General features: G+C 41.6%; 35 protein-coding genes. 33 read left to right on the forward strand and 2 right to left on the reverse strand.

Translation table 11 applies throughout. The features are described from left to right. The 32 genes from ACWIZX_RS08630 to ACWIZX_RS08785 all read left to right on the forward strand — a co-directional run. On the forward strand, positions 1 to 295 hold a 295-nt coding region (locus ACWIZX_RS08630; RefSeq protein WP_448335476.1), incomplete at its 5' end, for a hypothetical protein. Positions 296 to 305: 10 nt separating this feature from the next. Continuing rightward, positions 306 to 1,484 (forward strand): glycosyltransferase, encoded by a 1,179-nt coding sequence (locus ACWIZX_RS08635; protein WP_448335477.1) that lies wholly within the window; start codon positions 306 to 308, stop codon positions 1,482 to 1,484. A gap of 1 nt (position 1,485) precedes the next feature. Next, positions 1,486 to 2,217 (forward strand): hypothetical protein, encoded by a 732-nt coding sequence (locus ACWIZX_RS08640; protein ID WP_448335478.1) that lies wholly within the window; start codon positions 1,486 to 1,488, stop codon positions 2,215 to 2,217. 13 nt (positions 2,218 to 2,230) lie between these two features. Further along, entirely contained in the window at positions 2,231 to 4,078 is a 1,848-nt protein-coding gene (locus ACWIZX_RS08645; protein WP_448335479.1) for an asparagine synthetase B family protein, read from the forward strand. Between the two features lie 8 nt (positions 4,079 to 4,086). Next, a complete protein-coding gene (locus tag ACWIZX_RS08650) occupies positions 4,087 to 5,076 on the forward strand; it encodes a glycosyltransferase family 4 protein (RefSeq protein ID WP_448335480.1) in 990 nt (329 codons plus the stop codon). Beyond that, positions 5,073 to 6,293: a glycosyltransferase gene (locus ACWIZX_RS08655; RefSeq protein WP_448335481.1), complete on the forward strand. Its 1,221-nt coding sequence runs from the start codon at positions 5,073 to 5,075 to the stop codon at positions 6,291 to 6,293. The genes ACWIZX_RS08650 and ACWIZX_RS08655 overlap by 4 nt, the downstream gene beginning before the upstream one ends. Then, positions 6,290 to 7,393, forward strand: coding sequence for a glycosyltransferase family 2 protein (locus ACWIZX_RS08660; protein WP_448335482.1), 1,104 nt, complete (start codon positions 6,290 to 6,292; stop codon positions 7,391 to 7,393). The genes ACWIZX_RS08655 and ACWIZX_RS08660 overlap by 4 nt, the downstream gene beginning before the upstream one ends. A 6-nt stretch (positions 7,394 to 7,399) precedes the next feature. Further along, positions 7,400 to 8,626, forward strand: coding sequence for a glycosyltransferase family 4 protein (locus ACWIZX_RS08665; protein WP_448335483.1), 1,227 nt, complete (start codon positions 7,400 to 7,402; stop codon positions 8,624 to 8,626). Then, positions 8,623 to 9,918, forward strand: coding sequence for a cation:proton antiporter (locus ACWIZX_RS08670; RefSeq protein ID WP_448335484.1), 1,296 nt, complete (start codon positions 8,623 to 8,625; stop codon positions 9,916 to 9,918). Before ACWIZX_RS08665 ends, ACWIZX_RS08670 begins: the two co-directional genes overlap by 4 nt. A gap of 23 nt (positions 9,919 to 9,941) precedes the next feature. Next, a complete protein-coding gene (locus ACWIZX_RS08675; RefSeq protein WP_448335485.1) occupies positions 9,942 to 11,525 on the forward strand; it encodes an amino acid adenylation domain-containing protein in 1,584 nt (527 codons plus the stop codon). A gap of 20 nt (positions 11,526 to 11,545) precedes the next feature. Next, entirely contained in the window at positions 11,546 to 11,797 is a 252-nt protein-coding gene (locus tag ACWIZX_RS08680; protein WP_322791773.1) for an acyl carrier protein, read from the forward strand. Between the two features lie 62 nt (positions 11,798 to 11,859). Next, positions 11,860 to 12,966, forward strand: coding sequence for an acyltransferase (locus ACWIZX_RS08685; protein WP_322791772.1), 1,107 nt, complete (start codon positions 11,860 to 11,862; stop codon positions 12,964 to 12,966). A 55-nt stretch (positions 12,967 to 13,021) separates the two neighbouring features. Beyond that, the gene (locus tag ACWIZX_RS08690; RefSeq protein WP_448335486.1) at positions 13,022 to 14,323 is read left to right on the forward strand and encodes an NAD(P)/FAD-dependent oxidoreductase; all 1,302 of its coding nucleotides are present in this window, start codon (positions 13,022 to 13,024) and stop codon (positions 14,321 to 14,323) included. Between the two features lie 41 nt (positions 14,324 to 14,364). Beyond that, positions 14,365 to 15,426 (forward strand): acyltransferase family protein, encoded by a 1,062-nt coding sequence (locus ACWIZX_RS08695; RefSeq protein WP_448335500.1) that lies wholly within the window; start codon positions 14,365 to 14,367, stop codon positions 15,424 to 15,426. Between the two features lie 10 nt (positions 15,427 to 15,436). Beyond that, positions 15,437 to 16,543: an acyltransferase family protein gene (locus tag ACWIZX_RS08700; RefSeq protein ID WP_448335487.1), complete on the forward strand. Its 1,107-nt coding sequence runs from the start codon at positions 15,437 to 15,439 to the stop codon at positions 16,541 to 16,543. A 12-nt stretch (positions 16,544 to 16,555) separates the two neighbouring features. Further along, a complete protein-coding gene (locus ACWIZX_RS08705) occupies positions 16,556 to 17,551 on the forward strand; it encodes an NAD-dependent epimerase/dehydratase family protein (RefSeq protein WP_322791769.1) in 996 nt (331 codons plus the stop codon). 1 nt (position 17,552) lies between these two features. After that, positions 17,553 to 18,470 carry a glycosyltransferase family 2 protein gene (locus tag ACWIZX_RS08710; protein WP_448335488.1) on the forward strand — a complete coding sequence of 306 codons (918 nt, stop codon included), beginning with the start codon at positions 17,553 to 17,555 and terminating at the stop codon, positions 18,468 to 18,470. A gap of 2 nt (positions 18,471 to 18,472) precedes the next feature. Then, the gene (locus ACWIZX_RS08715; protein WP_448335489.1) at positions 18,473 to 19,318 is read left to right on the forward strand and encodes a sulfotransferase; all 846 of its coding nucleotides are present in this window, start codon (positions 18,473 to 18,475) and stop codon (positions 19,316 to 19,318) included. 15 nt (positions 19,319 to 19,333) lie between these two features. Next, complete coding sequence (locus tag ACWIZX_RS08720; RefSeq protein WP_448335490.1) at positions 19,334 to 20,536, forward strand: glycosyltransferase family 4 protein; 1,203 nt, start codon at positions 19,334 to 19,336, stop codon at positions 20,534 to 20,536. Further along, entirely contained in the window at positions 20,533 to 21,951 is a 1,419-nt protein-coding gene (locus tag ACWIZX_RS08725; RefSeq protein WP_322791765.1) for an O-antigen ligase family protein, read from the forward strand. The genes ACWIZX_RS08720 and ACWIZX_RS08725 overlap by 4 nt, the downstream gene beginning before the upstream one ends. Then, positions 21,944 to 22,873, forward strand: coding sequence for a glycosyltransferase family 2 protein (locus ACWIZX_RS08730; protein WP_322791764.1), 930 nt, complete (start codon positions 21,944 to 21,946; stop codon positions 22,871 to 22,873). Before ACWIZX_RS08725 ends, ACWIZX_RS08730 begins: the two co-directional genes overlap by 8 nt. Before the next feature lie 9 nt (positions 22,874 to 22,882). Continuing rightward, positions 22,883 to 24,091: a glycosyltransferase family 4 protein gene (locus ACWIZX_RS08735; RefSeq protein WP_448335491.1), complete on the forward strand. Its 1,209-nt coding sequence runs from the start codon at positions 22,883 to 22,885 to the stop codon at positions 24,089 to 24,091. A gap of 3 nt (positions 24,092 to 24,094) precedes the next feature. Then, positions 24,095 to 25,432 carry an ArnT family glycosyltransferase gene (locus ACWIZX_RS08740; protein WP_448335492.1) on the forward strand — a complete coding sequence of 446 codons (1,338 nt, stop codon included), beginning with the start codon at positions 24,095 to 24,097 and terminating at the stop codon, positions 25,430 to 25,432. Then, on the forward strand, positions 25,429 to 26,622 hold the full coding sequence (locus ACWIZX_RS08745) for a glycosyltransferase (protein WP_322791761.1): 1,194 nt from the start codon (positions 25,429 to 25,431) through the stop codon (positions 26,620 to 26,622). Before ACWIZX_RS08740 ends, ACWIZX_RS08745 begins: the two co-directional genes overlap by 4 nt. 93 nt (positions 26,623 to 26,715) lie before the next feature. After that, on the forward strand, positions 26,716 to 28,320 hold the full coding sequence (locus tag ACWIZX_RS08750; protein ID WP_322791760.1) for a polysaccharide biosynthesis tyrosine autokinase: 1,605 nt from the start codon (positions 26,716 to 26,718) through the stop codon (positions 28,318 to 28,320). A gap of 15 nt (positions 28,321 to 28,335) precedes the next feature. Continuing rightward, on the forward strand, positions 28,336 to 28,914 hold the full coding sequence (locus ACWIZX_RS08755) for a D-glycero-alpha-D-manno-heptose-1,7-bisphosphate 7-phosphatase (RefSeq protein ID WP_448335493.1): 579 nt from the start codon (positions 28,336 to 28,338) through the stop codon (positions 28,912 to 28,914). A 120-nt stretch (positions 28,915 to 29,034) separates the two neighbouring features. After that, on the forward strand, positions 29,035 to 29,424 hold the full coding sequence (locus tag ACWIZX_RS08760) for a hypothetical protein (RefSeq protein ID WP_448335494.1): 390 nt from the start codon (positions 29,035 to 29,037) through the stop codon (positions 29,422 to 29,424). A gap of 141 nt (positions 29,425 to 29,565) precedes the next feature. Next, on the forward strand, positions 29,566 to 30,702 hold the full coding sequence (locus ACWIZX_RS08765; RefSeq protein WP_448335495.1) for a S1C family serine protease: 1,137 nt from the start codon (positions 29,566 to 29,568) through the stop codon (positions 30,700 to 30,702). Positions 30,703 to 30,735: 33 nt separating this feature from the next. After that, entirely contained in the window at positions 30,736 to 32,073 is a 1,338-nt protein-coding gene (locus ACWIZX_RS08770) for a hypothetical protein (RefSeq protein WP_448335496.1), read from the forward strand. Positions 32,074 to 32,160: 87 nt separating this feature from the next. Further along, positions 32,161 to 33,066, forward strand: a complete 906-nt coding sequence (locus tag ACWIZX_RS08775; protein WP_322791755.1) for a hypothetical protein — start codon at positions 32,161 to 32,163, stop codon at positions 33,064 to 33,066. Between the two features lie 23 nt (positions 33,067 to 33,089). Further along, on the forward strand, positions 33,090 to 35,489 hold the full coding sequence (locus tag ACWIZX_RS08780; protein ID WP_448335497.1) for an ATP-binding protein: 2,400 nt from the start codon (positions 33,090 to 33,092) through the stop codon (positions 35,487 to 35,489). Then, entirely contained in the window at positions 35,479 to 36,219 is a 741-nt protein-coding gene (locus tag ACWIZX_RS08785) for a response regulator transcription factor (protein WP_322791753.1), read from the forward strand. Before ACWIZX_RS08780 ends, ACWIZX_RS08785 begins: the two co-directional genes overlap by 11 nt. A 4-nt stretch (positions 36,220 to 36,223) precedes the next feature. Here the strand turns inward: ACWIZX_RS08785 and ACWIZX_RS08790 are convergent, their stop codons facing one another. Both ACWIZX_RS08790 and ACWIZX_RS08795 read right to left on the reverse strand, forming a co-directional pair. Beyond that, positions 36,224 to 37,234, reverse strand: a complete 1,011-nt coding sequence (locus ACWIZX_RS08790; protein ID WP_448335498.1) for a DUF2270 domain-containing protein — start codon at positions 37,232 to 37,234, stop codon at positions 36,224 to 36,226. A gap of 25 nt (positions 37,235 to 37,259) precedes the next feature. After that, positions 37,260 to 37,826, reverse strand: a complete 567-nt coding sequence (locus tag ACWIZX_RS08795; protein WP_448335499.1) for a class I SAM-dependent methyltransferase — start codon at positions 37,824 to 37,826, stop codon at positions 37,260 to 37,262. Positions 37,827 to 38,004: 178 nt separating this feature from the next. Between ACWIZX_RS08795 and ACWIZX_RS08800 the strand changes: the two genes are divergently transcribed. Continuing rightward, complete coding sequence (locus ACWIZX_RS08800; RefSeq protein WP_322791750.1) at positions 38,005 to 40,317, forward strand: sodium-translocating pyrophosphatase; 2,313 nt, start codon at positions 38,005 to 38,007, stop codon at positions 40,315 to 40,317. Positions 40,318 to 40,470: the final 153 nt, after the last annotated feature.

The raw sequence follows: 40,470 nt of genomic DNA on the forward strand, positions 1-40,470 counted from the left end.
CTTGCAAACAGATACCATCGTTTACACCAACTCGCCTGAGGGAGTGTATTTGCTAACCGGCACAGCCGCCAAACCCCTTCCAAGAAAATTCGACCTGACCCGCCAGAAACCTAACCCGGATTTTGAAGAAAATATGAAAAAGCTACAGCAAGATCTTTTTGAGGGAAAAGCTGTAATTGCTTATTTCTATTCTATTCGCAGTTTGGCTACTCCTGATGTTGATGAACTGAATCTATCTATTGCCAGTGAGATCTCCCGCCATCCGTTTTCGGATGGAGTTTTTATAGGAAACTAAAATCATTTTTATGACCAAAAACAATCTAATCAGCATAATCATCCCTGCCTATAATCAAGGTCACTATCTTGGCGATGCCATTCAAAGCTGCTTGAACCAGACCTATTCCGACATTGAAATTATCGTTGTCGATGATGGCTCAACCGATAACACGCCAGAAGTTGTCCAATCTTTCCACAACTTAAGAATTCAATATATCTACAAACAGAATGGTGGGCTTTCCAGTGCCCGTAATGCTGGCATTCGCGCAGCCGGTGGTGAATTTATCACCTTTCTTGACTCGGATGACGCTTTTTTGCCAGAAAAATTGATGCTCTTGATGGAAAAAATGAATGAAAATCCAGAACTCGGTTTTGTTGCCGGTCATGCTTTGTTAATTGACCAGCGCGGGAATGTCATCCCTAATAAATTTGAAACCTATCTCCCTTCCCCTATCCACAACCTTATCCTTGGCAATCCCTTTCACGTCGGCAGTGTGCTGATCAAGAAAATCTGGCAGGAAAAAATCGGTTATTTTGACGAATCGCTCCGCTCCTATGAGGATTGGGACTTCTGGCTGAGATTAGCAATTGCCGGTTGCCCCATGGATGTCATCCCTCTTGCGGTATCTCAATACCGTTTTCACACTGGACAAATGACTCGCAATGGCGAGCAAATGACCAAAGCCAATCTGGCAGTGCTTGAGAAAACCTTTTCCTACCCTGATCTCAATGAAGATTGGCAGAGAATGAAACCCCTGGCTTATGCCCACGCGCATTTACGAGCCGCAGCGCACGGATACTTATCTTCAGATTTTCAATTTGCTCAGGAACATCTAAAGAAGGCGCTGGTACTCGATCCAACTCTTGTCGAGGATGGCTATCGAAGGATAAAAAACATATTTTCCGGTTGGACCGACCTTCCTAAAACCGATGATGCGATTTCATTCCTGGAACGTATATATAAAAATCTGCCTGATGAATTAAACGGGTTGCAAAAAGAGTATCGGCACGTGATTGGCATGGCTGCCTTGAATCAGGCTTTTATCTACTACCATCACAAAAATTATCCAAAAGCACGCCGATCGGCATGGAAAGCATTGTTCACGTTCCCATCATTATATAAAAATTTTGGGGCTTTCACGGTTTTGGTTAAGTCAGTTTTGAAAAGCCCGGTCCCAATAATCAATCCCCACCTGGAGGACCGTTAGAATGCGGAAATTCTTCTTTAGTTCACAAGTTACCCCTTTTGTCATTCTATTCATAGAACGCGATGGCAGCACTTATATGATCAGTTTGATGACTTCCCATCCCCAAATCCAATCTGTTTACGAGCGATTTGCTGTCTTAAAACAAAAAGGAGCAAGCGGTAAAGATCAAATTGATTGGGCGCGAAAGTTTTATACACCATCCTTTATCTCCAAATATGGGGCATCCGGTTTTAAGACAAAACTGGTGGATATTCTGGACAAAGATTCGTTTATTCAGTTGCTATTAGAAAAAAATGTCCGAATAATCCAGATGCAGCGGCGAAATCAGATCAAAGCTGTAATCTCAAGAATTAATGCAAAAAGATTACACGATGTAACGGGTAACTGGAATCTATACAACGAAAAAGAACGCTTGCCTGCATTTGAAATAGACCCCGATGTTTTTCATCAATATCTGCTCGAAAGAATTCAAGCAGATGAGGATTTGAACAACTTTACAAAAGAACTCAATCTGCCAAAGTTAAAAATTGTTTATGAGGAACTGCTGGTCAACCGTGATGTTGTACTTTCACGAGTATTTGATTTTTTAGGTGTTGATCCTTTTCCGGTTGAAGGAAAAACTCTCAAAAACACCAGCGATGATCTCAGGGATGTGGTATTGAATTTTGAACAACTTCGGTCAAAATATCTTAATACCCCATTTGAAACAATGTTTGACGAAGTACTCATTTGAAAGGCAAATCATTATGCCTGGAATTTATGGCTTTAAAAAAGAAATTTCTAATCCCGAAAGCCAGACACTCATTGAAAAAATGTCTTATGGCCTGGACTGGGAAGATCGCTTTATACGGCATTTCGAAAGCGGTCAGGGTTGGGGTATTGGCAGAAACACCTTAGGAATTCTCAATAAAAATAAACAGCCCTTATGGCACGAAAACAGAAAACTTATTTTGGTTTTTGAGGGCGAACTTTATGATACCCAACCTATAAAGAATTACCTCGACCAGAAAAATTTGCCTCGCAGCACCGACGAGGAAATCATCCTCAGTTTATATTTTCTAGAGGGTGAAAATTTTGTTAATGGCCTAAATGGAGCGTTTTCTGCCGCTTTGTTTGATCACCGAAACAATACCATTATTGTGATGAACGACCGACTGGGTTTATATCCGGTTTATTATGCAAATTTTGGATCGACCCTTTTATTTGCCTCTGGGGTTAGAGCCTTGCTGGTAGACCATACGCTGCCTCGAGTCATCGATCAGGTTGCAATTCAGGAATTTCTTACCTTTGACCACGTTTTACATCAAAGAACCTTGTTAGAAGATGTGAAGTTACTCCCTCAGGGCAGTATCCTCAAATTTCAAAACAATTACCTTACCGTAAAACCATACTTTCATTTTAACTTCACGGATGTTTATCCATTTTGCGAACCGCCCTCTTATCAAGAGCGTTTTCTTTTTGAAATTAAAAGAGCGGCACAGCGACAATCTGGCGGAGACCACCCCAAAGGATTAATGTTATCAGGTGGGCTGGATTCTCGCTTTTTGCTGGCACTCCTCACTGAAACACTTGGTTCATCCAATCTTCACACCTTTACTTGGAGTATTCCCGGCTCAGACGATGCCCGTTACGCCAAAGAAGCAGCCAATAAAACGGGTGCCAAGCACCACTTTTTTGAACTGAAACCAGACTGGCTGTTAAAAAAAGGTGAAAAGGCAGTCAAACTGACTGACGGAATGGGAAATCTCGTAAACCTTCATGCCATAGCAAATCTGGAAGAAGAGATACAATTTGCCCCGGTCATTTACAAAGGTTTTATGGGTGATGCGATGTTTGGCTTTGGTATACGCCCTCGTTTTTGGGCTAATTATGACCCCGAAACCGAAATATCGGAACATTTACAAGCCTACCGAGATTACCGTGTCTTGACATTTGACTTGCCAGAACATCCCGGCATATTCACTGACATTTTTTTATCAAATGTCAAAGATGGATTGATCCAAGATTTTAGAAATGGTATGAGGTCGAGCGGTGTTCGTCAACTTGCCACTCAGCGATTGTATTTTGACCTTACTCAACGCGTACCCCGCATGACTATAAATGGCGTGCTTGTGGCAAGAGATCGGGCAGTCATTCGTTTACCCTTTACAGATAATGATCTGGTAGATTTTTCGATGACCATACCGCCCTATTTAGCGTTTGAACGCAAATTGATGATAGATAGTTTTGTCCAGGCTTACCCGAAATTAGCACGTATTCCCACCCCTCGCGATCATCTGCCTTTGACTCACTGCGCCAGAGAAGTAGCGCTCAGAAATATGCAATTTATTCGATGGCATCTGCGTAAAGCTGGATTTGGCTGGCTTGCTGGACCTGAAAACCGCCCCTATAAAGATTACCACACATGGTTTCGAACTACTTTGAGAAATTGGGTAGAAAGCACTTTGTTATCCAGGGAGTCGCTGGGACGTGGATATTTAAAACCCGAAAAAATCAAACAGATTGTAAATGACCACATGGCTGGGAAAAACAATGCTGTGAAAATTGGAGCATTAATGGCTATTGAAATCTGGCACAAACTTTATTTGGATTGATTGATCCCATGAAGATTGGTATTGCAATCAATGAAACCTGGGCGTTTTTTCACGAAATTTATGATGATTTGAAAACCCATCATACCGTCCATCTATTCGAGCCTCGTAAAACTGAATTTCCTTTCCTTCGTGAGCGGCTTCAACGAGGGCAGTTTGAATACCAACTAAAAAATTTCATAACCAGAAATGACGTCATATTTTTTGAATGGGCAAGTGAGTTATTGGCTGCTGCCAGCCGTTTACCAAAAACGAAACCCATCGTTACCAGATTACATCGCTATGAACTTTATCAATGGGGCCATCAAATTGATTGGTCAAAGGTAGATCGGATTATTTTGGTAAGTGAAGCAAAACGGGAAGAATTCAATCAACGATTTTCCGGGCATGAAGAAAAAATCCGCGTCATACCCGAAGCAGTAAATCCACAAAAATATATTTATGAACCCCGCCTTTTCAAAAAAAACATTGGCATATTGGGGCATCTCACTCCACGAAAAAGAGTTTATGAACTTATACTCGCCTTTGCAGAATTAGGATTGGATAAAAGAGGATATCTATTACATATCGGCGGAGGACCACATCCTCGCTTTTTGGATTACTACGATGCAGTTATCAACCTGCCCTCACGGTTGGGAATTGAGAAAAGCGTGATTTTTTACGGACATATTCAAAATGCGGCCGATTTTTATAAACAGATTGAAATTTTTATCTCTAATAGTTATTCTGAGGGTTTACAAGTTTCTCCAATGGAAGCCATATTGAGTGGTTGCTACTGTTTTGCACATCACTGGCCAGGAGCAAAGGAATTACTTCCAGAAGAAAACCTGTTTTATACCGACGAAGATTTTGGACAAAAAATCTTTAATTTTGAAAGCCTTTCAGATCAAGAAAAACAGGTTTGCCAAATCCAATTACGATCTCAAGTTCTTGAAAAATGCAATAGCCACCTGGTTAGCGAACAAATTCGCAATTGTATTGAAGAACTAATGTCCCAATGAACATCGCATATCTGGCACAATTGAGCCCCGAGATTCGCACCCCCCCCTTTGATGGACCCGCCAACCATATCCGCCACATTATCCATGAGTGGAGAGAAATGAATCACCGGGTTAGATTCATTGGAGGAATAAATTCTATTTATTGGAAAAGCGATGACCTAAAAAATTTTGAGCCGATTGAAACCCAGCAAAAAAAGATCCTTGAGCGATCTCTACGCAAAATACAAACCATAACCCACTTGCCATATCTTAACTTTTTTGAGAGCAGTCATTTTTCCAGGATAATTTTAAATCAATTAGAAGATATTGATTGCCTATACGAAAGAGCAAGCTGGATGAGTTACGGCGGACTGTTGATTTCAAAGAAAATGGATATTCCATTGATTCTAGAATTTAATGGAGACCCTCTCCTTGATTTGAAATCAAAAGGACAGCTTCCCCGTGGTTTGCAGTTGGCCATTTCAAGCAGCCTTTTTCGTTTCACCCTTACTCGTGCAACTCACCTGATTGCCTCTGGTCAGGGTTGGAAAAATAATTTGATTGAAAAGTGGAAAATATCTCCCGAAAAAATAAGCGTGGTTGAAAATGGAACAATCCTGGTAAACCTTCTTTGCAGAGAAAACTTAGCCAACTTTCAGGAAAAATCCTCACAGTTTCCAATTAAGATCGCTTACCTGGGAGGTTTTTATCCTTGGCACGGGACAAAAATTGCAGTTAATGCTTTTCACGAGTTAATTCGCGAGGGGATAAATGCTCAATTCGTCATGATTGGTGACGGAAGCGATTTAGAAGACACCAAGAGGGTCGCATCATCGTTAGGCATTGAAGAGAAAGTAGTCTTTACCGGAACTTTACCACCCGAAAAATACGCGAACATTCTTGCTGGCTGCCACATAGGTTTATCTCCCTATTGTGGTTGGAGTGAATATTCGGGATTGAAATTATTTGACTACAAAGCGGCGGGCCTTGCAATTATTGCATCCGGTCAAAACGGACAACCCGAAACCCTTGTTCACAACAAAACTGGCCTAATTGTCCCTCCCTGCGATGAGAAAGCTCTGATAAGCGCGATGAAATTACTGGCAAAAGATCGCAACTTTACAGTCGCCCTCGGTCGGCAAGCAAGATTTGAGGCAGAAGCAAAACACACCTGGAGACATAGTGCCGAAAATATCATCAATATCATCAATCAATTTGTTGATATAAATAAAAAATGACCGTTCCATTGAACAATCCGCTCAAACCCGGTCTGGTATCGATAATGATGCCAGCTTATAACGCTGAAAAATTTGTCCGGGCAGCTATAGAAAGTGTACTGAGTCAAACCTACCCATTGTGGGAATTAATTTTGGTAAATGATGGCTCAACGGATCAAACCGAAAAGATTACCAGAGAATTCACCGATCCTCGTATCCGGTTATTTCATCAGGAAAACGCGGGCGAAGCCGCAGCCAGAAACCACGCACTTACAAAAATTCAGGGTGAATTTCTTGCCTTTCTGGATGCTGATGATTTATTTCATCCCTCTTTTTTAGCGCTCATGGTCAGCTACTTAAACCAGCACCCGGAAAAAGACGCGGTTTACTGCGATGGTTATTACATGGATACAAACGATAAAGTGCTTTCTTCCCTGTCCAACTTTCGGCGCGGGCCGTTTGAAGGCGATCTGTTCGAGCAGTTAGTCAGAGCCTCAGATGTATTCGGGCCACCTATGACAGTCATGCTGCGAAGCGACAAAGTTATCTCAAGCAACATTCAATTTGATCCCCGCATTGTAATCGGTCCGGATTGGGATTTTTTTACCCATTTATCGCAGTTTATGATTTTTGGTCATCTCAACCGGCAACTTTGTTTTTATCGTGTTCACCAAACCAACATCACTTTAACTGCAGGAAATGCAAGAAAAAATCACTCGCTTGCGCTTTGCCGCCTTAAAATGATTGATCTGCCAAGGTTCAACGATTGTAAAGAAGAAGTCAGAGTTTATGTATTTTATGACTTAATGGTTAATTTAATTTCTGAAGAGTTAAACTCTATCGAATGGCTGTTATCTCATCCCTCTTTCAATGGGCTTTCACCCTGTGAACAAAGCCGATTAATCAGACTCACAGTTATCAAGCAGATATTTTTACACTCCGGTAAAAGTGCCACTTTTAAGAAGTGGTTGAAAAAGGCCACCAGCCTGTGCCCCAACGATCAAAAAACTAACTTGGTGAGGTTGTTCTACAGCTTCAGTCCATCTATATTTCGTTTATTCCTGAACCTTAGAGAAACATTACGACCCAAAAATGCGCCGGCATCTCCATTTTCCAGCTGAGAAAAAATGAAAATCGCCATTTTCCATAATTTATCTTCAGGCGGCGCAAAAAGATCTTTGTTCGAGATTGTGAAACGGCTTAGCCGTCGACACGAAATCCGTGTTTATTCTCTATCCAGTGCAGATCATGAATTTTGTGACATACGACCATACGTAGAATCTCACCAGGTATATCCATTTCAAGCAGGCAAGCTCTTCCATTCTCCATTCGGCAGACTTAATTCAATTATCCGCGCATTTGATCTGGTTCGGCTAAGACACATCAACGAAATCATCTCAAACGACATAAAACGGCACGAACCCGACCTGATTTTTGTTGAACCATGTCGTTTTGAGAACGCTCCTTCACTGTTAAGATATATTTCGGAATTTGCCAGTATATATTACTGCCACGAGCCTTATCGGATTCTTTATGAAGATGCACCTCCACGCCCATATTACAATGGCAGATCAAAATTACGCCATACACTTGACCAATACGACCCATTCCTGACATATTTCCGAAATTATGCCAGAAACAACGATCAATTAAATATTCAAAAAGCAGGAAGGGTGTTTGTTAACTCCGCCTACACCAAACAGCAGGTCGAGAAGATTTACCACATTAAAGCCGAAGTAAATTATCTGGGTGTGGATACGACCAAATTCAAACCCCTCCAATACGTCAATAAGTCTAATTTTATTCTCTCGGTTGGATCATTAACTCCGTTAAAGGGATTCGATTTCATTATCCGCTCTATTGCAATGATGCCGACCAATGACCAGCCAGCCTTAATTATTGCCAGTAATTTTTCAAACACACAAGAATATGAATACTTGAATGATTTGGCTAATCAAAATCATATCAATGTCCAATTTTTAATCGGAATAAATGACGAAAAACTGGTTGAGTTATACAACAGCGCGAGGCTGACAGCCTACACCCCTCACCGAGAGCCATTCGGTTTGGTTGCTTTAGAGTCAATGGCATGTGCCACACCGGTTGTTGGGGTAAAAGAAGGGGGACTGCTTGAAACAATTCGAGATAAATTCACCGGATGCCTAACCCCAAGGGATGAAAAAATTTTTGCAATGGCACTTTTGGAACTTCTCAAAAACCCACAAAAATCTCATGAATATGGCCAAAATGGGTACCAAGAAGTTTTAGCAAAATGGAATTGGGACTCCTCTGTGCAAAATATTGAAAGCAATCTTATCTCTGTAACAAAATCCATCTCCATAAAAGCTCAATGAACAATCAAGATATCATAAAGTTCTTTTTACAAATTGCTGTCATGCTGGCTTGTGCTTTGTTCGCAGGACAAATCATGAGACGATTTCGCCAACCTGCTGTTTTGGGCGAGTTGATCGGAGGAGTAATCATTGGCCCAACAATTTTAGGCCTTTTATTGCCAAATTTTTATCTTTGGCTTTTTCAATCCTCGCCTGAAGTGGGAATTTTAAGGGATGCTTCAATAAAGATGGGGATGTTGTTTTTTTTGTTCATCGCCGGTCTGGAAATTAATTTTTCAAAGACCAATCATGTGGGCCGATATGCATTGATCATCGGGCTTGTTGGCACTGTATTACCCATTGCTTTTGGGGTGGCGTTGGTCTACTTGATTCCTCCCGCCTTCTGGGGAGAAATTGCAAAAAATAACTTAACAATCTTTGGCCTCTTCATCGGGATTAATCTTGCCAATACAGCCAATCCGGTTATTGTCCGAATTCTTCAGGACTTAAAACTACTCAAAACAGAAGTTGGAGCAATAACCCTTAATGCCACAGTGGTGGACGACTCCATCACCTGGACATTATTTGCAATCATGCTAAGTTTCACTACTCCACAAACGGGTGAGGTTTTTCTTAATACCAATCAAACCATCTTCTTAATTCTTGCTTTTTTCTTCCTCATGTTAACGTTGGGAAGGCATTTTGCCCCCAAAGCATTGAAAGTCATCAGGAAAACCCTGGCATGGCCAAGTGGTTTTATTGCCTTTACCGCATTAGCTATTTTACTGGTCGCATCAGTAGCTGAATTTTTAGGAATTCACGCCTTTCTCGGTGCATTCCTCCTGGGAGCAGTTGTGGCCGGTAAACACCCCGAGGCAGAAGAAGCCCACACTGTCATCTCGCAGTTTGTGATGGCTTTTTTCGCACCCATTTATTTTGTTTCAATTGGGATGAAAACCAATTTCATAGCCAACTTTGATTTTGGTCTGATGGTGATTATTTTGCTCAGCGCCAGTATTTCAAAATTCCTCTCGGTATTGATTGGTGGAAAAATTGCTGGAATGAAAATCGACCGGCAGGCATTTGCCATAGCCAGTGGTTTGAATGCTCGCGGTGCAACCGGAATAATCCTTGCAGGAATTGGTCTTTCCAATGGGCTCATTGACGAACGAATTTTTGTTTCGCTTTTTATAATGGCTATCACTACCTCAATTGCTGCCGGCCCGTTGATGACCTACTTCCTTGCCTCCCAAAAAACACCCCGGAAAGAAGCCGAGTCATCCCTTCCAGCCATTTCCAATACAGATTTTTAGTTCATATTTCTGGTGAGGCACAAATGAGTTACCGCTATCTATTACATGCTGCAATTTTTGAAAACGCACAATATATTCCAGACCGTCCAGCAGTTCGCTTTCAGAAAGAAGAATTGTCCTATCTTCAGTTGGCAAAAGCATCCAGGCAACTGGCAAACTTCTTAATTTCACGTGGAGTCAAACGGGGTGACCGAGTGGGAATATATATGAATAAAAACCTCTATTCGGCCGTTTCAATCTATGGAATTTTATCTGCCGGAGCCGCTTATGTACCTCTCGATCCTTTTGCTCCAATTGACCGACTGAGTTTTGTAATTAACGATTGTCAAATTCAATTCATTATCACCAATGATCAAAAAATGGAAAATGTCAAAGAAATCATCAGCAAGACATCTCTCCAGGGTTTGATCGGCGTTCAAAGCACCTCAGAAATTGATGTCCCCTCCTATTCCTGGGAACAAATATTTTCATTTCCATCCTTAACACCGCCCATACAACTGGTGGAGCAAGATCTGGCATATATCCTATATACCTCTGGCTCCACCGGAACCCCGAAGGGAATTATGCACACCCATCGAAGCGGACTTTCTTTTGCTGAATGGGCCGTCCAAACATACCAGATTTCCTCTGAAGATCGCATCAGCAATCATGCTCCACTTCATTTTGATCTTTCCACCTTTGATTTCTTTGCTTCCGCAATTGGGGGCGCAACAACTGTGATCATTCCCGAAGGATTAACCAAATTGCCCGCCAGTATGGCAAAGTGGATTCAAGACGAAAAGATAACAATCTGGTATTCTGTGCCTTTTGCTTTGATTCAAATGCTTGAGAGGGGTAACCTTGAATCCAGAGATCTTTCTGGCTTGCGATGGATCCTGTTTGCGGGTGAGCCTTTTCCAACCAAACACTTAAGAACTTTGATGAAGATACTCCCTTGGGTTAAGTTTTCTAATCTTTATGGACCCACCGAAACAAATGTGTGCACATACTATCATGTTGCTCCCTTGCCAGAGGATTCAGATGAGCCCATCCCGATTGGTATCGTTTGTGAAAATACCGAAGATTTGGTTGTGGATATTGAAGGTCGGCCTGTGGCGGAAGGCGAAATCGGAGAATTATTAATCAGGGGTGGTACGGTCATGAAAGGTTACTGGGCGAGACCAGACTTAACTGAAAAAGGTTTCTATCGTCGAAAAATGTTCGACTATTGTGAGGATATTTTCTACCGAACCGGTGATTTGGTCCAAAAAATGCCCGATGGAAATTACAAATTTCTGGGTAGGAAAGACCGCCAAATTAAAACCAGAGGTTACCGTGTGGAATTGGATGAAGTTGAAGCAATGCTCCTTTCTCACCCCACCATCCATGAAGCAGCTGCTTACCCTGTACCCGATGTTGAGGGGAGTAATCTTATTGAAGCGGCCGTTATTTTGATTGAAGGAGAGAGTATAAGCGAAGATGACATCATAAAACACCTTTCTGGGCGATTGCCAAGTTATGCAATTCCCACCAAAATCATCATATCTGATGATTTTCCGAGAACTTCAACTGGGAAGATCAATAGACGGGAACTGCAAGAAAGAGCAACAAGAAGAATTAATTCATGAATGAAAAGGAGAATGGGAAAATGGAAACTCAAACAATTATTCAAAAATTTATACTGGATGAACTTGCCAAGGGCCGAAAAAAGACAATAGATGTTAACGATGATTTGCTCGGCGAAGGCATCATTGATTCCTTGGGCATTCTTCAACTTGTAGCCTTCATTGAGGAAAAGTTCAATTACACTGTCCCAGATGAGGATGTGGTAATTGAAAATTTCATGAGCGTGAATGCGTTGAGTCATTATCTCAATCAAAAACTGGCATCAAACGGCTGATGCCAGTTCTGGAGCGGAAGATGGGGGATTTTGATTCCTGCTCCAAACGAGGCAAATAATCAATGACCAGGAAACTTCTTTTTCTCAATGGAATTGCGATTATTTTTGCTGTTTATCATCATTCTATATATTGGGCAGTTACGGCCATAAATTATTGGGGAGATCGTTTTATCAGCAGCGCTACCCCGGAATTGCTTTCGATACCCAATGTATTTTCGTTGTTTTTGAGAATAACCGATCAAATTGCCGGTAGTGCTGTACCGGCCTTTCTGTTCGTTTCTGGGTTTCTCTACAGTTTCTCCTTAGACCGGCAAACCATCCGCCAGAGTTATCGGCTTATTCAAAAACGGATTCTATATCTCCTTTTTCCCTATATCGTCTGGTCAACAGCTACTGTGGTATTTCGAGCAATTGAAGGCAGAAGTTACACCGTTGTGGAATTGATCAGGGTATATCTTCTCGGTGAGGCTGACGCGCCGTTTTACTACGTACCTCTAATTATTCAAATGATTATCTTATCCCCCTTTTTATTTAAAGCCGTTAAAAAATATCCTGTCGTAATTTTGCCAATAGCTTTTGTGATCCAGGCTCTCTCAAGTATTCCATGGTACTTCAAGGTTTTAGAGATTACCCCCTTACAGTCCCTCAATTTTTTAAATTTTTTCAAAAGCAGTTATCTTATTTCTCATCTCGTTTGGTTCTTAATCGGAATGGTATTTTTTATTTATCGGCAAAAAATAATTGCTTTTCTAAAAAAGTACCTTTGGGGATTTTTATTATTGATCGCATTCACTTTTTTTATTGGTCAACTTGAAATCCAACAATTGATGAATGTGAGTGGAAATAATTGGATAAATTCGCAAGCCTCTATTGTGACCAGATTTTTTTATTCTTTGCTCATTCTTGCTTTTGCAGTCTTTTGGGAGAATAATGCGTGGGTTTCAAGAATTGAATTTATTGGAGCCAGATCTTATGGAATTTACCTTAGCCATATCCTTACGATTGAAATCTGCGCCAGATTAATTTACCATATTCTTCCCTTTATATTAGGGCAAACCGTTATATTCCTTGGGATATTGGTGTTTTTAGGGGTTAGTATACCTTTACTGATCATGTATGTATCCAGGATAACACCGCTCAAGACCATCTATTCGTATTTGTGGGGTTAATTTCCAAACCCTTCAAAATCCAATAACCTTTTTAGTGCAACAACGGAGGTATAGAATGAATCAAGTGATTATTATCGGTGGTGGTCCGGCAGGCTCAGTCATGGGAAGTTATCTTTCTTTGGCGGGCATTAAGAATATCATTCTTGAATCTGCCATTCATCCACGCCCACATGTCGGCGAGTCAATGGTTACCTCATCAACAAGGGTATATAACGAAATTGGGTTCCTTCCAACCATGGAGAAGGAGGGCTTTCCTCACAAATATGGTGCATCCTGGCATGATATCAAAGGCAGAGGAGCATCCCACATCTGGTTTGATGAATTCCCACAGGAAGGAATCTCTCAGCCCTATACTTATCACGTCGACCGTGGAAAACTGGATCTGCTTTTACTAAAACATGCTGAAAAACTTGGCAGCGAGGTGTATGAAGGCGTTACTGTAAAACAAGTCTTATTCGACGAACGTGGTTATGCGGTCGGAGTACGTGCAAAATTTGCGGATCAGGAGATTGATTTACCTGCCAGAATGATCGTGGATGCCAGCGGGCGCAACACCCTGCTCGGAAGGCAATTGGGAATCAAGAAAAAAGATCCAATTTTTAATCAATACGCCGTCCATGCCTGGTTTGAAAACGTCAAGCGTGGTGAACCAGATACCGCCGATTTTATTCATATTTATTTTCTTCCAGTCGAAAGAGGTTGGGCCTGGCAAATTCCGATCAACGATCATATTACCTCAATGGGCATCGTTGCCGAAAAAGAGGTTTTTATGGAATCGAAAGGAGATATCGAAGGATATTTTTATAAATACGCAAACTCCAACGAAGGATTAAAGATGGCTCTCTCTGAAGCCAAAAGGATCAATGAATTTAAACAAGAGGGCGATTATTCCTATTCAATGGATAAATTTGTTGGAGACGGATTTATGTTAATCGGTGATGCCGCTCGTTTTGTTGATCCCATCTTTTCTTCCGGGGTTAGCATCGCATTGTATTCAGCAAAATACGGCTCACAATTTATCCGGCAAGCATTTGAAACCGGTGATTTCAGCGAAGCAGCTTTCAAACCTTATGAAATGAAGATGCGCGCAGGCGTTAGCGTATGGTATGAATTTATTCGACTTTACTATAAGCTGTTACCTTTATTTACCCACTTCATTCAGTCCAAAAAGTATCGTCTTGAAGTCCTGCGTCTTCTCCAGGGTGAAGTGTACGATCGAAAAGAGGTGCCTGTTTTGGCAGCAATGCGTCAATACATTGAAACAGTGGAGAAAACCGAGAATCACTTGTTGCGATCGAAGCTTACCAGCATTCCGATTGACGACTTACCTGAATTCACTCAACTATCCCAGGACTAAAAGGACCTTCCCTGACCAAAACTCTGCTTTACCTTAATGGGATAGCCGCTTTTTGCGTAATCCTTTTCCACAGCGCTGGTTGGGTAATGACTTCCATGTTTTCCTGGTATGCTCGTTACCCGGCCAGCACCTCCCCTGAAATTCTGGCTACCAGTCCCGCCTTTTACTTTATAAGAGCAATTGAACAACTGGTTGTATTCAGCATTCCGGCTTTTATTTTTGTGTCCGGTTACTTTGCTGCATTTTTGGCGGGACGCCAAGCCAACAAAATCAGTTACAGACAAACCATTTCCAGAATCAGAGGCTTGATCATTCCGTACCTGGTATGGTCAGTCCTTTTTATGGCCTTGGGTGTTCTTGAGGGTAAAAATTTTAGCCTCGATCGAATTGCAACCAATCTATTGCTCGGCACGACCACGCCAGCCTATTATTACGTACCTCTCATCATTCAGCTTTACTTAATCGCTCCGGTTCTCATCGCCTTGGCCAGGAGAAACTGGAAGGTTCTGATTTTCCTTACGGCATTGACTCAACTTCTGGTTCATTTACCCGCCAGTCTTTCCTTATGGGGAATTCAGAACGAATGGATAAACGCATTACCGCAAATCCCGAAATGGTTGTTTGTTTCTCGACTATTCTGGTTTTCAGCAGGAATTGTTACTGGTTTGCACCTTACAAAAATCAGACCAATACTTCAAAAAATGAATCCATTGTTCGGATATTCTGCAATCTTTTTTGTGGTAGCGGGATTTATCGAATGGGAAGTGTTCAAAGGGCCGATTCAAACACGGGAAACCATTATAGATTGGTTTTACGAGATTTCTGTGTTGCTTTACTTTTTAAGTCTGCTCGAAAGCAAGAAACTACCTCTTACAAAAACTTCCAATTTTCTTGGTAGCAAATCCTATGGGATTTATTTAGCCCATGTTCCCATCATGGAGGTTATGGCCAGGGGCATCTACCTGATCGCTCCCTGGGTATTGCCAAACCAACTCCTCTTTTTCATCCTGATTTTTATTACCGGTCTCGGTTTACCTTTAGTGGGAATGCAACTTTTTTCTTTGCCCAAATTAAAGCCTATTTACGGTTTTCTGTTTGGATAAATGAATCTTCATGTCAAAACGATTTTTACTGTTGAATGGTTTAGCAATTATCAATGTCGTCGTCAACCACTCCATTGGCTGGACGTACGTTGCCATGTTTTGGTGGGTTCATCGTTATACCCCTCTAACCTCCCCAAACTTTTCTCAACTTTACTCGCCAGATTATTTTATTTTAAGAGTTTTAGAACAGTGGATTATTCCCAGTATCCCGGCTTTTTTACTGGTTTCAGGCTTTTTTGTTGCTTTTAGTGCTGGCAGAAAAAAAGCACTTGAATGGAACTATGTATTAAGTCGAATCAAATATCTTATTATTCCGTACTTAATTTGGTCAGCCATAATGATCATTTTTAATGTTCTTCAGAACACAACCTATACCCCTGCACAATTGTTACGCATCATTATTACTGGTCAGGCAGCTGAGGCTTACTATTTCGTTCCCCTGCTCATTACATTTTATTTGCTATCCCCCCTTTTTATCCGACTGGTCCACTGGGATTGGAAGAAATTCCTGCTCTTTACGGCCACGCTTCAGATCCTAACTAAACTGGTTAATTACCCATTGATAATTGGATTGGACATTCCCTTTGCTCCCCTTTTTTCATTTCTAAATTCAGGATGGCTTTTTGTTGGTCATGTTTTTTGGTTTACTTTTGGTTTAGTGATTGGTTCCCATCAAAACGAAATTAAAGAATATTTTTTCAGGATTCGCTGGTTTTTGTTGATTCTTTCTATGGCTTTTTTTATCGTGGGAGTTATTGAATGGGAATGGTTATTAATACAATCAGGTCAATCATGGATAGGACCTCAAGAAACCCTCGTTGATAATTTTTATTCAATTGCAATTCTTGCTGCATTTATTGGATTCATCAACACTCGAATTCCCTTCAGTAAAAAACTTGAAGAATTAGGACCAAAATCGTTCGGGATTTTTCTCGCTCATTCGTTGTTTTTGGCCGTTGCTGCCAGAGGAATTTATCACTTATTGCCACAGATATTAGGCTTTCCGCTGATTTTCTTTGTAGTTTTGGTATTAGTCGGATTATTTGTTCCTTTGCTGATGATGAATTTGACCATCAAATCTTTCTTAAGACCAATTTACACTTATCTTTTTGGATAAATGAGGATAAAAATGTCAAAAGTTTTAGTCACAGGCGGAGCTGGTTTTATCGGTTCGCATGTTAGCGAACAACTCCTGGTACGCGGCTATGATGTAATGGTTCTGGATGATCTCTCGGGTGGTTTTGAAGACAATTTAGTCCCGGGGGTTCGTTTCATAGAGGGCAGCATTACTGACCCAATACTAATAAACAAATTATTTGAGGAAGAAAAATTCGACTATGTATATCACCTTGCGGCTTATGCGGCCGAAGGCTTAAGCCACTTCATCAAACACTTCAATTACACCAATAATCTTATAGGAAGCATTAACTTAATCAATGCCGCAATCAATCATGGAATCAAATGCTTTGTCTTTACTTCCTCTATTGCTGTTTATGGCGCCAGCCCCAAATTGCCAATGAGTGAAGCGGATTTTCCCCACCCGGAAGATCCCTATGGTATTGCAAAACTGGCAGTTGAGCAGGAATTACGTGTGAGCCACGAAATGTTTGGATTGAACTACATTATCTTTCGTCCGCACAATGTGTACGGAGAAAGACAAAATATCGGAGATCGTTACAGAAATGTAGTCGGAATTTTCATGAACCAGATAATGCAAGGAAAACCAATGACCATTTTTGGTAACGGTAATCAAACCAGAGCATTTAGCTATATCAAAGATATTGTCCCGCTAATGGTAGAAGCGATTCAAACACCAGCAGCCTTTAATCAAGTCTTCAACATTGGGGCAGATCAACCTTATTCGGTCAATGAATTGGCCTTTGCTGTCGCCAAAGCGATGGGTGTTTCGCCAAATATTCAATATTTACCTCCGCGCAATGAAGTCAAGGATGCTTATTCAACTCATGAAAAAATCGAAGCGGTTTTTGGCAAAAGACCGGCCACTTCACTCGATGATGGCTTGGAGGCAATGGCTGCATGGGTAAAGAAATTTGGTTCGCGCCAGTCCAAAAAATTCAAAAGCATTGAGATTAACAAAAACCTGCCTTCGGTCTGGTTGGAGTAGAATGACCGAACCACTGGTTGGGGTAATTATCTTGAATACTAATCGCAAAGAAGATACGTTGGCTTGTTTATCTTCCTTGCAAAAATGTCAATACCAGAATACTATCGTATGGGTATTGGATAATTCATCCACAGATGGTTCGGTTGAGGCAATTGAAAAACAATTCCCCCAAACCAGAATCATAAATCTGACTGAAAACAAAGGGTATGCCGGTAATAACAATGTGGGTATCTCTACAGCACTGGAGGCTGGCTCCGACTGGATTCTTGTCCTGAACGAGGATACAATCCTTGATTCGTACACAATATCAAACCTGCTCCAATTTGCAGTTTCTCAGCCGCAGGCTGGAATTCTTGGTCCAATGGTTTACCATTTTGACGAACCGGCTGTAATTCAAAGCGCGGGTGGAATAATCACCAAAGATTGGCAGGCTGTTCATAAAGGTCAAAACGAGCCAGATCAAGGACAATACCCTGAACCGATTCAGGTGGATTGGATATCTGGTTGCGCATTTTTAATAAAAAGGGAAGTCATCCAGCAAGTTGGTGTTATTGATGAAAGGTATTTTTATTACTGGGAAGAAACAGAATGGTGTATTCGGACTCGTAATGCTGGATGGCAGATTTGGATGGTTCCTCAAGCCAAAATCTGGCATAAAGGAGTACAAAGGAACTATCAGCCCTCGCCAAACGTGACCTATTACGCAACCCGCAACCGCTTAATGACCCTATCCAAACACCACGCACCTCTTGTTAATCGCTTGGTCGTGAATTTATCATTATTAAGGACTTTGTTTGCGTGGAGCATAAAATCCAAATGGAAAAATCAAAAGTCTCATCGAAATGCGTTATTACAGGGCATGATCGACTATTACTCCAGGCATTTTGGGATTAGAAGAAAAATAAAAATATTGGAATAAAAATGGATAACCGACCAGATGCTTCCCAATTCACTTTTAGCCAATTGATTCAGGATCAGCGGCTGAATTTAAAAAAAATCGCGTTAGAGATTGGTCTAATACCCGCAACCTCAGATTACACCAAATTCATCATTCTTGGGCGTTCCCGCACAGGCAGTAATTTTCTGCGCGGTCTCCTCAACTCCCACCCCGCGGTTATTGTTCTAGGTGAAATTTTCCGCAACCGGGACGCCATTGATTTTGACCATCCGCAGTTCCCAACCACCAACAGCGTTATGAAAATTTACCAACAAGACCCATGCAGATTCCTTGAAAAAATTGTTTTTCGAAAAATCCCTGCGAATTACAAAGCGCTCGGCTTCAAATTGTTCTATTACCACGCAAACGAAAATCCTTTTGCGAAAATCTGGTCAACCCTGAAAGAACAATCTGATCTTCATATCATACACATAAAAAGAAAAAATATATTGAGAACACATTTATCCCGTGAGAACGCCGTAAAAACTGGTCAATGGGTAAATACCAATGGTAAAGAGAATCATCTTCAAACCTACACACTCGATTATGATGCTCTGCTTAATGATTTTGTCCAAACTCGCCGATGGGAACAACAGGCCGATATTTTTTTTAGTGCCCATCCCAAACTGGAAGTTATTTATGAGGAACTTTCAGCAAATACGGATGAGGAAATTCACAAAATTCAACAGTTTTTAGATCTGCCGGATCACCCAGTTCAACCCCAAACTTTTAAGCAAATTCAAAGACCACTCTATGAAATCATCGAAAACTATGAGGATTTGAAAACCAAATTTAAAAACACAGAGTGGGAAGCTTTCTTTGAAGATTGAGTCCCAACAAAACGAATGAAAATTCTGATATTATCCACATGGTTTCCTTACCCGCCGATCCAGGGGAGTAAAATTCGGGCTTACAACATGATTCGCAGCCTGAGTCAGGAAAACGAGGTTGCTATAATTTCTTTTCAAGACACTCCGATAAACGACAAATGGATTGAACACCTGCATCAATATTGCAAAAAGGTAATTGTTGTTGATCACCACCCTTTTCATTACCCTCGGATCAAAACTTGGTTGGGTTTCTTTACAACCTTACCCAGTTCAGTAGTTGCGGGTTATTCAAAAAAGATGGCAACAACGGTTCAAAATTTTTCGGTGGATTGGCAGCCCGATTTAGTTATTGCTCTCACTTTTGTTACCGCACCCTATGCATTAAAGATCCCCCATACTCTTCGTGTTGTAGATATGGATAATCTCTTAGCGCTGATGCTCCGAGACTTGTTCCTGAATGCAGCAGGTTTTTTCCAAAAACAAAGACGATATTTAGCCTACTGGAAATTCAGAAATTATGAAAATCAGATTTACCAAAAATTTGACCTTGCCCTTGTTTGTTCAGATTTGGACAAATCGCGCGCCGCCGAATATATCAACCTGCCCCAAGAGAGAATTATCGTAATTCCCAATGGTGTTGAGACAAAAATACCCCTTGTTCAAAACAATACTTCCTCTAACCATAATTTGATTTTTAATGGCTCATTGAGTTATTGGCCAAATTTTGATGCAATGAACTTTTTTTTGTCTGAAATATTTCCCTTTATTATTGAAACAATACCCGATTGCAAATTACTGATTACAGGGAAAAATGAAAATGTAGATATTAGCCTTCTCCCCCGTCGCAATGGCCATGTGATTTTTACCGGTTTTGTTGATGATATCACCAGTTTGGTATCCTCCTGTGCGGCATGTGTCGTGCCCTTGCGGCATGGCGCAGGGACTCGCTTAAAAATATTGGAAGCAATGGCCGCCGGCACCCCCGTAGTTACAACATCAAAAGGAGCTGAAGGGCTGGATGTTCAGCACGGGCAACATCTTTTGCTTGCCGATTCACCAAAAGATTTTGCTGATAGTACTATACGTATTCTCCAAAACCAGATCTTGAGAGAAAAAATAATCCGTGAGGGGCGAAATTTAGTTGAAAACGTGTATGACTGGCGAATTATCGGTGAAAAGTTAAACCGGACAATCCAATTGCTTGCAGCTTCAAAATGAAAACGACAATCAATCCTGTTCAAATTCTAAATCCAGAGCATCCATTATTCAAATGGATTATGATCCCCATCATATTGATTCTTATTGCAATCCTTTCACCCATGCTGGCTATGGGCAATCTTCTTGCCTATCTCCTTTTTGGAAGCATAGCGGTTATTGTTGGAGCAGTTGTATTATTGAAATGGCCTGGTGCAGGATTCCCAATTTTAGTTGCAGCAAGCTTGATTGTTCCAATCCGGATTAATACAGGCACACAAACCAGTATCAACAGTGCCATGATTGTTTCAATTGGAATGATTGGATTGTGGCTGTTCGATATGATTACCCGGCAAAAACAAATTCGACTATTACCCGTTTCGGTAATCACCCCCTCAATCATATTTATTGTCATTGCGATTATTGCATTTCTTTTTGGTCAATTACCCTGGTATCCGGGAAGATCAGCTTCTCTTTTTTCTCAATTGGGCGGATTATCTTTGTTTATCCTGCTTACCTTGACTATGATTGTTACCATCCACCGTTTGACTGATCTAAAATGGCTACAATCTGCCGTTTGGGTTTTTATTATTCTTGGTGGAATTTACAACCTCGCATTTCTGATTCCTCCCTTACGCCCATATGTTAATCGTTTCTTTCAAAGAGCAGTTCTGGATAGTTTGTTCTGGCTTTGGTTGTTGATCTTAACCTTTGGGCAGGCTTACCTGAACCGGAATCTCGCCACGAAGTGGCGGGTTATGTTGGGGATTAGCACTCTGGCTATTTTGTACAACCTCTTGATCATGAAACAATCCTGGACATCAGGATGGTTTCCAGCGTTGGCATCAATTTTCTTTGTGGTTTTCATTACCAAACCGAAACTGGCAGTTTCCGTGGCTGGGATAACCGGAGTTTTTCTCCTGATCTCATCCCAATTTGCTAATGAGCTTATTATGGGCGGCGATAATGAGTACAGTTTACTCACTCGATTAGAAGCATGGAAAATTCTTGGAGAAATTATTAAAGTCAATCCTCTGTTTGGTTTAGGACCTTCCAATTATTACTTTTTTACACCTTTTTATCGCATAATGGGATATTCTGTCAGTTTCAATTCACACAACAACTATATTGACATCGTCGCTCAGGTAGGACTTCTCGGATTGATCGCTTACCTATGGATGATTTTTGAAATTTTCAAATCCGGATGGAAAGCCATAAAACAAACTGACAACCGGGGATTTGAACATGCCTATATTTATTCTGCTTTAGGGGGAGTGGTTGGGATATTGGTGGCCGGGATGTTTGGAGATTGGGTGATTCCGTTCGTCTATAATGTCGGTATGGAAGGGTTCCGCGCCAGTGTTTTAGGCTGGTTTTTCATGGGAGCTCTGGTATTCATCGAATTGCGCAAACGGTACAATCCACAAGAAAATGAATAGTACCAACCCTGTAGTTTCGATAATCATCGTTTCATATAATGTCGAAACCTTCTTGATGAATTGTATTGAAAGTCTCAAGAGAAAACCTTCTGATGTTCCTGTTGAAATTATCGTCGTAGACAATAACTCCACCGATTACAGCGTGAGAAAACTTCAACAGAAATTTCCAGAAATCCCTATTATTCAATCTGAAAGCAACATTGGTTTTGCCGCAGCTAATAATCTTGGGGCTTCTTACGCAAAGGGGCAATATCTTTTTTTGCTCAATCCGGATACAGTGGTCGAGGAAGGCGCGATTGATGAACTTTATAACTTCCTGACTTCTAAACCCTCTGCAGGTGCTGCGGGTTCGTATCTAAAAAACCCGGATGGTACTTTTCAAATCTCCTGCTATCCATTCCCAACCTTGTTTCGAGAATTATGGCGGCTGCTTCATCTTGATAGCATAATTCCATTTGGGTCGTATCCTCAGCATAAATGGGATACAAAATCACCCCATCAATGTGATGTGGTTCAAGGCACAAGCCTGATGATCAAACGTAATTTGTGGGATGCTCTAAAGGGGTTAGACGAAAATTTTTTCATCTATTCAGAAGAGGTTGATTTTTGTTACAGATTAGTAAAAGCTGGTTTTGAAAATTACTGGGTTCCTACTTCACGTGTGATTCACTATGGCGGGCAAAGTACCTCACAATTTGCCAGAGAAATGTTTTTACAACTATATCGGGCAAAAATCCAATATTTCAAGAAACATCATGGCAATTTTGTTACATTCATTTATAAAACTATTTTATTAATTGCTTCTTTGCTTCGCTTATTTCTCTCTCCTTTGGTAAGCTGGATTAACCCCGACGCGAAAATCCAACAAAGACAAATTCAAGAAAATTACAAATATCTGGTTGCCTCTCTCTCTCACCTTTAGAATCTCAAAATGAAAATTCTCTTCCTTACTCTGATTGTGCCTTATCCACCCGATGCAGGTCCACGTATTAAAACATGGCATGTTCTCAAGTACCTTGCAGAGCAGGGATATTCTATTACACTGATTACTTTTGTTCGAAAAGAAGAGGAAAAATATTTACCACACCTCAAAGGAGTGTGCGAAAAAGTAATTTCGGTACCTATCCGGCGCACCAAGATACGAGATGTGCTTTCGTTGATGAGTAGTCAGTTGAGAGGTACACCTTTTTTGATTGAAAGAGATTTTCGTCCCGCAATGATGCAAGCCATAAAAAAATTGCTGGTAGAAGAAACCTTTAACGTGATTCACATTGATCAGGTTAACATGGCTCAATTTATTCTTAAACGGAACAGTCTTTATATATCATCCAAAACCATTTTTGACGCCCACAACGCCACCTGGGCTATTTTAGAACGGATGCGTTCCCAAGTGCCTTTGTTTATTCGTCCGTTAGTTTCTCAGGAAGCAAAAAAATTAAAGAAATTCGAACATAGGCTGGTGCAGGAATTTGATCATGTTCTTACCGTAACAGACATTGATCGTGATTTATTGTTGGAAAATCCCAATGATCCATCACTACTTTCAAAATTGCATGTACTGCCCATAGCAGTCAATACCCAGGAAATCCAACCTGTGATGAGAAAAAAAGGATCACAACAAATTTTGACCATTGGATCATTGAATTACCCCCCAAACGCAGACGGAATACGATGGTTTTTACGGGAGGTCTTTCCGCTGATAAAGAAAATAAATGACAAAGCAACCCTCACGATCATTGGAAAAAATCCCCCCAAAGATTTTTATCACCTTGCTGCTCCATTTGGTGAAGATATTCAAATCAAAGGGTATGTAGAAGATTTGACCCCTCATCTTGAAAATTCCGCACTGATGGTTGTGCCGGTTTTAGCAGGTGGCGGGATGCGCGTTCGAATATTGGAAGCATTTGCCAGAGGCATTCCTGTGGTCACAACCACAATTGGTCTAGAAGGCATCGCAGCCAACAATGGGATGGATGTATTGGTCGAAAATGATCCTATTTCTTTCGCAAAGGCGGTCCTAAACCTACTTGACCAACCCGCTCAACAACAAACCCTGGCCGAAAACGCCAGAAAACTTGTCACCAGCCTTTATGACTGGAAAGTAGTTTTGAAAGAACTGGATAGGATTTATCAAATCTAAACGATGCGAAATTTGTTGAACTTTTTAAGTGACAGTAAAAATACACTCAAATTATTGATCGGTATTACCTTTGTGTCAGTTTTATTCCGGGTGGGAGCGGCTTTATTTCTGGGTAATCAAATTAGCGAAATGCCTGGCGTTTCTGATCAAATCAGTTATCACACCCTGGGAATCCGATTGGCGGGGGGGTATGGTTTTACATTTGATCGCCCATGGTGGCCAGCCACACAGGCTGGAGAACCCACGGCTCATTGGAGCTATTTATACTCTTATTTTGTTGCAGGTATCTATTGGCTTTTTGGTCCGCACCCTCTTTTGGTGCGTCTGTTACAGGCTTTGATTATTGGAATAATTCACCCCTTATTAATTTTTGTTGTTGGCAAACTCTCTTTCAATTCAAGAGTCGGCTTAATTGCTGCTGCGATAACCTCGGTTTATATTTACTTCGTTTACTATTCGGCAACGTTGATGACCGAACCTTTTTATATCGCTGGCATACTCGCAATCCTCGGCACATCTGGCTGGATTGTCAAAAATGCCAATCAGATCCTTGAAAACCCCAGGAAATACCTTCTTTTCGCTTTTTTGTTGGGTGTAGCAACTTCATTGACCATATTATTGAGACAGGCATTTCTATTATTTCTGCCATTTCTTTATACATGGCTTTTATTTGTCTTAAGGAAAAATTATCTCGTCCCCGCTCTCAAAATGATCGGAATAAATGTGCTGATCATCACATTGTTTATTCTCCCGTTCACAATTTACAACTACGAGCGCTTTAATCAATTTGTCCTGCTAAATACCAATGCCGGTTTTGCATTTTACTGGGCAAATCATCCCATTTATGGCACACACTTTGAAGGAATTTTGTCCCAATCCACCTATCTCGACTTACTGCCAAAAGAACTTTATGGCTTAAACGAGGCTGCTCTGGATCGTGAATTATTAAATCGTGGATTGCAATTCGTTATTCAAGATCCATTACGTTATTTTTTCCTTTCCCTCAGTCGTATTCCAGTTTACTTCATGTTTTGGCCTTCGCCTCACTCCTCAATTCTTAGCAATATTTCAAGAATAGGAAGTTTTGGAGTGTTTTTACCTTTTATGATTTACGGGCTGATGACTACTTTGGCAAAGAAAGGTGAAGAAAAAGTAACCCTCTACTCCCCCGTATTTTTACTATTACTGTTTATTTTGGTTTACAGTCTGATTCACATTTTTACCTGGACATTAATTCGTTACAGGCTACCAGTTGATGCAGTGCTGGTTTTATTTGCAGCCGTGGGATTTTCAGATTTAATCCAAAAAATTCAACAAAGAAAAGCAGTCACCCTTTCATGAACATTTTGTTTGTTGTGCCTTATTCTCCCAGCCCGATTCGGGTTCGATCTTATAATTTGATTAAGTCCTTATTGGCTCTTGGACATAACATCACCCTTTTATACCTGGTTGAAAAAGAGTTCCAACCTGATCAACTCATTAACTCCGCCTCCTTAAAAGCAACAGGTTTTAATTTACCCAAGTGGCGCTCCATGCTCAATTGCCTTCAGGCTTTTCCTTCAAGGCTACCACTTCAAGCGGTATATAGTTGGAGTAATCAATTAAAAGAAGATATTCAATTGTTCATTTCTCAACAAAATTTTGATGTGGTTCATGTGGAACATTTACGAGGTGCAAAGTATGCCCTCATGGTTAAAAGTCAGTATAGAATTCCAGTTGTTTGGGATAGCGTTGATTCAATTACCCATTTGTTCCGACAGACCCAAAAAAATCATCCAAAAAAACTGCTGCGTTGGTTAATCAAATTTGAGTTACAAAGGACTGAAAAATTTGAGAAGTTGCTTGCAACAAAATTCAATAAACTGCTGGTAACATCGCCAAAAGATCAGGAAGAATTCTTAAAGCTTTCCCCAACAAGTCCGGTTGAGGTTGTTACCAATGGTGTTGATTTGGACTACTTTTACCCCATTCCTTTACAGGAAAGACTTAAGAACGTCATTTTACTCAGTGGGAAAATGAGTTATCACGCCAATGTTGATATGGCATTATTTACAATTACCAAAATTATGCCATTCGTGTGGCAAAAAAATGACGATATCGAACTATGGGTGGTCGGCAAAGACCCCCCACCAGTTCTCTTAAAATATTCCGATCACCCCAAAATAAAAATTACCGGAACTGTTCCTGAAATTCTTCCATACCTGCAAAAATCCACTCTGGCGCTCGCTCCTCTCAATTATGGAGCAGGTGTCCAAAATAAAGTATTAGAAGCAATGGCCTGCGGAATTCCGGTAATTGCTTCGCCGTTGGCTGTATCCGCATTGACCATTGTAAATGGCGAACAAGTAATGATTGGTGAAGATGCTCAACATTACGCCGAATTGATCCTTAAAGTGCTCTCGGACCCCAAAACTGCTCAAAAAATTGGGAAGGCTGGACGAACTTATGTAGAAAAAGAGCATTCGTGGAAAAGGATTGGACAAAAACTTGAAAATATTTACTATGAGACTATAGAGTCAAATTCTAAGTAATTTCTATAGAAATTTTATGGAAATAATTAATAAATCCGGTTACAATTTTTATGAAGATGAGGGTATTGGTTTGAATTGCTACAAGGATCAACAATGGACTTAAAAACGTACTACGCCCCCCTTTTAAAGTGGTGGTGGATGATTTTAGCAGCTGGTCTGATTGCCGCTGCAGCCAGCTTTATCATCACGCTTGGCCAGCCGGCAATGTATCAATCCAGAACAACCCTCATTATTGGACAATCCCTCACCAATCCCAACCCCAACACCTCACAGTTCTTTTTAGAACAGCAATTAGCCTCCATTTATGCTGATATGGCTACCCGCGAACCGGTACGAAAGGCAGCCATGGAAGCATTGAACTTGAGTTGGATTCCACAGTACACGGCGCGGGCACTACCGGATACCCAATTGATCGAAATAACCGTTACCGATTCAGATCCGGTTAGAGCACAGGCAGTTGCAGCCGAGCTGGCAAAGCAGCTGATTAAACGCGGACCCTCCGCTGCCCAGGATGATGATTTGGAACGGCAGGCCTTTATTAATCAGCAATTATCTACTTTAGAAAAAAACATTTCCGATACCACAGATGAGATTACTAAACTCAAAACTGAATTAGGCAGCCTGAATAGCGCCAGTCAAATCACTGAAACCCAACAAAAGATCAATGCACTCGAAAATAAACTGACCAGCCTCCAGGAAAATTACAGCCGGTTATTGTCCAGTAGTTCGCGAGGGGCTTTAAACACCCTGGGTGTGATTGAGCCCGCTGAAATTCCAACTCGTCCAATTGGACCTAACCGCTTAATTACAGTGGTGACTTCAATGTTGATTGGTTTTGCTTTAGCAGCTGCAAGCGCTTACATTATCGAGTGGATTGATCAGGCAATTCACTCTTCGGGAGAGGTGGACCGTATTTTACAAAAACCTCTCCTTGGAGAAATTCCTCGCTTTCCCAAAGACGTTGAACCTTTAAGCTATGTCAATGATGAACCCTTTTCTCCCATTACGGATTCCTTTCGTTCCTTGCGTACTAACCTCGAATTTTCAGGACTTGGCAATACAGTAAAGACACTTCTTATATCCAGTCCCGGCGATTCGGAAGGAAAAACCACCATTGCAATAAACCTAGCTTTATCTTTAGCAAAAGCCAAAAAACGGGTCATTGTGATTGACGCTGATTTTTATAAATCAGAATTAGATGAAAAATTTCAACTTAAGAATAAAAAGGGATTGGGAGATTTGTTGCAGGATGGCAAAATTGGTAAAGAGTGTTTGATACCTCTTTTCAAAAATCAGGTATTTTTACTTCCTTCTGGCACAACTCCACCCAATCCATCTGAGCAGTTAGGCTCGCAAGAAATGCTCAGAACTCTTGAAATGCTTAAGGAAGTCGCGGATGTCATCATTATTGATGGCCCGCCATTCATTATTTCAGACGCCCTTATCCTTTCCGCCCGCGTAGATGGTGTTTTGGTTGTAGTTAGCATGGGAAAATCGCGTCGCGATGTGCTTCAAAAAACGAAGAGCCAGTTAATTCGCGCTAATGCAAATATATTGGGTTACATTATGAATGGCATCTCCCCCAAAAGCGCGACCTATTACAGCCATTATTATTATGCAGGTGTCAAAAAAGAGAGTTCGAACGGCAAGATCACAGAAAAAGAAATCAAAGATCGAACTTCGCCAAAAACTTCGTAAAACATTTTATTGTCGGTGAATCGTAATCCGTCAAATCACAAAAGGATACAAGCAATCTTTTTAGATCGGGATGGCGTGATCATTCATAATCGCGCTGATTATGTGCGTAGATGGGAGGATGTCCACTTTTTTCCCTCCTCGTTGCGCGCATTACAGCTGATTAATCATCTCCAGGATCGACCCAAGGTGTTTCTCATCACAAATCAATCAGCCATTGGCCGGGGGTTGATTTCGATTGAACAATATCTGGAAATTAACCAAAAAATTCTTGAGGTCATTGTTTCAAACGGAGGATTTATTGATCAGGTATTTTTCTGTCCCCATGCACCTGAAGAAAATTGCGACTGCCGAAAACCCAAACCCGGCATGATTATTACAGCAGCTCATCAATACGCAATTGACTTGAGGGAAACAATTCTCATTGGCGATGCTCTTTCAGATATCGAAGCAGGGTATCTGGGAGGCATACCCAATTTATATCTTGTGGCTACAGGAAGGGGAAAAAAACAATACAAAACCGCAACCACACTCACCTATTACAAACAAATTCAATTTCACCAAAATTTATATTCAGCCATCAAAACCATTTTTTGAAGCCATCATTGGTCGAAATTTTCTCAAAAAACGCGAATTCAATTGGATCGCGTTTTTTTGTTTTAATGCTTTTTATGTTATAATATTACGTGTAATTCCGTTACAAAGGAGAAAAACACCGTGTCTCAGCAACAAGTTGACAACCACTATCAAAAAAATCAGGACACCCCGGACTTAGAAACCCCCTCATCCAAAAAACAACCATCTGATCCTTTGCGAGAAGCCTGGAAACAGGTTGAAAACATTGGGCAAACCCTTGGTGAGGCTTTACAATCCAGGGGCAATGTTGTCATGGTACGCGTTAACGATGAAACATTAAGGCATATGGATATGCTGATCGAAGCTGAAATCGCAAAAAGCCGCTCTGAGGCCGCTGCTCTACTGATCAACGAAGGAATAAAGCACAACTCAGAGTTGTTTTCTCATATTCGACAGGTTACGGATCAAATCATTCAATTGCGCAATCAATTAAAAAAATCCATTTTGAACGACACTTCCTCGGAGGAATAAATTCTATCGAAATTTATATTCTCACTAATTGGCTATACGAATATTTCTTTTCCGTTGTTTTTGATTTTTTATAATCTTTCAACAAATTCTTAATATTATCCTTACAATTTCGCCTTAGAATTTTCCTTCGGAGGATCAAATATGTCCCTGCGAAAAGGTCTTGTTGTCGGGATACTTGTCATCGTCTTATCCTGTTTGAGCGCATTCATTGGGGCAATCGGTGGAGGATTACTGGTTCTAAATCAAGTTTCAAAAACTAATTTGTCTGTCAACGCCACAGAAAATTACCCGATGCCCACTGCATCGGTTTTAACTTTTTCTCAAACCGATATACAGACAGAAATCACCCGTGCTGTTGAAAAGGTATCTCCAGCGGTGGTTACCGTTGTTGGAACAATTCCTGGACAAATGACTTTCTTTGGCAAAGCACCAGATGAAACAGTAAGTGGTAGCGGCGTAATCATTTCTGAACAGGGATATATTGTCACAAATTATCATGTTGTTGAAGGTACAACTGATTTATCCGTAATCCTGTCGAATGGCGAACAGGAAATAGCAAAGTTGATAAACGCTGATGTGTACGCCGATCTAGCCGTGTTGAAAGCCGAAGGTAAAATGCCCTCTATTGCTGTTTTTGGCGACTCAGACCGTCTAAATCCTGGTGAAACGGTAATTGCAATTGGTTCACCGCTGGGTGAATTTCGCAATACCGTCACTGTAGGTGTCGTCAGCGCTACAGGCCGGGTATTGAATACCGGAAAAGGTTATGCCATGGAAGACTTGATTCAAACCGACGCAGCCATCAATCAGGGTAATTCCGGAGGTCCGTTGGTTAATCTTAATGGCGAAATAATTGGGATTAACACCTTAATTGTGCGCGGTGGCATCGGTACAACAACGATTGCAGAAGGATTGGGTTTTGCCATACCATCCAATACCGTTCGTCTGATCAGTGAGCAAATTATTACCAAAGGTTTTTTCTCCCGTCCATATTTGGGGATTACCTGGCAGGGGATCAATCCCACCATTTCCCGCAGATATCAATTACCGGTTGAATGGGGCGCTTACATCACCAGTGTTGAACCCGGCAGCCCGGCTGACCGGGGCGGTCTTCAAAGAGGAGATATTATTGTTCAAATCGGTGAATTAGAAATCAATCAGCAGCGTTCTTATTTGAATGCACTGTTTGCCCATCAGCCTGGCGAAACTGTGGCCATCAAATTCTATCGTCAAAGGGCTCTCCGTGAGTTGAGTGTAACCCTTGGAGCTTCCCAATAAACATTTGTCCATCCAATGAGGTACAATTTCAACATGGGAATGAATACCTCGTTGGCTCGGGTAAATGGATTTATCCTTAGTGTTGGCCTGTTGTTAGTATCTGTAGGAATCAGTCATCAATCCATCCCTTCTTTCTCAGAAAATTTTTCACCCTCTAGTTATATTTCCGGAACTATTCGCTCAGCACTTCAAACAATTGATGATGAATGTCAAGATAACAACTCGCAAACTGCAGGTGCTCAAAAATTATACTCTCCCTGCATTTCATCTCAACAGGAATTAATTTCCTCAGTAAACTTAAAATTCCGCTTAGACAAAATTCAAATAGGCTTAATCCAAAGTTTTGCCGTCCAAAGTAATAAAGTGTTTTTGTCAGGCAATTATGGTCTGGCAATTCTTGATTTAGCCAAACAAGAAAGTTTTGTAAAACGCTTTAGAAATACCCCGATTGGTGTAGATAATGAATCAAACATGTGGTATCTCATTGAAAAATCGGGGTCAGTTTTCCGATGGGATGGGTTAAGAACCATTGAATACAGCAAAGAGAACGGCTGGATATTACCTGCAAAATTTTTCACCCCTCCTCTACCCACTCTCCATTCATCCTTTTTAGCTGACGGGAAAAATATCTGGCTGGCCACTTCAAATGATGTTCGATTCTTCAATGGAAGTAGATGGCGGATTTTCACCGCAACCGAAATTGGTATAAAACTTCCTTATAAGTCAGGCGTTGAGTCCGTTTTTACAATCAGCCGCAATCCCTCAACCGGGAATGTATGGGTTGCAGCTTGTTTTTGGCAGGGGAATCAATGGATTGGAGGATCTTCGCCACTTCAATTTGATGGTAAAACCTGGCAGCGAACTGAATTTCCCATTGAAAACATTTGTGTTACGAACATGACGATCATCAATGATGGTAACGTCTTAGTTACCACACCGGATAGCCTTTGGGAATATAACGGTCAGGGATGGGTTGAGGGGACTCCGCTATATACCAATGTACTCTCAAATAACACAACTTTTCGTTTTGGTCCAATATGGACTGATAAAGATGAAAACCAATGGTTATTAGGGGCAATCATCAACCCGAATGGAATGGTTGAGCAGCACATACTTTACCAGCGTAAAAATCAAAATCTTTTCAAAATCACCAGTTTCAATGGGCTTTTGCCACCTCAAATCTTTTTCACACCCACCGCATCCGTCTTCGCTTTCACCGAAAAACAGCTTTTTCATATCACACCAAGCGGAACGGTACTATTCTCTGAACAATATTTTGATTTGGTTGCCCAAGATGAAAACGGAAGCATCTGGTTGATATCTGATACAAAAACCAGACCGGTGTTGTGGCAACTCGTAGAAAAACCCTGATTCAGGGGTGGAATCAATAATCTCAGTATACGAGTATAATCATAAATAATATAGTCTTTCATTTTGGTTGATCTAAAATATTTTTTCATGGAAGCGTTGTTACTGAAAATCCGCAATGATTTACGATCCCATCGCCAAACTCTTGCCGCACAGCAAAATAAGGAATGGCGTAATATTCTCATTCTAAACATTGCTTTACCGCTTGGTTTGTTGCTCATCTATCCTTTTATCAAAAATTGGCAATCTCACAACCTGTTATTGATTTATTATTTTTCACCTGTTTTATACTTGCAAAGCCTAAAAAAATTCTTCGTTGGGCTTCCTCAAAAAAATATTCTCTACTTAGCCTTTATTTTAGTCTTATCGGCACTTTCAACCTTCACGTGGTTCACAAACCCCGATTTACAGCCAACCATTTTTTCGTATTCCGGTTGGAGCGCATTGCTGGCAATATTTCTGGTTTGGATTGTTTTGGCGTGGATTTTTGAAAAGAACCTGCCGCAATCCAGAAGATATAGCCTTACACCTTTCCACCCTTTTCTTCATATTGCATCGGGTGCTTTCATGGGGGCTGGATTGGCGTTCCACGGGCTTCTGGTATCTCGCTTTTTGCCAATAATTAATCTTCCACTTCCCGGTTTAAATGCAGAAAAACTGGTTTGGTTGTTCGGTTTATTTGCCGGTTTAATCATCCCGGCAGAGGAATTATTCTTCCGGGGAAAATTATTCTCCCTGCTTTTTGATGAAAAGTCAATTCCGCTGAAAAAGACCATCCTCTGGATCAGCGCTTTAAACCTGGTGGTATATTTACCAGCCTTACTATACTTATCTAAAAGTCCAAATACGCTTCCGTTTGGAGTGATTGCATTGTTTTACAAGTTTATCCTTTCTGTTGTGAGTGTATTTATCATCTATCGCTGGCGAAATTTGTATGTCGTTTTCGCTGCGAATCTGGCATTTTCAATGGTGATTATTCAACCGTTTTACCTATGAACCTTTCCAATAATCCGCCTTCCTTGCAAAAAGAAATGCCACAACGCATTCGTCCGCGTGATCTTGCGTTGTTTTTTGTTTCTTTTGTGAGCATGGCAATCATTGGTGTTTATCATCTAAATCTTTCGGATAATCTTTCCACTTCTCCACTATCTCATCTAATCGCTTTGCTTCCGGTAATTTCAATGGCCTACTTTTTTGGGGTGATTGCCGGACTGATTGGAGCGACAATTTTTAGCAGTTTATTTTTATTGGAAATTCCTTTTGTTATTAAGATGTATGGATTTACCTTTGAATCCATCGAGCGGGTCGGAATTAGCCTGCTTTTGTATATTGCTGCGCTTGTGATTGGCGACTTATCCAATTCGGTTCGCCAAAGGTCATCGTTGCGATTGGCATTGAAAAACCGCGAAACCCTCTTAAGCCAGACTCTCAATTTGGAGGAGATTACTCGAATTGTTATTAATCAAGTTCATCAAATAATTCGCGTCCAGCAAGTTTGTCTGGTATTACAAAATCCCATCACCAAACAGTGGCAAATTTACACGGATAAGGGCCGGGCGGCCTTACGCGCCAGATCCGAGGGCGATTCCCCAACTTTGGGGAGTTTCATTCTTTCCCAAAATGAATCCTTCATCCTTAACAACCTTGATGATCCGAACTCAATCCTGGTCGAAAACCTTCCTTCACCAAACACCGTAACATCGGTAATGAGCCGAATGATGTATCAATCCAATGGCAGCGAAATGGGGCGTGTTGTTTTAATCAACAAAATTACCGGTTATTTTTACGAGCAGGACATTGAACGTTTGAACGAGTTTATTCCGGCTGTCGAAAAAGCCATTGAACAAGCCTACCGATATACACGTACCGACTATGCTTTAGAAAGACAAATCTCCCAGCTTTCAACTATCCAGCGCACCAGTCAAGTTCTCAATACTCTTTTGGATGCAGAAAAAGTCATCGAGCTGACCCTTTCCACTGCTCTTGATATTACCCAGGCTGAAGCAGGCGTAATTCGCTTCCATGCTAGCGATGGCTCTACAATTCAAAAAGTGATCGGGGAAGAAATCAACTCGGAACGCACCAATCAAATTCTTGAAGAAGCCATTTCTGCTTCTTCTTTAGAGCGTAACAACAATCTCGAATTATCCTTCCCATTTATCTTTAAGTATTCCGCATCTCAATTATGCTGTTATATTTCTCATGGAAGATCTTTGCTGGGGATCATCATTACCGAAAGTACACGGGTTGAAGCCTTTGATCGTACCAGTCAATGGATTCTCTCTCTGCTTGCAGACCACGCCGCAACCTCTTTGACAAATGTTCGCCTGTTTCAGGAGATTTACAAAGAAAAACAACAAACCAGTCTGATTATCGAATCTGTAACCGATGGCTTGATAACCATCAATCGAAATGGGGTTATTCTCACGGCCAACCCGGCAGCAATTCAACAGGTTGGTCTACCAGAAAGTGCAGTCATCGGCACAAATTTCTGTGACACTTTTGGTATTTCAAATGAAAACTGTACCCACTTTATTCATGAACTAAAAAAGTCCTGGGAGAACCACGCCCCATTCATTCTGGAAACAATTCCCCTCCATCCCCCTAACTCAAAACGCCGTATTGTGAATCTTTCCGTAGCTCCGGTATTTGAGGAAAATCAAGCCCCTTCTCGTGCTGTTGTATTATTACGGGATATCACCGAACGCGAGGAATTGAACCGGCTTCAGGAAGAAATGATTTCTTCAATCTCCCACGAAATGCGCACCCCCTTGACGAAAATCCAATCCATCAGCGAATTGATTGCAACCACATTAGATAAAAACGAACCTCTCCCAGATCGAAAATTTTTGGATACATTATCTACAGAGAGTCAACGCTTGTCCCAATTTTTGGACCGAATTCTGGATGTCCATCAACTGGAAACTCATCAATTCAAAGTTGAATTGCGGCCTTTACCCTTGACATTTGTCGTTCAGAACCTGATTGAAGAATGGCGGATTATTGCACCAAATCGACGCATCGAATTTCTCAAACCCCTTCAGCCAGTTTGGGTAATGGCAGATGAAAATGCACTCAATTCAATTATCAGTAATTTGTTGGATAATGCAGTCAAATATTCCCCCGATCATAGTGAAATTTGTGTGGAGCTGCGCGTAAAGGACAACCGAGCCGCTGAAATTTTTGTAATTGACCACGGTCCGGGTATTGAACCGGATAAGCAGCACTTGATATTTAACCGTTTTTATCGCGCTACCGGCGGCGATTCTCAAGAAGTTTATGGCCATGGAATTGGGTTGTATGTAGCCAAGATGCTGACGGAATCGCTAGGAGGAAATATCGGCGTGGAAAGTACACCCGGAAAAGGGAGTTGTTTTCGATTCTCTATACCCATAATGGAGAACTCTGATGAAATCTAAAATCGTAATGATAGACGATGATGAAACTTTATGTGAACTGGTGAGGGTAAATTTATCACCCCGAGGTTATGAAGTCATTGGAATCAATGACAGCAATGAAGCAGTCCTTGCTGTGCAAAAAAACCGCCCAGATTTAATTATTTTAGATATTATGATGCCCGGTCAGGATGGTTATGAGGTGTGCAAACGATTGAGAAAGATCACTGAAGTCCCCATTTTATTTTTGACTGCCAAAGGACGCGAACAAGATCTTGTCAAGGGATTTGAAGTCGGCGGTGATGACTACGTGCGCAAGCCTTTCAGTCTCAGAGAATTAGAGGCTCGAATTTCTGCGCTGATAAAGCGCAGTAAGAAATCAACTGCCAATTCAGATACAACTGTCCTGGAATATGATGATGGTTTTCTCAGAATTAACCTTGAAACCAAACATGTTTATCGTAACGGTAAAATGTTACACCTTACTCCTACCGAGTATCGGTTGCTGGCCTGTTTGGTGCGAAACATCGGCGCGGTCGTTACCCACGAAGACCTTCTTAAAGAAGCGTGGGGAGAAGGTTACACTGACGCTATCGCCAGTTTGTCATTGTACGTCCGTTATCTGCGCGAAAAAATTGAGCCCGATGCCAGCAATCCGCGTTACATCATTACAAAATGGGGAGTCGGCTACTGGTTTTCTGACCAAAATCAAAAAGATTTAGAAGGGGAAAACGCCGAAACCCAAACTGGATAAAGACTTATTTTTCTTCCTCCATAGTCAGGGGTTGAAATCCGCCACCAAATACGCCCTGTGCCGGGTTGACCACAATAAACGCTGCGGGATCAACATTTTGAGCGATTCGTTTTAATTCAGCAATTTCTGTTACTGTAACTGCTACCATCAAGATTGAGTGACTTTTCTGGGTGTACATTCCTGTTCCGCTAATTGAAGTCACCCCCCGATGCATCGTTTGCATGATGGATTGTGATAATTCGTTCGGTTTATCTGTGACAATCCAAACCAGCAATTGTTTTCTTTTCGTAAATTCGGGTCTTCGAGGGCTTAATTTCTCTGGAGGTGTAAAAACATCATACTTGGGCAGCACCTCACCGCTTGCCTGATGAAAGCGAGCCGTCCAAATTGCCAGGATAATCAATCCAAGATAAAAGATCGCCCCTCCGGCGATGACAACCTCGCCAGGAATAAAAGCAATAGATGATCTTTGAACAAATTCCTGCCAGCTCGTCAGAGGGTATGGGTGTAATCCAATTTTAATCAACCAGGAAACCAGAAGCACCATAAAAATCCAGAAATAATTCCGCCGCAAACGGCGGCCGATAGCTTCCCACATGGTAATTGGGAATTCAGGCTGCAACAATGATTGAGCAAGACTTTCAGCCCATTCCGCATGAGGAGCAAAAGGAGGAACAAGCATTGCCGCGAAAAAATCTGTTTCAAGCAATCGCGCCCGGTAGCTCCATAGTTCATAATAACGGTAACGGCGGGCCTCCATCCACAAAAACACCAAAATCAAAATGGTTGTCAAAAGGATAATGACAAAATGATTATCCGGACTGGAAAGCACAAATGAAAGCGTCGCACCTGTCGTTACAACCGCCCAATTGGTCGTTGAATCCAACCTGCTGCGCCAGAGATTGCTGCGTTGAATTTCAGCACGATAATAATGCACCATTGCCGTGGTAAACTCCGAAGGCCGCAACTCATAGCCTCTGAATTTCCAGACCGGTTCTTTTTTTTCATCCGCCATGTTTAAAATTAGCCTTTCTCGCCGTCTATTTTGTGGCAACGACCCAGTAGGTATAATCTTGATTGTACATCATTACTTTCTTTGGTTGATGAGCATTTATTATCTCAATAAGCTCTTCGCGCCTTAAAAATCTGCTTTTCATTAACAATACTTTTTCAAAGAAGGCAATTATCTTAACCCGAAAATGAATGATATCAGGTTCCTCAATAATTAATAATCCATTGGGCTTTAGTACACGCCACAATTCTTTTATCGCGCTCCTTTGATCCGTCATGTGATGGAAAGCGTCTACGATGACAATTCGATCAAACAGGTCGTCATTAAAAGGCATTTCTCTTGCATCACAGTTTGTGCAAAGCAACCCAGATTTATCTCGAGCTTGTCTAAGCATTTGGAGGGAAGGATCAGCAACGATAATTTTCCGGTTTTCTCCGATTAAACCAGCGGAAATTCTTCCTGTACCACCCCCTGCGTCCAATACCAAATGGTCCGCTTGCAAATCCAGTGAATTGATTAAAATTTGCGATACCTCGCCGGTTATGATTTTTTCGTAAATTGGAGCTAACCAGTCAAAATGTTTTATTTTGAACATGAAAATACAACCTTTAATCCATGGTTTGTAAAATTATAGCCGATTGGTCTTTGTATAGTAAATTTTTTCCGCTATTTGTTAGCAGACTTTGATTTGTAAAGTTTTTCAATTATAATTTTCACGGTTAAATTGTTAGACAAATTAAATCAATAATACTAACTAGGTGGAGAATAAACCAATGTATCCTCTTCTTGATATTTTTGCCGAAAAAATTTCTTCCATTCGTGAACCCATTCCCCTGATGTGGTGGCTTGGTCCAATCGCAGCCGTGATTGCCCTGATCTTTGCCCGACTTTTTTATCAACAAATGATGAAGTTATCTGAAGGCACTGAACGGATGCAATTCATTGCTCAGGCTGTTAGAGAAGGGGCAATGGCTTACTTATCCCGTCAATATCGTGTGGTGGGGATTGTTTTTGCAGTATTATTTTTTATATTTCTTACCCTTGCTTACTTCAAACTTCAAAATTCAATTGTACCTTTTGCCTTCATTACCGGCGGCTTGTTCTCGGGACTTTGCGGTTTTATCGGCATGAAAACTGCCACCAACGCATCTGCGCGTACGGCTTTTGCGGCAAGTAAAAGCCTCAATGATGGTTTGCAAGTTGCTCTACGCGCCGGTGCAGTGATGGGGCTTGTCGTGGTCGGCTTTGCTCTGCTGGATATTACCGTGTGGTTTGTTTTATTGTATTATTTGTTTCCAATCTTACTTCCCGAAAGTTTCATTAGTATCGCGGCCAACCCGCTTCCCCAAATCACTGCCGTTATGTTAAGTTTTGGAATGGGCGCTTCAACACAGGCTTTGTTTGCCCGGGTAGGCGGCGGTATTTACACCAAAGCTGCCGATGTCGGGGCGGATCTGGTTGGCAAGGTAGAAGCCAACATTCCAGAAGATGATCCCCGCAACCCTGCCACAATTGCTGATAATGTGGGTGACAATGTCGGTGACGTTGCTGGTATGGGCGCTGACCTGTATGAATCCTACGCCGGTTCAATTCTGGCCACTTCAGCTCTGGGTGTCGCAGCAGTGGGTCTTTCTGGACCTGCATTTTTAGATTCCAGAAGCGAATTGCAAGCCGGTCTGGTTTATATTTCTACCCCAATCGCCTTGGCGGCAATTGGCATCATTTTGTCCATTTTGGCAATTTATCTTGTCAGAACCCGGGAGGATGCAGATCAGTCAGCACTAATCAGCGCTTTAAGCCGAGGGTTATACCTCAGCTCACTTGGCATTGCCGTTATTTCTCTCCCAATCCTGTTCCTGCTTGCCCTGCCCAACTGGCTGGCCATCTGGTTATGCATTCTCGCTGGCTTAGTTGTGGGTATTGTTGTTGGTAAGGCCACCGAATATTACACCTCGCATGCCTTTCAGCCAACCCGCGATATTGCCGCACAGGCCCATACCAGTCCTGCCACCGCCCTGATTGAGGGTCTTGCTGTTGGAATGGAATCAGGCGGCCTACCCATTTCTGCGGTTGTGATTGGCATCATTTTCAGTTACTATGTCGCTGGTGGTGCGGAAAATTTATTGATGGGTCTTTTTGGTGTGGGTATTTCTGCAGTCGCCATGCTTTCTACGCTGGGTTTTACCCTTGCGACCGATGCCTACGGGCCAATCGCCGATAATGCCGGTGGCAATGCCCAGATGGCCGGATTGGATAAGGTTGTGCGCGAGCGCACCGATCAATTGGACGCGGTGGGCAATACCACTGCGGCAATCGGCAAAGGTTTTGCAATTGGTTCGGCGGCGCTTACATCCATGGCACTTCTGGCGGCTTATCTTGAAGAAGTTCGCTTGGTTCTGATGGAGTTGCGGGGTATCAAAGAAGTAACCATCGGTAATCAAGTAATTAGTGTTGCACAAATGACAATGCAGAATTTTATGGAGTATTACAACGTAACCCTCCTCAACCCAGCCGTTCTTGCCGGTTTGTTCACCGGTGTGGGAACCGCATTTATATTTTCTTCCATGACCATGCGAGCGGTTGGTCGTGCCGCAGCAGGCATGGTTGAAGAGGTACGCCGGCAATTCCATGAAATTCCCGGCATTTTGGAGGGAACAGAAAAACCTGATTATGCCCGCTGCGTTGCCATCAGTACCGCAGCTGCCCAAAAAGAAATGATAGCGCCAGCGCTGGCCGCGATCATTGTTCCGGTTGTTGTTGGAGTGGTTTTTGGGATTGCCGGTGTTCTCGGTCTGTTGGCCGGAACACTGGCAACAGGTTTTGCCCTGGCTATTACGATGTCCAATGCGGGCGGGGCATGGGACAATGCCAAAAAGTATATTGAAATTGGCGAGTTTGGTGGAAAAGGTTCACAGGCTCATAAGGCAGCCGTGGTTGGAGATACCGTTGGCGACCCCCTCAAAGATACTGCCGGCCCATCCCTGAACATCTTAATAAAGTTAATGTCTATGGTTTCTGTGGTATTTGCCGGATTAATCGTTGCTTTTGGAAATGGACAAGGCTTGATTGGCATGTTCTTACATTAAGATGACCCAAAAGCCGGTTTTTAATCACGACTTTTGATCAGCCATTTCGTCTTTGCCGACATTCCTCAACAGCGTTTCGGTAGACTCAGCATCCATTGGGCGGTAAAGCAAATAGCCCTGTCCGTAATCACAGCCAGCTTCTTTCAACCAGTG

The organism is Bellilinea sp. (assembly GCF_053501535.1).

Bases quoted from the DNA above. Each gene is read 5' to 3' on its own strand.
- ACWIZX_RS08635 (WP_448335477.1), top strand. From the start codon at position 306: ATGACCAAAAACAATCTAATCAGCATAATCATCCCTGCCTATAATCAA.
- ACWIZX_RS08640 (WP_448335478.1), top strand. From the start codon at position 1,486: ATGCGGAAATTCTTCTTTAGTTCACAAGTTACCCCTTTTGTCATTCTA.
- ACWIZX_RS08645 (WP_448335479.1), top strand. From the start codon at position 2,231: ATGCCTGGAATTTATGGCTTTAAAAAAGAAATTTCTAATCCCGAAAGC.
- ACWIZX_RS08650 (WP_448335480.1), top strand. From the start codon at position 4,087: ATGAAGATTGGTATTGCAATCAATGAAACCTGGGCGTTTTTTCACGAA.
- ACWIZX_RS08655 (WP_448335481.1), top strand. From the start codon at position 5,073: ATGAACATCGCATATCTGGCACAATTGAGCCCCGAGATTCGCACCCCC.
- ACWIZX_RS08660 (WP_448335482.1), top strand. From the start codon at position 6,290: ATGACCGTTCCATTGAACAATCCGCTCAAACCCGGTCTGGTATCGATA.
- ACWIZX_RS08665 (WP_448335483.1), top strand. From the start codon at position 7,400: ATGAAAATCGCCATTTTCCATAATTTATCTTCAGGCGGCGCAAAAAGA.
- ACWIZX_RS08670 (WP_448335484.1), top strand. From the start codon at position 8,623: ATGAACAATCAAGATATCATAAAGTTCTTTTTACAAATTGCTGTCATG.
- ACWIZX_RS08675 (WP_448335485.1), top strand. From the start codon at position 9,942: ATGAGTTACCGCTATCTATTACATGCTGCAATTTTTGAAAACGCACAA.
- ACWIZX_RS08680 (WP_322791773.1), top strand. From the start codon at position 11,546: ATGGAAACTCAAACAATTATTCAAAAATTTATACTGGATGAACTTGCC.
- ACWIZX_RS08685 (WP_322791772.1), top strand. From the start codon at position 11,860: ATGACCAGGAAACTTCTTTTTCTCAATGGAATTGCGATTATTTTTGCT.
- ACWIZX_RS08690 (WP_448335486.1), top strand. From the start codon at position 13,022: ATGAATCAAGTGATTATTATCGGTGGTGGTCCGGCAGGCTCAGTCATG.
- ACWIZX_RS08700 (WP_448335487.1), top strand. From the start codon at position 15,437: ATGTCAAAACGATTTTTACTGTTGAATGGTTTAGCAATTATCAATGTC.
- ACWIZX_RS08705 (WP_322791769.1), top strand. From the start codon at position 16,556: ATGTCAAAAGTTTTAGTCACAGGCGGAGCTGGTTTTATCGGTTCGCAT.
- ACWIZX_RS08710 (WP_448335488.1), top strand. From the start codon at position 17,553: ATGACCGAACCACTGGTTGGGGTAATTATCTTGAATACTAATCGCAAA.
- ACWIZX_RS08715 (WP_448335489.1), top strand. From the start codon at position 18,473: ATGGATAACCGACCAGATGCTTCCCAATTCACTTTTAGCCAATTGATT.
- ACWIZX_RS08720 (WP_448335490.1), top strand. From the start codon at position 19,334: ATGAAAATTCTGATATTATCCACATGGTTTCCTTACCCGCCGATCCAG.
- ACWIZX_RS08725 (WP_322791765.1), top strand. From the start codon at position 20,533: ATGAAAACGACAATCAATCCTGTTCAAATTCTAAATCCAGAGCATCCA.
- ACWIZX_RS08730 (WP_322791764.1), top strand. From the start codon at position 21,944: ATGAATAGTACCAACCCTGTAGTTTCGATAATCATCGTTTCATATAAT.
- ACWIZX_RS08735 (WP_448335491.1), top strand. From the start codon at position 22,883: ATGAAAATTCTCTTCCTTACTCTGATTGTGCCTTATCCACCCGATGCA.
- ACWIZX_RS08740 (WP_448335492.1), top strand. From the start codon at position 24,095: ATGCGAAATTTGTTGAACTTTTTAAGTGACAGTAAAAATACACTCAAA.
- ACWIZX_RS08745 (WP_322791761.1), top strand. From the start codon at position 25,429: ATGAACATTTTGTTTGTTGTGCCTTATTCTCCCAGCCCGATTCGGGTT.
- ACWIZX_RS08750 (WP_322791760.1), top strand. From the start codon at position 26,716: ATGGACTTAAAAACGTACTACGCCCCCCTTTTAAAGTGGTGGTGGATG.
- ACWIZX_RS08765 (WP_448335495.1), top strand. From the start codon at position 29,566: ATGTCCCTGCGAAAAGGTCTTGTTGTCGGGATACTTGTCATCGTCTTA.
- ACWIZX_RS08770 (WP_448335496.1), top strand. From the start codon at position 30,736: ATGGGAATGAATACCTCGTTGGCTCGGGTAAATGGATTTATCCTTAGT.
- ACWIZX_RS08775 (WP_322791755.1), top strand. From the start codon at position 32,161: ATGGAAGCGTTGTTACTGAAAATCCGCAATGATTTACGATCCCATCGC.
- ACWIZX_RS08785 (WP_322791753.1), top strand. From the start codon at position 35,479: ATGAAATCTAAAATCGTAATGATAGACGATGATGAAACTTTATGTGAA.
- ACWIZX_RS08790 (WP_448335498.1), bottom strand. From the start codon at position 37,234: ATGGCGGATGAAAAAAAAGAACCGGTCTGGAAATTCAGAGGCTATGAG.
- ACWIZX_RS08795 (WP_448335499.1), bottom strand. From the start codon at position 37,826: ATGTTCAAAATAAAACATTTTGACTGGTTAGCTCCAATTTACGAAAAA.
- ACWIZX_RS08800 (WP_322791750.1), top strand. From the start codon at position 38,005: ATGTATCCTCTTCTTGATATTTTTGCCGAAAAAATTTCTTCCATTCGT.